Annotated in this window: 55 protein-coding genes and 3 pseudogenes (2 of these 58 cut by a window edge); 35 read left to right on the top strand and 23 right to left on the bottom strand. The window is 71.5% G+C overall.

Going from position 1 to position 54831, the window contains the following annotated elements:
* Positions 1–105, bottom strand: a pseudogene (locus OG332_RS04255) (sensor histidine kinase); its annotated part reaches 748 nt to the left of the window's first position; the annotation flags it as partial.
* Positions 106–302: 197 nt separating this feature from the next.
* On the opposite strand from OG332_RS04255, the gene OG332_RS04250 reads away from it, so the two are divergent.
* Positions 303–785 (top strand): hypothetical protein, encoded by a 483-nt coding sequence (locus tag OG332_RS04250; RefSeq protein WP_327412159.1) that lies wholly within the window; start codon positions 303–305, stop codon positions 783–785.
* 54 nt (positions 786–839) lie between these two features.
* Here the strand turns inward: OG332_RS04250 and ligA are convergent, their stop codons facing one another.
* Entirely contained in the window at positions 840–2918 is a 2079-nt protein-coding gene (gene ligA / locus OG332_RS04245; RefSeq protein WP_327412158.1) for an NAD-dependent DNA ligase LigA, read from the bottom strand.
* Between the two features lie 275 nt (positions 2919–3193).
* Here ligA and OG332_RS04240 point away from each other — a divergent pair, with 275 nt between their 5' ends.
* The 3 genes from OG332_RS04240 (at position 3194) to OG332_RS04230 (ending at position 9980) form a co-directional block, all read left to right on the top strand.
* Positions 3194–4354 carry a hypothetical protein gene (locus OG332_RS04240; protein WP_327412157.1) on the top strand — a complete coding sequence of 387 codons (1161 nt, stop codon included), beginning with the start codon at positions 3194–3196 and terminating at the stop codon, positions 4352–4354.
* A 357-nt stretch (positions 4355–4711) separates the two neighbouring features.
* Positions 4712–8479: a bifunctional glycosyltransferase/CDP-glycerol:glycerophosphate glycerophosphotransferase gene (locus OG332_RS04235; protein WP_327419104.1), complete on the top strand. Its 3768-nt coding sequence runs from the start codon at positions 4712–4714 to the stop codon at positions 8477–8479.
* Positions 8472–9980 (top strand): hypothetical protein, encoded by a 1509-nt coding sequence (locus OG332_RS04230; protein ID WP_327412156.1) that lies wholly within the window; start codon positions 8472–8474, stop codon positions 9978–9980. Before OG332_RS04235 ends, OG332_RS04230 begins: the two co-directional genes overlap by 8 nt.
* On the opposite strand, the gene OG332_RS04225 is transcribed toward OG332_RS04230, so the two are convergent.
* The 3 genes from OG332_RS04225 to OG332_RS04215 all read right to left on the bottom strand — a co-directional run bounded on the left by OG332_RS04225 (position 9964) and on the right by OG332_RS04215 (position 12892).
* A complete protein-coding gene (locus OG332_RS04225) occupies positions 9964–10935 on the bottom strand; it encodes an endonuclease/exonuclease/phosphatase family protein (protein ID WP_327412155.1) in 972 nt (323 codons plus the stop codon). The genes OG332_RS04230 and OG332_RS04225 overlap by 17 nt on opposite strands.
* 110 nt (positions 10936–11045) lie before the next feature.
* Positions 11046–12557 (bottom strand): UDP-N-acetylmuramoyl-L-alanyl-D-glutamate--2,6-diaminopimelate ligase, encoded by a 1512-nt coding sequence (locus tag OG332_RS04220; RefSeq protein ID WP_327412154.1) that lies wholly within the window; start codon positions 12555–12557, stop codon positions 11046–11048.
* 197 nt (positions 12558–12754) lie between these two features.
* The gene (locus tag OG332_RS04215; protein ID WP_327412153.1) at positions 12755–12892 is read right to left on the bottom strand and encodes a hypothetical protein; all 138 of its coding nucleotides are present in this window, start codon (positions 12890–12892) and stop codon (positions 12755–12757) included.
* A gap of 64 nt (positions 12893–12956) precedes the next feature.
* Here OG332_RS04215 and OG332_RS04210 point away from each other — a divergent pair, with 64 nt between their 5' ends.
* From OG332_RS04210 to OG332_RS04195, 4 genes are all read left to right on the top strand, one after another.
* Positions 12957–13919 carry an aldo/keto reductase gene (locus OG332_RS04210; protein ID WP_327412152.1) on the top strand — a complete coding sequence of 321 codons (963 nt, stop codon included), beginning with the start codon at positions 12957–12959 and terminating at the stop codon, positions 13917–13919.
* A gap of 97 nt (positions 13920–14016) precedes the next feature.
* Positions 14017–15537 carry an alpha/beta hydrolase gene (locus OG332_RS04205; protein WP_327412151.1) on the top strand — a complete coding sequence of 507 codons (1521 nt, stop codon included), beginning with the start codon at positions 14017–14019 and terminating at the stop codon, positions 15535–15537.
* Between the two features lie 137 nt (positions 15538–15674).
* Positions 15675–16481: an MBL fold metallo-hydrolase gene (locus tag OG332_RS04200; protein WP_327412150.1), complete on the top strand. Its 807-nt coding sequence runs from the start codon at positions 15675–15677 to the stop codon at positions 16479–16481.
* Positions 16482–16629: 148 nt separating this feature from the next.
* On the top strand, positions 16630–17352 hold the full coding sequence (locus OG332_RS04195; protein WP_327412149.1) for a transcriptional regulator: 723 nt from the start codon (positions 16630–16632) through the stop codon (positions 17350–17352).
* Between the two features lie 56 nt (positions 17353–17408).
* On the opposite strand, the gene OG332_RS04190 is transcribed toward OG332_RS04195, so the two are convergent.
* The gene (locus tag OG332_RS04190; RefSeq protein WP_327412148.1) at positions 17409–18839 is read right to left on the bottom strand and encodes a nucleobase:cation symporter-2 family protein; all 1431 of its coding nucleotides are present in this window, start codon (positions 18837–18839) and stop codon (positions 17409–17411) included.
* Between the two features lie 569 nt (positions 18840–19408).
* Between OG332_RS04190 and OG332_RS04185 the strand changes: the two genes are divergently transcribed.
* Positions 19409–19582: a hypothetical protein gene (locus OG332_RS04185; RefSeq protein ID WP_327412147.1), complete on the top strand. Its 174-nt coding sequence runs from the start codon at positions 19409–19411 to the stop codon at positions 19580–19582.
* A gap of 13 nt (positions 19583–19595) precedes the next feature.
* Here the strand turns inward: OG332_RS04185 and OG332_RS04180 are convergent, their stop codons facing one another.
* The gene (locus tag OG332_RS04180; protein ID WP_327412146.1) at positions 19596–20888 is read right to left on the bottom strand and encodes an MFS transporter; all 1293 of its coding nucleotides are present in this window, start codon (positions 20886–20888) and stop codon (positions 19596–19598) included.
* Between the two features lie 105 nt (positions 20889–20993).
* Here OG332_RS04180 and OG332_RS04175 point away from each other — a divergent pair.
* Positions 20994–21146: pseudogene (locus tag OG332_RS04175) on the top strand (AI-2E family transporter); the annotation flags it as partial.
* On the top strand, positions 21136–23157 hold the full coding sequence (locus OG332_RS04170) for a prolyl oligopeptidase family serine peptidase (protein WP_327412145.1): 2022 nt from the start codon (positions 21136–21138) through the stop codon (positions 23155–23157). The pseudogene OG332_RS04175 and the gene OG332_RS04170, both read left to right, overlap by 11 nt.
* A 120-nt stretch (positions 23158–23277) precedes the next feature.
* Here OG332_RS04170 and OG332_RS04165 read toward each other — a convergent pair whose 3' ends face one another.
* Together OG332_RS04165 and OG332_RS04160 are read right to left on the bottom strand one after the other, a co-directional pair.
* A complete protein-coding gene (locus tag OG332_RS04165) occupies positions 23278–24918 on the bottom strand; it encodes a PKD domain-containing protein (protein ID WP_327412144.1) in 1641 nt (546 codons plus the stop codon).
* A gap of 183 nt (positions 24919–25101) precedes the next feature.
* Positions 25102–25797: a TetR/AcrR family transcriptional regulator gene (locus tag OG332_RS04160; protein ID WP_327412143.1), complete on the bottom strand. Its 696-nt coding sequence runs from the start codon at positions 25795–25797 to the stop codon at positions 25102–25104.
* Between the two features lie 128 nt (positions 25798–25925).
* Here OG332_RS04160 and OG332_RS04155 point away from each other — a divergent pair, with 128 nt between their 5' ends.
* The 7 genes from OG332_RS04155 (at position 25926) to OG332_RS04125 (ending at position 34124) form a co-directional block, all read left to right on the top strand.
* The gene (locus OG332_RS04155) at positions 25926–27608 is read left to right on the top strand and encodes an amidohydrolase (RefSeq protein WP_327412142.1); all 1683 of its coding nucleotides are present in this window, start codon (positions 25926–25928) and stop codon (positions 27606–27608) included.
* 158 nt (positions 27609–27766) lie between these two features.
* Complete coding sequence (locus OG332_RS04150; protein WP_327412141.1) at positions 27767–29437, top strand: ABC transporter substrate-binding protein; 1671 nt, start codon at positions 27767–27769, stop codon at positions 29435–29437.
* Positions 29434–30402, top strand: coding sequence for an ABC transporter permease (locus tag OG332_RS04145; protein WP_327412140.1), 969 nt, complete (start codon positions 29434–29436; stop codon positions 30400–30402). Before OG332_RS04150 ends, OG332_RS04145 begins: the two co-directional genes overlap by 4 nt.
* A complete protein-coding gene (locus OG332_RS04140) occupies positions 30399–31304 on the top strand; it encodes an ABC transporter permease (protein ID WP_327412139.1) in 906 nt (301 codons plus the stop codon). Before OG332_RS04145 ends, OG332_RS04140 begins: the two co-directional genes overlap by 4 nt.
* Positions 31304–32305 (top strand): ABC transporter ATP-binding protein, encoded by a 1002-nt coding sequence (locus OG332_RS04135; RefSeq protein WP_327412138.1) that lies wholly within the window; start codon positions 31304–31306, stop codon positions 32303–32305. The genes OG332_RS04140 and OG332_RS04135 overlap by 1 nt, the downstream gene beginning before the upstream one ends.
* A complete protein-coding gene (locus OG332_RS04130) occupies positions 32302–33171 on the top strand; it encodes an ATP-binding cassette domain-containing protein (protein ID WP_327412137.1) in 870 nt (289 codons plus the stop codon). Before OG332_RS04135 ends, OG332_RS04130 begins: the two co-directional genes overlap by 4 nt.
* A gap of 104 nt (positions 33172–33275) precedes the next feature.
* The gene (locus tag OG332_RS04125; protein WP_327412136.1) at positions 33276–34124 is read left to right on the top strand and encodes a class I SAM-dependent methyltransferase; all 849 of its coding nucleotides are present in this window, start codon (positions 33276–33278) and stop codon (positions 34122–34124) included.
* 21 nt (positions 34125–34145) lie between these two features.
* Here the strand turns inward: OG332_RS04125 and OG332_RS04120 are convergent, their stop codons facing one another.
* The 3 genes from OG332_RS04120 to OG332_RS04110 form a co-directional block, all read right to left on the bottom strand.
* On the bottom strand, positions 34146–34505 hold the full coding sequence (locus tag OG332_RS04120) for a DUF805 domain-containing protein (RefSeq protein ID WP_327412135.1): 360 nt from the start codon (positions 34503–34505) through the stop codon (positions 34146–34148).
* Positions 34506–34667: 162 nt separating this feature from the next.
* Entirely contained in the window at positions 34668–35666 is a 999-nt protein-coding gene (locus tag OG332_RS04115) for an NAD-dependent epimerase/dehydratase family protein (protein WP_327412134.1), read from the bottom strand.
* Between the two features lie 170 nt (positions 35667–35836).
* Positions 35837–36478 (bottom strand): TetR/AcrR family transcriptional regulator, encoded by a 642-nt coding sequence (locus OG332_RS04110; protein ID WP_327412133.1) that lies wholly within the window; start codon positions 36476–36478, stop codon positions 35837–35839.
* Between the two features lie 150 nt (positions 36479–36628).
* Here OG332_RS04110 and OG332_RS04105 point away from each other — a divergent pair, with 150 nt between their 5' ends.
* Positions 36629–37030 (top strand): VOC family protein, encoded by a 402-nt coding sequence (locus OG332_RS04105; protein WP_327412132.1) that lies wholly within the window; start codon positions 36629–36631, stop codon positions 37028–37030.
* Between the two features lie 67 nt (positions 37031–37097).
* Here the strand turns inward: OG332_RS04105 and OG332_RS04100 are convergent, their stop codons facing one another.
* Entirely contained in the window at positions 37098–37604 is a 507-nt protein-coding gene (locus tag OG332_RS04100; RefSeq protein ID WP_327412131.1) for a GNAT family N-acetyltransferase, read from the bottom strand.
* 227 nt (positions 37605–37831) lie between these two features.
* On the opposite strand from OG332_RS04100, the gene OG332_RS04095 reads away from it, so the two are divergent.
* Both OG332_RS04095 and OG332_RS04090 read left to right on the top strand, forming a co-directional pair.
* Complete coding sequence (locus tag OG332_RS04095; protein ID WP_327412130.1) at positions 37832–39244, top strand: L,D-transpeptidase; 1413 nt, start codon at positions 37832–37834, stop codon at positions 39242–39244.
* A gap of 25 nt (positions 39245–39269) precedes the next feature.
* On the top strand, positions 39270–39968 hold the full coding sequence (locus tag OG332_RS04090; protein ID WP_327412129.1) for an HAD family hydrolase: 699 nt from the start codon (positions 39270–39272) through the stop codon (positions 39966–39968).
* Between the two features lie 75 nt (positions 39969–40043).
* Here the strand turns inward: OG332_RS04090 and OG332_RS04085 are convergent, their stop codons facing one another.
* On the bottom strand, positions 40044–40589 hold the full coding sequence (locus OG332_RS04085; protein WP_327412128.1) for a hypothetical protein: 546 nt from the start codon (positions 40587–40589) through the stop codon (positions 40044–40046).
* Positions 40590–40721: 132 nt separating this feature from the next.
* On the opposite strand from OG332_RS04085, the gene OG332_RS04080 reads away from it, so the two are divergent.
* On the top strand, positions 40722–41030 hold the full coding sequence (locus OG332_RS04080; protein WP_327412127.1) for a hypothetical protein: 309 nt from the start codon (positions 40722–40724) through the stop codon (positions 41028–41030).
* Positions 41031–41036: 6 nt separating this feature from the next.
* Entirely contained in the window at positions 41037–41642 is a 606-nt protein-coding gene (locus OG332_RS04075; protein WP_327419103.1) for a class I SAM-dependent methyltransferase, read from the top strand.
* Between the two features lie 13 nt (positions 41643–41655).
* Here OG332_RS04075 and OG332_RS04070 read toward each other — a convergent pair whose 3' ends face one another.
* Entirely contained in the window at positions 41656–42003 is a 348-nt protein-coding gene (locus tag OG332_RS04070) for a PRC-barrel domain-containing protein (RefSeq protein WP_327412126.1), read from the bottom strand.
* A 668-nt stretch (positions 42004–42671) separates the two neighbouring features.
* Here OG332_RS04070 and OG332_RS04065 point away from each other — a divergent pair.
* The 4 genes from OG332_RS04065 (at position 42672) to OG332_RS04050 (ending at position 45051) form a co-directional block, all read left to right on the top strand.
* A complete protein-coding gene (locus OG332_RS04065) occupies positions 42672–43088 on the top strand; it encodes a DUF5133 domain-containing protein (protein WP_327412125.1) in 417 nt (138 codons plus the stop codon).
* 64 nt (positions 43089–43152) lie between these two features.
* On the top strand, positions 43153–43407 hold the full coding sequence (locus OG332_RS04060) for a hypothetical protein (protein ID WP_327412124.1): 255 nt from the start codon (positions 43153–43155) through the stop codon (positions 43405–43407).
* A 265-nt stretch (positions 43408–43672) separates the two neighbouring features.
* A complete protein-coding gene (locus OG332_RS04055; protein WP_327412123.1) occupies positions 43673–44254 on the top strand; it encodes a hypothetical protein in 582 nt (193 codons plus the stop codon).
* Positions 44255–44490: 236 nt separating this feature from the next.
* Positions 44491–45051: a hemerythrin domain-containing protein gene (locus OG332_RS04050; protein WP_327412122.1), complete on the top strand. Its 561-nt coding sequence runs from the start codon at positions 44491–44493 to the stop codon at positions 45049–45051.
* A gap of 64 nt (positions 45052–45115) precedes the next feature.
* Here the strand turns inward: OG332_RS04050 and OG332_RS04045 are convergent, their stop codons facing one another.
* Entirely contained in the window at positions 45116–45739 is a 624-nt protein-coding gene (locus tag OG332_RS04045; protein ID WP_327412121.1) for a nucleotidyltransferase family protein, read from the bottom strand.
* A gap of 45 nt (positions 45740–45784) precedes the next feature.
* Here OG332_RS04045 and OG332_RS04040 point away from each other — a divergent pair, with 45 nt between their 5' ends.
* Positions 45785–45997, top strand: a complete 213-nt coding sequence (locus OG332_RS04040) for an ATP-binding protein (protein WP_327412120.1) — start codon at positions 45785–45787, stop codon at positions 45995–45997.
* A 27-nt stretch (positions 45998–46024) separates the two neighbouring features.
* Here the strand turns inward: OG332_RS04040 and OG332_RS04035 are convergent, their stop codons facing one another.
* Positions 46025–46531 carry an ATP-binding protein gene (locus OG332_RS04035; RefSeq protein ID WP_327412119.1) on the bottom strand — a complete coding sequence of 169 codons (507 nt, stop codon included), beginning with the start codon at positions 46529–46531 and terminating at the stop codon, positions 46025–46027.
* 188 nt (positions 46532–46719) lie between these two features.
* Between OG332_RS04035 and OG332_RS04030 the strand changes: the two genes are divergently transcribed.
* The 3 genes from OG332_RS04030 (at position 46720) to OG332_RS04020 (ending at position 48758) form a co-directional block, all read left to right on the top strand.
* Positions 46720–47688 carry an RNA polymerase sigma factor SigF gene (locus OG332_RS04030; protein ID WP_327412118.1) on the top strand — a complete coding sequence of 323 codons (969 nt, stop codon included), beginning with the start codon at positions 46720–46722 and terminating at the stop codon, positions 47686–47688.
* 105 nt (positions 47689–47793) lie between these two features.
* The gene (locus OG332_RS04025) at positions 47794–48042 is read left to right on the top strand and encodes a BON domain-containing protein (RefSeq protein WP_327412117.1); all 249 of its coding nucleotides are present in this window, start codon (positions 47794–47796) and stop codon (positions 48040–48042) included.
* Positions 48039–48758, top strand: coding sequence for a metallophosphoesterase family protein (locus tag OG332_RS04020; protein ID WP_327412116.1), 720 nt, complete (start codon positions 48039–48041; stop codon positions 48756–48758). The genes OG332_RS04025 and OG332_RS04020 overlap by 4 nt, the downstream gene beginning before the upstream one ends.
* A 43-nt stretch (positions 48759–48801) precedes the next feature.
* On the opposite strand, the gene OG332_RS04015 is transcribed toward OG332_RS04020, so the two are convergent.
* The 3 genes from OG332_RS04015 to OG332_RS04005 all read right to left on the bottom strand — a co-directional run bounded on the left by OG332_RS04015 (position 48802) and on the right by OG332_RS04005 (position 51531).
* Positions 48802–50016 (bottom strand): FUSC family protein, encoded by a 1215-nt coding sequence (locus tag OG332_RS04015; protein WP_327412115.1) that lies wholly within the window; start codon positions 50014–50016, stop codon positions 48802–48804.
* Positions 50017–50045: 29 nt separating this feature from the next.
* Positions 50046–50231 (bottom strand): hypothetical protein, encoded by a 186-nt coding sequence (locus tag OG332_RS04010; RefSeq protein ID WP_327412114.1) that lies wholly within the window; start codon positions 50229–50231, stop codon positions 50046–50048.
* Between the two features lie 205 nt (positions 50232–50436).
* The gene (locus tag OG332_RS04005; protein WP_327412113.1) at positions 50437–51531 is read right to left on the bottom strand and encodes a carboxylate-amine ligase; all 1095 of its coding nucleotides are present in this window, start codon (positions 51529–51531) and stop codon (positions 50437–50439) included.
* Between the two features lie 203 nt (positions 51532–51734).
* Here OG332_RS04005 and OG332_RS04000 point away from each other — a divergent pair, with 203 nt between their 5' ends.
* The 3 genes and pseudogenes from OG332_RS04000 to OG332_RS47765 all read left to right on the top strand — a co-directional run bounded on the left by OG332_RS04000 (position 51735) and on the right by OG332_RS47765 (position 52804).
* Positions 51735–52463 carry an SOS response-associated peptidase gene (locus OG332_RS04000; protein WP_327412112.1) on the top strand — a complete coding sequence of 243 codons (729 nt, stop codon included), beginning with the start codon at positions 51735–51737 and terminating at the stop codon, positions 52461–52463.
* Between the two features lie 55 nt (positions 52464–52518).
* Positions 52519–52698: pseudogene (locus tag OG332_RS47770) on the top strand (DUF6354 family protein); the annotation flags it as partial.
* Positions 52649–52804: a DUF6354 family protein gene (locus OG332_RS47765; protein WP_442816328.1), complete on the top strand. Its 156-nt coding sequence runs from the start codon at positions 52649–52651 to the stop codon at positions 52802–52804. The pseudogene OG332_RS47770 and the gene OG332_RS47765, both read left to right, overlap by 50 nt.
* Here OG332_RS47765 and OG332_RS03995 read toward each other — a convergent pair.
* Complete coding sequence (locus OG332_RS03995) at positions 52759–52989, bottom strand: hypothetical protein (protein ID WP_327412111.1); 231 nt, start codon at positions 52987–52989, stop codon at positions 52759–52761. The two genes, OG332_RS47765 and OG332_RS03995, sit on opposite strands and share 46 nt — an antisense overlap.
* 15 nt (positions 52990–53004) lie before the next feature.
* On the opposite strand from OG332_RS03995, the gene OG332_RS03990 reads away from it, so the two are divergent.
* Complete coding sequence (locus tag OG332_RS03990) at positions 53005–53166, top strand: hypothetical protein (protein ID WP_327412110.1); 162 nt, start codon at positions 53005–53007, stop codon at positions 53164–53166.
* Between the two features lie 434 nt (positions 53167–53600).
* Here the strand turns inward: OG332_RS03990 and OG332_RS03985 are convergent, their stop codons facing one another.
* Together OG332_RS03985 and OG332_RS03980 are read right to left on the bottom strand one after the other, a co-directional pair.
* Positions 53601–53885 (bottom strand): DUF6881 domain-containing protein, encoded by a 285-nt coding sequence (locus tag OG332_RS03985; RefSeq protein ID WP_327412109.1) that lies wholly within the window; start codon positions 53883–53885, stop codon positions 53601–53603.
* A gap of 5 nt (positions 53886–53890) precedes the next feature.
* Positions 53891–54831: the end of a putative T7SS-secreted protein gene (locus tag OG332_RS03980; protein ID WP_327412108.1), read on the bottom strand. It continues 3661 nt past the right edge of the window; 941 of the gene's 4602 nt are visible here — the last part of the coding sequence; its start codon lies off the right edge, out of view; it ends in the stop codon at positions 53891–53893.

Below are 54831 nucleotides of genomic sequence, written 5' to 3'. Positions count from 1 at the left end.
CGCGAAGACGGCGACGAGCAGCGCGGAGCGCCAGGCCGGGCCCCGCCCGGTCCGCTCCACCCACCTCCGCCACGGGGGACCCGGGCGCTCGCGCAGCTCGTCCATACGGCCGCGCTAGACCGCACCCGCCCTCACCCGCGTCACCCCGGCGTAGCGTTTCAGACGTACTCCCCGGGTAGTACGCGTACCCGGCCCGGGAACCCTCCCGCCCCCGGGCCCTGCGGATGCGAGGCTCGCCCGGATGGGGGAAGCTGGGCATGATCTCAGCGCCGACGCTGGGACCGACGGGCAAGGAGGACGTCGTGGACGCATCAGGAGACGGCCGACGCGTCCGTGGCCCCTGGACCAGGGTGCGGACCGCCACTCTGCTCTGTGCGGCCGCGGCCCTCGCAGCAGGCACCGTACCGGCCTCCGCGCAGCCCCGGGCCCTGCCGGCTCCGACGCCGGATCCGGTCGTGGTCGTCGACTGCTTCTCGAAGGCCCAGGTACGCCCCGAGGAGTACCTGCTGGCCTGCGGCGACGGCAACAACCGCCTCGTACGGCTCCGCTGGGAGACCTGGGGGCCGCAGACCGCGACGGCCACGGGCACCGACATGGTGAACGACTGCAAGCCCTACTGCGCGGCGGGCCGCTTCCAGTCCTACCCGGTGACGGTGACCCTGAGCGGCCCGGAGCCCTGGCCGGACCGTCCCGACCTCCGGCGCTTCACCAAGATCCGGCTGCTCTACACGGACACCGCCCCGGCCCCGGTCCCCAAGGACGTGAGCTACAAGCTGGTGTACTGACGGCCCCGGCGCGGCTGCTGCCGCGCCGGCCCTGTGGGAGCAGAGCCCTCCCGGTCACCCCAGGCAGTCGGAGACGAGCTCGGCGAACTCCTCCGGGGTGAGGACCGTGACCCCCAGCTCCGCCGCCTTGACGGCCTTGGAGCTCGGCTTCCCGCTCGCGGACGGCGCGCAGACGAGGTAGGCCGTCTTGGAGTTGACGCTGCTGCCCGCCTTGCCACCGGCCTTCTCGACCAGCGTGTTCATCTCCGAGCGCCCCATGTTCTCCAGCGGTCCGCTCATCTTGCCGGTGACGACGACGGTCTTGCCCGCCAACGGGCCCTCCACGGCCGCCCGGGGCTGCTGCGGCTCCGTCATGTTGACTCCGGCCGCGCCCAGTTTGTCGATGACCACGGCCAGCGAGGCGACCTGCTCGACGACGACCGGGGCCTTCTCAGGCCCGATGCCTTCGACTTCCTGCATCTCGCAGCCATCGGCCTGCCGGATGGCGTCCATCGTGCCGAAGTGCGCGGCGATGCGCCGGGACATGCTGCGCCCGGTGCCGAGCACGCCCAGGGCGCAGAAGACGCGGCTGAGCGGGCGGGACTTGGCCGCCGCGATCTGCTCGGCCAGCTTCGCTCCGCGCTTGGCACTCCCGGAGGCGGCGGTGAGCTGGTCCTCGGTCAGGGAGAACAGGTCGGCGACGTCGGTGACGTCACCGGACTCGATCAGGGCGTTGACGTACGTTCTGCCCAGACCGTCGATGTCGAGCATGTCGCGTCCGGCGGCGTACTCGATCAGCGCGGGCAGCGCGCACCCGGTGCCCTTCGCGCAGCGCCACCGCTCCTGTTCCTTGTTGATCTCCTCACCGCAGTTCGGACAGGCGGTGGGCAGCGGCACCTCCTGCGCCCCGGCCGGGCGGTGGCCGATGACGGCTGCCTGGACGCGCGGGATGATGTCGCCCGCCTTGTAGACCGTCACGGTGTCGCCGATGTGGAGGTCACGGCGGCGGATGTCCGCGGGGTTGTGCAGGGTGGCCCGGGTGACGGTGGATCCGTCGATGTCCACCGGTTCGAGGACGGCCGTCGGGGCCAGCACGCCGGTCCGGCCCACGTCCCAGACCACGTCCTTCAGCACCGTCTGCCGCTCGACCGCCGGGAGCTTGAAGGCGATCGCCCAGTAGGGGAACCTGCTGCCGAACCCGGCCGCGGCCTGCTCGGCCGCGTCGTTCGCCTTGATCACGACCCCGTCGATGCCGAACGGCAGGCCGGGGCGCAGCGCGGCGATCTCGTCGACCTTCTGCTGGGCCTCGGCGAGGGTCGCGACCACGTGCAGACCGGCCGGCGTGCCGGCCGTGGTCTGCACACCGGCCTCGGCGACGGCGGCGAGGACCTCGGCGTGCGTGGCCCCGGAGGGGACGAAGGCGACGCCGTCGAGCTCGACCGCCCCGTACGCCCAGAACGTCATCGCGAGCCGGTAGGGGCGGTCCTTCGCGCGCAGGGTGCCGGCCGTGCCGTTGCGCGGGTTCGCGAAGACCTGCGCGCCGTGTGCGGTGCGGACCTCGTTCGCGGTCTCGAACTGCGCCTGCGTGAACAGGACCTCGCCGCGCACCTCGAACGTGGCCGGCACGGGCAGTTGGCCGGGCAGGCCCTCGATGGTGCCGATGACGTGGCTGACGTCCTCGCCGTGCGTGCCGTTGCCGCGGGTGATGATCTGCTCCAGCCGCCCGGCGCGGTAGCGGGCGGCGACGGCCGCTCCGTCCATCTTCGGCTCGACCGTGAACCCGCCCGCGGATGCGTGTCCCAGGCGGCGCTGGAGCGAGGCCTCCCAGGCGACCAGGCCGGCCGGGTCGAAGACGTTGTCGAGGCTCAGCAGCCGCGTGGTGTGCGCTATGTCGCCGACCGGGGCTGCACCGTCACCGACCAGGCCGGTCGGGGAGTCCTGGGCGACCTCGTCCGGGTGCTCCGCCTCCCAGCCGAGCACGGAAAGGCGCAGCCGGTCGTAAGTGGCGTCGTCCAGCGAGGTGTTCTCACCGCCGTAGTAGGCGTGGGACGCCTCGCGCAACTGCCGGAGCGCGGCACGGTAGTCGGCGCGGCTGGACAGGCCGGACAGGGCGGACAGGCTGGACAACGCCTCATCGGCGGGAAGGATCGTCATGAGGTGATCCTCTCCCGGGGGTCTGACAATGCCCTGCGGTCGAGAAGGGGCCAGCTCACGGCGGGTGATCGCGTCCGGGGTCGGTGCGCTGACTGCGGAATCGGTGGGTCCGCCTCCGTGGCGACGGCCCGGGCAGGCTAGATTGCACCGGGCCGGGGGCCGTCCCGGACGTCCGCCCCCGGCGGCGATCGGTCGGCGCCCTGCCGTAAATTGTCCCACGGCCCGCCGGGTCAGGTCGGGCAAAACGGGCGACAACGGGCGGGAGTGGGCAGGACATGGTGCGACGCGAACGTGCGGAAACGGGCCGGGGCGTCACCTCCGCCACGCCCGCGGTTCCGGGCTCCGAGATAGCCGCGGCGGCCGACGGCGGGCTCGCGGCCCGGGGTTGGCTCCGTCTGGGGCGGGACGGCCGGCTGACCGCCTACGCGAGCTGTTCCGAGGGCCTGGTGCGCTGGACCGAGCCGGCGCCCGGCTCGGACGTCTGGCAGGGGCCCGACCTCTTCCCCGTGGAGGGCTGGGCGGGCCGGTTCACACTGGCCCAGGACTCCAGCGGGTTCGTCTGGTTCGCCGGCACCCGCTACCGGGACGGGGCGCCGGGCGGCCGCGAACTCGTCGTCGCCGCCCAGTACCAGACCGGCCGCCCGCTCAGCGACTGGCGTGCGGTGGGCAATCCCTTCCCCGAGCCGGAGTCGGAGGGGGAGTCCCAGTCCCCGCCGGGAGACCCGGTGGTGCTGCCCGACGGCGCCGGATCGCTCCACGTCCTCGCCACCCGGTTCGGGGTCGGCGTGCGGGGCCGGACCCGGCACGCCGACGGTAAATGGGATGATTGGACGGACTATCAGGGCAAGTGGGTGCGGGGCTCTGTCGCCCCCCTCGTCACGGCCCAGGGGTGGGCCGAGTTCCTCGCGCCCTTCCGCGGTGGCGCCGCGTACTGGGGCCAGGACGGCCCGGGAAGCGGCTTCAGATGGCTCGGGCGCATGGAGGCCGATGTCGTCGAAGGGACGTACAGCGCCTACGAGACGGGTCCCGGCAGGGGTACCTACTTCTGGCGCCACCCGGCGGACGGCGGCGTCGTCGCCTACCGCCCGATGGCTCCCGCCGGCACGCCCCGCGCGCTGATGCCGCTGGGCGGGGCGGGTGGCGCAGGCCCCGTGGGCGTCGTCCGTGCACGCATCAACGGCTACGACTGCACCGTCCTGCTCCAGCGGGGCGCCGAGGGATGTCCCGAGATCGCCGCTTATCCCACGGAGGGTGAGCAATACGGCGCTTGGTGGGCCCCCGTGGGGGACCGCTGCGCCGGGCTGCCGGCCATCGCCCTCGACGCCCGTGGCGCGGTCACGATCGCGATGATCGACGCCGGCGGAGGGCTGTGCGTCGCCCGGCAGGACCTCATGGACGCGGGCCTCGCCTTCGGTCCCTGGCGCAGCGTGGGGTGACCTAGCTCACCGGGCGTGCGGGTGTTCCGACAGGTGACGGTCCGTCCCTTCCTGCGTCACCCCGAACCGGAGGGGAGTTGGTGCGTCCGGAGTGCTGCGCCGAACATCGCTCATTCGCAGGAGCGAAGCCTGACGAGGCTTGCGTGCTTGTGAATAGTTGCTCGCCGTCGCGCAATTGCCCTACGCTGCGCACACCCTGTGAGGCTCGTATAAGTGTGCGGGTCGGGGGTGGGGGAGGGTCGAGTGTGCGGGGAGCGGTGGGTGACCAGATTCAGGGGCGGGTCTGGCGGCGCGTCGCGGCGATTCCCGGCGCGCTGTGAGAAGTGTGTCTACCAAGGAGTTTTCTGAGTGGCAGGTATGCCCCGCCTGAGCGTCGTCGTGCCCTTTCAGGACGTCGAGATCTATCTCGAGGAGTGTCTCGAGTCGATAGCCAGGCAGACGTTCCGCGACCTTGAAGTGATCATGGTCGACGACGGCTCGACCGACTCCTCGACCGCGATCGCCGCGGACTTCGCCCGCCGGGACCCGCGGTTCCGGCTGCTGCGGCAGGAGCCGATGGGACCGGGCCACGCCAGGAACGTCGGCATCCGCGCAGCCCACCCCCAGGCGCAATTCCTCGCGTTCGTCGACGGCGACGACGTGATCCCCGAGTACGCCTACGAGTTGCTCGTGCGGACCCTGGAAGCCTCCGGCTCCGACTTCGTCTCGGGCAACGTGCAGATGATGAACTCCTCCAAGAGGTGGCAGTCCCCGCTGCACAAGGCGCCCATGCGCAGCAGCAAGCGCGGCACGCACATCACCAGGCTGCCGGACCTCATCTACGACCGCACGGTGTGGAACAAGGTGTTCCGGCGGTCCTTCTGGGACTACCACTACATCGCCTTCCCCGAGGGCGTGATGTACGAGGACTCCTGGGTCAACATGTTCGCCCACTTCCGGGCCGCCAAGGTCGACATCCTCACGGACATCGTCTACTTCTGGCGCCGGCGCGAGGGCGGCGCCGCGCCCTCCATCACCCAGCGGCACACCGAGTTCAGCAACCTCCGGGACCGTGTCGCCGCGGTGCAGTCGGTCAGCCGCTTCCTCGCCGGACACCGTGCGCGCTCCTACTCCGACCACAAGCGCAAGTACGATCTCGCCTGTCTGAAGTCGGACTTGATGCTGCACCTGAAGGTGCTCCCGGACGCCGACAAGGAGTACCGGGAAGCCTTCATGCAGTGGGCGAACGAGTTCCTGGACGAGGCCGACGCGGACATCATCCACGAACTGCCCGCCGACGCCCGCGTCAAGTGGCTCCTGGTGCGCGAGGGCCGGCTCAAAGAGCTGCTCGACGTCGTCGAGTTCGAGCGCAAGGGCGGCCCCCTGCCCGTGCAGCGGCGCTTCCACCGCTACCTCAACTACCCCTACCTCGGCGACCGTTCGGTCGGGATAGACAAGAGCGCCTACCGGCTGGACAAGGAACTCTCACTGCACGGGTCGCTGACCGGCGCGCGCTGGGAGGACTCCGAGCACCTGACCCTCGAGGGGTCGGCGTACGTCCGCTTCATCAACGTGCACAAGCGGCACATGTCGATGAAGGCGATCGCCCTGCGGAACAAGAAGCAGGGCCGGGTGGTCGTCGCCAAGGCGAAGACGACCTACTACCCGCAGGCCACCGAGTACTCCCAGCAGAGCCGCTACTGCTACGACTGGTCCGGATTCCAGGTCCGCTTCGACGTCTCCCGCCTCAAGCGCAAGGGCGAGTGGACGGAAGGGACCTGGGACGTGGCGGCCGGCGTTCTCAGCCGCGGGCTGTTCCGCTACAAGGGCATAGCCCGGGGCGGCGCGGGCAGTGCGGCCAACCCGCCCTACCAGTACGTGGAGAAGAACACCCGCGTCGTACCGCTCTTCATCCAGGGCAAGCTGAAGCTCCGCGTGGAGAGGGTGCGTTGCCGCATCACCCGGCACCGGATCGTCGGCGACCACCTCGAGCTCCGAGGTGTCTACCTCGGCCCCAAGCTCCCCGAGTGGGGGAAGTTCCGGGTCACGAGCATGGGCGGCGCCGGCCGGCACGACGCGTGGGTCCACTTCCAGCCGGGTGGCGAGGGGTGGTTCACCTTCGTGACCCGCATCCCGACCAAGGCCCTCGTCCCCGGTCACCGCACCCACTCCTCCGACGGGGTCCCGGAGTCCTGGAACACCGGCGCGAACGGCTGGAAGACCACCCTGCACGTCGAGGGACGCAAGGCGGCCATCTACCCCGTCATGGCGGAGGACGCCACCGACGGCCACTACCGGATTCCGGCCGGACTGCAGACCGAGCGCGGCGACCGCGAGGTCTTCGTGCACCGCAACGGCTCCGGCTACGTGGTGCTGTTCGAGCGGGACACCCTGCCGCTGGCCAAGTCCGCCACGTGGCGCGAGGACGGCTCGCTGGAGGTCGTGGTCGGCTACGCCGCGCAGGACAGGCTCGACGCCTCCGAGTACGCCGCGGCGCACGTCGTCGTACGCTCCCGGGCCCACGGCGCGGAGCGCGTGGTCCCGATCACCTGGTACGGCGAGGAGTTCCGCTTCGTCGTCACGCCCGCGGCGATGCGCACCCTGGCCGGAGAGGTCCCGCTGGCCGCCGGCCGATGGGACTTCTTCCTGCGCCGCCAGGACCCGTCCGCCGTCAGCGCGGAGGACCGCTCCAACGACCTCATGGTCAAGATGACCCAGGAGCTGATCCCCGCCTTCCCCAGCGAGATGACCAGCAACGAGCGGCGCTACGAGGTCCAGGCGGAGGCCTACGACCGGCTCTCGCTCCTGGTCCACTCGGCCATGCCGGAAGAGGCCCGCGGCCCGTACCGGCAGAAGCTGATGCGCACCAAGACCTACCCGGAGGCCCGTCGCAAGCCGCTGACCCGGGCCGTGCTGTTCGACGCCTTCAAGGGGACCCAGTACTCGGACAGCCCCAGGGCGCTGCACGAGGAGATGGTCCGCCGCGGCGTGGACCTCGAGCACCTGTGGGTGGTGCGCGACGACCAGGTCGCCGTTCCGCCCACCGCACGCCCCGTCCGCATGTGGTCCCCCGACTGGTACGAGGCCATGGGCCGGGCGCAGTACGTCGTCGCCAACAACCACCTGCCCGACTGGTTCGAGAAGCGCGACGGCCAGGTCGTCGTGCAGACCTGGCACGGCACCCCGCTCAAGCGCATCGGGCACGACATCGAGGCCGTGCACTTCGCGGACAAGCGCTACCTGGAACGCGTGGAGAAGGAGGTGCAGAACTGGGACATGCTGGTGTCCCCGAACAGCTTCAGCACCCCGATCCTCAAGCGGGCCTTCCATTTCCCGGGCGAGATGGTCGAGAGCGGCTATCCGCGCAACGACGTCCTGCGCCGGGCGGACTCCGGCCGGCGGGCGGCGGAAGTACGCCGCCGCATCGGCCTCCCGCCGGGCAAGAAGGTCATCATGTACGCGCCGACCTGGCGCGACGACCAGTTCTACGCACCCGGCAAGTACAAGCTCGACTTCCGCATCGACCTCGACGAGGCCAAGGCGCAGCTGAGCCACGACCACGTCCTGCTCGTGCGGCGCCACCCCAACGTGGTGGACCCGGTGCCCGGCGCCGGCGACGGCTTCGTCCACGACGTGTCCGACTACCCGGACATGGCGGACCTCTCCCTCATCGCCGACGTGATGATCACGGATTACTCCTCCCTGATGTTCGACTTCGTCAACACCGGGCGGCCGATCCTCTTCTTCACCTACGACCTGGACCACTACCGGGACACCCTGCGCGGCTTCTACTTCGACTTCGAGCAGTCCGCGCCCGGTCCGCTGCTGTTCAGCTCCCCCGAACTGATCAGCGCCATCCGCAACATCGACAGCATCCAGCACGGCTACGCCGCCCGCTACCGCTGGTTCCAGCAGGAGTTCTGCGATCTGGACGACGGCTACGCCTCGGCCAGGCTGACCGACCGCATCCTGATCGCCGGAGGGGACCTCGACCCCGCCCGGGCCCAGGCGCCGGCCGTCGGCGCGGCGGGCGGCCGTGTACCGGGCCCGGCAGGCCAGTCGGGCCAGCCAGGTCCCTGGAACGGAGGCACCCTCGGCCAGGTGCCGCGCCAGCCGGTGAGAAGAATGGATTCCGAGCATGTCTAAGGCAGCCCAGAACGCGCGTCACGTCTTCACCGGCGTGGACACCTCCGGGGCGGTGCCCATCGAGTACCGGTTCTCCCACGCGAGGAACGGAAACCGCCACCTGGTCGTGGTCTTCGCGAACTTCACCGCGCCCGGTGAGTACGGCTGGTCCAACGGAGTGCTCGACAAGGTCCGATCGAACATCCTGTGGGTCCGCGACCTCTTCGACGGTGCGAACAGCTACTACCTGTGCAAGGGGATGGACTTCTCCCTGGAGCAGTCCGTCGCCGGGCTCATCTCGCGCGTCATGCACGCGCTGTCCCTCTCGCCGGACGAAGTGACCATGTTCGGCAGCTCCAAGGGCGGCAGCGCGGCCCTGTTCTTCGGCCTGAAGTACGGCTTCAGGAACATCGTGGCCAGCGTGCCCCAGTTCCTGATCGGGACGTACGTCAAGGAGGGAATCCCCGGCGCGGCCCGGATGATGATGGGCGAGGTGACGGAGCAGAACGTGCGCACCCTCGACTCGGTCCTCCCGGACCTGGTGCGCAGCGGTGCCAACCACGCAGCCAACATCTACGTGATCACGTCACCCCAGGACGAGCAGTACAAGCGGCAGGTGGAACCGTTCATAGGGCTGTTCCAGGGGCGCGAGAACTTCAACTTCGTCTACAACGACTCTTCCCTCATCACCGACCACGGGAAGGTCACGCTGCGCAACCTGCCGACCATCATGGGGCTGCTGAACCTCCTCGTCGACGGAATCACCCCACGGTTCGGCATGGTCCGCAACGGCTTCGAGCAGCCGGAGCGCGACACCTCGGCGATCGACGCGTACCTGACGCAGACCTCGCAGGTGAAGGGCGACTCCTTCCCCAAGCCGGTGGTGCTGTCGCCGGCTCAGGAGGAGCGGGTGCCCGCCAACACCGTCCGCTTCACGGGCACCGCCCAGGGCGCCGTGCGGGTCAGCTTCTGGCAGGACGGCAAGTACCAGGGCGCCGCGCCCGTCGGCGCCGACGGTACGTGGGTCTGGGAGCGCACCAGCCCGTGGTCCAAGGGCAGGCACGTCGTCAGGCTCTTCGGCGCGGACGCGAACAACTACCAGACCGAGCGCACCGAAGTGGTCTTCACCGCCGTGGAGCACGCCTCCGATCCCCTGCCCGAGTACGTACCGGCGCCTCCGCCGCCGCCGAGGCCGGCCCGGCCCCTCGCTCTCTCGGTGACGGCCCCGGTCGCCCACCAGCAGGTCCAGGGTCCCGCCGTCGGCTTCGCGGGCTACGCCCCCGGCGCCGTGCGCGTGGACTTCCAGGAGGGCGGCGTGAGCCTGGGCACGTGCGACGTGCGGTCCGACGGCAGCTGGGTCTGGGAGTCGGGCTGGGCCTGGAACGAGGGCGACCACTTCGTCGAGGCCATCGCGGTCGACGCCGTCGGCAACGCCTCCCCGTGGACGGCCGTCCCCTTCACCACGGTGAACGCCTACACCGTGCCCACCCAGCAGGGCAACTACTTCAACTCGCGCTACTGACGCCGGGATCCGCGGAGGGACCGGAGGGAGTGGCAGACGGAGCACCGGCGGGGCGGCTCACCCGCATCACCAGCGGTCGGTGGTCGGAGGCCTTGGTGTCCACCACCTTGCAGGCGGTGCGGGGCAGCTGTGTGAAGAGGTAGTCGATCTTCGTGCCGTCCTTGTGGGTGGCCTGGCCCTTGCGGGAGTCGCCCTTCTGATCGCACTCGCGGTAGGTGTCGTAGGTCTCCGACGGCCAGATCCAGGCGGAGGTGTTCCGGTTGCCCACCGGCGGCGGAGCGTTGAAGTCGCCGCCGAAGACCGTACGGGCGTCGGTCCCCGCCGTGGCGACCAGCGAGCTCAGCTGGTCGTCGCGGAAGTCCCAGTCGGGGTGCTCGTCGTCGCTCTCCCGCAGCGACAGGTGCGCGTTGCACGCCCGCAGCCCCTGGGCGGGGACCCGCGCGCACAGGATCCCCCGGTGCAGTCCCACCGTCGGCTGCTCGGTCGGGACCACCTCCACATCGGTGAGCCGGGAGGCGGCCAGCAGACCGTAGCCGGCCTGGCCGCGCCCCTGCCCGGTGCATTCGACGGCGGTGCGCCGGCCCGCCGCGTCCACGTCGGCGTACGGTTCGAAGACGGAGTGCCACTCCGGGCCCAGGCGCACCGCCGAGGACAGCAGGTCCTCCGAGCACACCTCCTGCAGGAGCAGGACGCGTACGCCGGAGTCGCCGACCAGGTCGCGCAGCTGCTGGAACTTGTCCTTCGGGCTGCCGGTCTCCTCGCAGCTCCACTGCCGCACCCCGCACATGTTCCAGGTCGCGACGGAGACCTCGTCCCCGCTGCCGGCGCCCGCGACCGAGGCCGGAGCCTGCGCGGACGTGCACGCCACCACCGAGGTCAGCAGGCTCAGGGTCGCCGCCGCGCGGCCGAACCGGCGGCCGGACGGCCACCGCCCGGTCTCCTTGTGTCTCTCCATGCGGACATCATTGGGTATCCGCCGGTCAGACCGTGCATCGGCCCGGGTGTGAACGGCTGCGGAACGCGCTCCGGGGCTGCCGCGGAGGTGGGCCGCCGCTCCTCGACGGCCTACGCGCGGAGCCCGGGCCGGGAGGGGACCTGGGCCGCGGAGAGTTCGCGCACCGTGGACATGTCGCTGAAGGGGAGCAGCGCCTCTCCCACGATCTGGTAGGGCTCGCTGCCCTTTCCGGCGATCAGGACGATGTCCTCGGGACCCGCGGCCGACAGGGCGAATTCGATCGCCCGGCGGCGGTCGGCGAAGCGCTCGAACGGGGTGCCGGTCTCCACGAGGCCCGGGGCGACCTGGTCCAGGATGGCCTCGGGGTCTTCGTTGCGGGGGTTGTCCGAGGTGAGGACACACAGGTCGGAGTGGGTTCCGGCGATCCTCCCCATGTCGGCCCGCTTGGTGGTGTCGCGGTCCCCGCCGCAGCCGAAGACGGTGACGACCCGGCCGCGGGCGAAGCCGCGGATGGTGGTCAGGACCTTGTCCAGGGAATCCGGCGAGTGGGCGTAGTCCACGATCACCGAGGTGCCGAGCGGGGTCCGGAAGCGTTCGAACCGGCCCGGTACGGGAGGCATCCGGTCGAGTGCGTCGACCAGGGCGCCCAGGTCGTGGCCGAGGACGTGACAGGCGGCCACGGTGGCCAGCGCGTTGGCCACCGAGAACTTCCCCGGAACGGGGATCGACGCCGGATACGCGCGCCCGCCGTGGCGGAGGGTGAACCGCGTGCCGGACGCACTCACGGCGAGGCCGGTGGCCCGGTAGTCCGCCGGGGCGTCGATCGCGTACGTGGTCACCGCCCCGTGCATCATCGACCGGATCCCGGCGCCCACGGGGTCGTCGGCATTGACCACGGCGTGCCGGCACAGGCCCTGGAACAGCCGGAGTTTGGCGTCCCGGTAGTTCGCCATCGTGCCGTGGTCGTCCAGATGGTCCTGCGTCAGATTGGTGAAGACGCCGACATCGATGAAGGTGCGGTCGACCCGGTGCGTCAGCAGGGCCATCGAGGTGGCCTCCAGCACCACGCTGCCGGCGCCGCGGTCGCGCATGCACCCCAGCAGGTACTGCAGGTCCGGTGACTCCGGAGTGGTCAGGACCGAACGCGGCATCGGGATCAGCTCGTCGCCGATGCGGCTGCCGGCGGTCCCGATGACCCCCACCCTCGCGCCCTCGGAGATCCGCAGGGCGGACTCGACCATGTACGACACGGACGTCTTGCCGTTGGTTCCGGTGATCGCCACCATGTCCATCTGCCGCCCGGGCTCGCCGAAGTACCGCGAGGTCACGACCGCGGCCGCCGTCCGGGTGTCGGGCACCCGCACGGCGCAGGCGCCCGGCGGCCACACCGACGCCGGAAGAGCCGGTTCCCTGCCGTCGACGAGCACCGCGGCCGCTCCGCGGGCGAGTGCGGGCGACACGGAGTCCGGTCCGCCCTCCCGGTGCCCGGGCACGGCGATGAACAGCGAGCCGGGCGTCACCCGATCCGCGTCGAACGTCGTTCCCGCGGTGATCGACGTCGTCTCCGGGTCACCCCGGAGTACGTGGTGCTCCTGCCCGGCCAGCAACTCGCTCAGCTTCACAATGATCCCTTCGAGGGGGCTCGGCCCGGGCGTGCGGCCGTAGCCAGGCGGCAGCGCCGGCGGCGTGCCGGGAAGCTGCGGTGGTGCCGTGGAGCGGGGCGGGCAGTCGTCCGGCGAGAGCAGGACGACGAGGTGGCTCGGCCCGGCAGGAGAGCCCCGACCACTGCGCGGAGCAGCGGCGCCGGGAGGAGGAAGCGCTAGCCGTGGCCGTGCAAGGCGACCCGACGGGTCTCGGGCGCCTCGACGTCAGCCGCGGGAGCGGGGTCGACGGCGGCCGGGCGCAGTCCGGAGGCGGCCTGCTGCAGGCACTGCCTCGTCGAACCCATGCGACCCATGGCCCGAGTGTACGGCCGGTCGGGCGACGTGAAGCCCACGTCGGGCACCCCCTAGGGTGGCGTGGTGACGAACGAGGCTGTGGGCATGAGCGGTGAAGAGCGGGTGCTGTACGGGTGCATGGGACTCGGCGGGAGCTGGGAGCCCGGTGCGTACGGGCCCGGCGACATCGATGCCGCCGAGGCGGCCGTCCGCGCAGCCCTGGAGAGCGGGATCACCACCTTCGATCACGCCGACATCTACCGGCACGGGAAGGCCGAGGCCGTCTTCGGCGAGGTGCTCGCCCGCACGTCGGGGCTGCGTGACCGCATCACGCTCCAGACCAAGTGCGGGATCCGGCTCGGCGGGGCGGACCGCCCGGGGATCTACGACCTCCGCGGGGAGAGCATCACGCGGCGGGTGGAGGAGAGCCTGACCCGGCTGCGCACCGACGTGATCGACGTCCTCCTGCTGCACCGGCCCGATCCTCTGGCGGACGTGGACTCCACCGCGTCGGCGCTGACGTCCCTGCACCGGCAGGGTCTCGTACGGCGCTTCGGCGTGTCCAACATGGGCGCCGCGCAGATCGCCCACCTCCAGGCGCGTCTCGACGTCCCGCTGGTGGCCAACCAGCTGGAGATGAGCCTGCACAGCCGGGACTGGGTCGAGGCCGGAGTGCTGCTCAACACGCCCGAGTCCGCGGCCAACGGCTTCCCGTTCGGCACGCTGGAACACTGCCGCGACCACGGCATCCGCCTCCAGGCGTGGGGTGCGCTGGCGCAGGGCCGCTTCACCGGCCGCCAGCAGACGACGGCCGAGCGGGCCACCGCGGACCTGCTGGCCGAGCTTGCCCGGCGCAAGGGCACGACGCCCGAGGCGGTCCTGCTGTGGTGGCTGATCCGGCACCCCGCCGGGATCGCACCCGTCATCGGCACCGCCCGTCCCGACCGGATCCGCGCCTGCCGCGACGCGGCCGTACGGGAGCCCGACCTCACGCACGAGGAGTGGTACGAGCTCTGGATCACCGCCCGCGGAGTCCCGCTGCCCTGATCCGGCAACCCGACCGGGCGGCACGGGGGTTAGCCCCACCGGGAGCCGACCGGCCTGCTGGATGGGGCGCCGGGGCGAGATCAACAAGGCTTGCGCCATGACGACTTACCCGAAGAAGGCCCTGTACCTCACCCTCGCCGCGGCCTCCGTGGCCGCCGGTCTCAGCACCGTGACCGCCGCGACCGCCGCACCGGCGGACGTCCGGCCCACGGCGCCCGCCCCGCAGCTCAGTTGGCACACCTGCGCCGATCCGGACGTGCCCACCGGCCAGGAGTGCGCCGAGCTGCCCGTCCCGCTCGACTACGACGACCCCGACGGCCGGCAGCTCACCGTCGCCGTCTCCCGCATCCGCAGCGACCGCCCCGAGGCCCGGCGCGGCACGCTCGTCGTGCTCCCCGGCGGTCCGGGCGGCTCCGGCGTACAGCGCCTGAAGCTGAAGGGCGACGCCCTCCGGCGGGAACTCGGCGGCGCGTACGACCTCGTCGCCTTCGATCCGCGCGGTGTGGGCGCCAGCACCACCGCGACCTGCGGTCTCGCCCCCGAGGACCGGTACCTCACCAGCCTGCGGTCCTGGCCGGGCCCGAACGGGGAGATCACCGAGAACATCGCGCGCTCCCGGCGCATCGCCGAGGCCTGCGCCCTGGGCGGCGGTCCCGAGCTGCGCAGCTTCACCACCGCCAACCAGGTCCGCGACATGGACCGTTTCCGCGAGGCTCTCGGCGAGCGCAAGCTCTCCGCCTGGGGCACCTCGTACGGGACCTACGTGGGGGCCGTGTACGCGCAGAAGTACCCGCAGCGCACCGACCGCTGGGTCCTCGACAGCAGCGGCGACCCCGACCCGGAGCGGGTCGCCCGCGGCTGGCTGGCGAACATGTCGCAGGGCGCCGCGGACCGCTTCCCCGACTTCGCGGCCTGGGCGGTCCACCCCGACCGGGACGAGGACGGTCTGCGACTGGCAGGGCGGCCCGAGGAGGTCGAGCCGCTCGTCCTGTCGCTCGCGGCCGCGCTGGACCGCGCGCCGAGGGAATCGACCACCCCGGGCGTGCCCCTGACCGGCAACGGCCTGCGCCAGGCCCTCCAGAACGCCCTCTACAGCGACTCCGCCTTCGCCCCCTTCGCCCGGCTCGTCAAGGAGGCCGGGGACCCGGCGAAGAAGCCCGCCCTCCCGCGCGAGCTCGCCCAGCCCATCCCGGACCCGGACGCGGCGCTCATGGTCGCCGTCATCTGCAACGACGTGGAGTGGCCGGACGTGCCGATGGCCTCGTACCAGCGCGCGGTCGACGCGGACCGCGCGCGCCACCCGCTCACGGCCGGCATGCCGGTGAACGTGCTGCCCTGCTCCTTCTGGAAGGACGCCCCGGCGCAGAAGCCGACGCGGATCACCGACGACGGGCCGTCGAACATCCTCCTGCTCCAGAGCCGCCGGGATCCGGCGACCCCGCTCTTCGGAGGGCTGAAGATGCGTGAGGCGCTGGGCGACCGGGCCCGCATGGTCACCGTCGAGCAGGGCGGCCACGGGCTCTACCTCGGCAACGGCAACGCGTGCGGCAACCGGGCCGTCACGGAGTTCCTGACCACCGGCAGGCGTCCGGCCCGGGACACGGACTGCGCGAACTGAGGACGGAGCCCCGGGGGCGGAGACCACCTCCCGCGCGGACACCACCTTCTGTGCGGACCGGCTCCCGCGCGCGGTCGCAACCCGGCGGCGCCACGATGGAGGGAGAGCCCGAACCGCGCAGGGGGGTGGAGACGACCATGAGCACGCACAAGCCGGGACCCGACATCACCGTTCTCGCGGATTGCCTGGAGGTTCCGGGCATCGGCTTCCTCCCCGTCAACGCCTTCGTCCTGCACTCCGAGCAGCCGGTGGTCGTCGACACCGGCCTCGGACTGCCCGACCGGGACTTCGTCGACACCCTCGGTTCGGTGCTCGACCCCGAAGACGTGCTGTGGATCTGGCTGACCCACCCCGACCGGGACCACACGGGCGGCCTCTTCGCACTGCTCGAAGCCGCTCCCCGGGCGCGGGTGGTCACCACGTTCCTGGCCGCCGGGATTATGTCCACCGAGCGGCCGCTGCCCCTGGACCGGCTGTACTTCCTCAATCCGGGCCAGACCCTGGACGTGGGCGACCGGACGCTGCACGCGTTCCGGCCGCCGCTGTTCGACAACCCGGCCACCGTCGGCTTCTACGAGGACCGTTCGCGGACCTGCTTCAGTTCCGACTGCTTCGGCGGTCCGATGCCCTCTGCGGACGTCGCGTTGAGCACCGACGTCGGGGCGCTGCCTGCCGAGGACCTGAGGGCGTCCCAGCGGCTCTGGGCGAGCGTGGACAGCCCCTGGGTCCAAGTGGTGGATCCGGACCGGTTCCTGTCCACCGTGGAGCCGCTGCGGGCGATGGACCCGCAGACCATCCTGTGCACGCACCTGCCGCCGGCGGTGGGCCAGACCACACAGTTCATCGACACCCTCGCCGCGCTGCCCGGCCTCGATCCGTTCTCGGGGCCGGACCAGGCCGCGCTGGAGCAGATGCTCGCGAACTTCGAGCCTGGAGGGGCTTGATAGCCTTTGAATCACAGGGAGATGGACGGTTACACCCCGCTGAACATCAGCTGAACATCTGTTACTGTGCCCGCGCTTGGTGTTCATCCATCGTTCCGTCCTCCCCTCGCACGCCTCGCGTCCGAGGATGCTGCGAGGTGTCGCGTCCGTGCACAGCACTCCGTTCTCCCCGACCGAGGCCAGGTCCGCACGAGCCCGCATGGGCCTGTCCCCGACCCAGGTGGCCCACTTCATGGCGACCTGCGGCACGCCCGTCCACCCCCGGCTGGTCCTGGCCTGGGAGCAGGGCTCCGAGGTCCCCACCGACCGGCAGCTCTTCGCCCTGGCCGACGTCCTGTGGTGCGAAGCGACGGCGCTGATGGGCATCGAACCGCGCACCCTCGCCGAGCACCGGCTGGCCCGCCGGCTCACCGTGGAGCGGCTGGCGTACCGCATAGGCATGGACCCGACCGAATACCGCGAGGCCGAGGCCGCACAGCACTGGCGCGGCGACGCCTGGCAGACCAGGGCGCTCGTGGAGGCCCTGGGCCTGTCCTTGCGCAAGCTCATCGGGATCATGGGACGGGTGGACGAGCTGGCGGAGCTCCTGAGGTCGGCCGTCGCCGGGCGGTGGAAGACGTACGTGGAACCGGTGGCGGAGATCGTTGTGGTGGACGCGACCAGCGTGGGGGACGCACTGCGCACGATGCACCAGGAGTTCTCGCGGTTCTCGGAGCGGTACATGGGACACCTGGTCGCGCGCAACGACGACGCCCGGCTCAAGGAGATCGCGGCGGAGCGCGCCGCATACCTGCGCCGACTCGTCGACCACTTCTGGGAGTTGATCGGGGAGGAGGGCGAGGCGTCGCCGTTCCCGCTGGGCGGGCGCTGACGGGGCGGCGGGCCGGGAAGGTAGCCCCGCCCCCTCCCGGCCCCGCGGTGCCCGCGTCAGAGGGCCGGGCGGGCCCCGAACTGCGGCTCCGTCGAGCCCTCTTCCCCGATGCCGTCCCAGTCGATCTCCGTCGTGGAGCGGCGCGTGAAGACGTTGAAGAGCAGGTTCAGCGTGATGGCGGTGAGGGCGCCCAGCGTGATCCCGCTGTCGAGGACCGCCCGGAGGTCGTCCGGCATCCGGGCGAAGAACGGGGCGACCGTGGTCGGCAGCAGGGCGGCGCCGAGACTGACCGCCAGGATCAGCGTGTTGCGCTCCTCGCGCAGATCGGCCTTCCCCAGGATCTGCACGCCGACCGCGGCGACGATGCCGAACATGGAGATCGCCGCCCCGCCCAGCACCGGGTGCGGGATCGCGGCGACGAGGCCGCCCGCCTTGGGCATCAGCCCCAGTGCGACCATGAACACGCTGGCCGCGACGACCACGTACCGGCTCATGACCTTGGGCACACGTACGAGCCCGATGTTCTCGGCGAACGCCACGTACGGGAACGAATTGAGGACGCCGCCGAGCACCGTCGCCGCGCCGTCGGCGCGCAGCGCCCGCGCGACCGTGTCGGCGTCGACCTTCTTGCGGGTGATCTCGCCGATCGCGTAGACGTCCCCGGTGGTCTCCACCATGGTGATCAGCATGACGACGAGCATGGCGGCGATCGGGAGCAGCTCGAACCGCGGCATGCCGTAGTGGAAGGGCGTGGTGACCCCGAACCAGCCGGTCTGCCCCACCACCGCGAAATCGGCGTCGCCGAGGAGCCAGGCGACCGCCGTGCCGGCGATGAGCCCGAGCAGGACGGCCAGGCTGCTCAGGAACGGCTTGCCGATCCTGACCATGGCCAGGATGAAGAGCAGGGTTCCCAGCGCGTAGGCGAGGTTCTTCGGATCCCCGTACGCGGGGGTGCCGATGAGGTGCGCACCTCCGGCGGCGTCCTGCAGGGCCACCGGGATCAGTGTGATGCCGATGATCGTGAGGATGGTGCCGATGACGACCGGCGGGAAGTACTTCACGAGCTTGCTGAAGAGCGGCGCGAAGACGAAGGTCGCCGTGCCCGCCGTGATCACCGCCCCGTAGACGACGAGGAGACCGGCGGTACCGCCGCCCGCCCCCGTGCCTATGGCGATCATCGGCGAGACCGCGGTGAAGGTGACGCCCTGGACCAGGGGCAGCCGGGCACCGACCTTCCAGACGCCGAGGGCCTGGATGATCGAGGCCACGCCGCAGGTCAGGAGGTCCGCGTTGATGAGGTGGACGAGCTCCTCGCGGGAGAGGCTCAGCGCGTTCCCGAGCAGGACCGGAACGATGACCGCCGCCGCGTAGAACGCGAGGACGTGCTGGAAGCCGTACAGGGCGAGTCGGGGGATCGGGAGCAGTTCGTCGACCGGGTGCGTGTGCGGGTGCGGTCGACGGGAGGACCGGCGGGGCATTCGTGCCATCTCTGCCTTGCCTTGGGGAGGTAGGTGAATGAGAAGACCGCCGCCCTCCAGTCCTGGGTGACAGGACGAGGGCAGGGCGGTTTGTACCGAGCCGACGCCGGGCGGTGTTGCCGACAACCAACGTCGCTCTGCACTGCGTATTCATGTCCCGGGTGGCGGAACGTCCTTCGATCGATGCATCGGATCCGTGTTTGATCTTGAGATCCGAAGGAGGGATCGACCGAGGGCGCTCACCCTAGCCAAAGGCGGTGTTTCCTCGCGAGCAACCTCCCGCGGCCCGGCGTCATCGCCGAGGCCCTGCGCAACCCTTACGGCATGGTCCGTCTTCCCGACGTGACGGCGAGCCCGGCCACTTGCTCGTGGACCGGCCCCGAACTCCGGGCCGCAGCCCGGGTTCTCGCCGGTGCGGCCGCCTCCCCAGGACGCCTCCCGGTGGCCGTTCCACCGCTCTTCCCGCTCGGCCACGGCAACCAATACCCATCCGTACTTGTGGGTACTGGGGCCGAATGGCGCCGGATTTGATAGTTCTGGACTGGTCCGGTGTGAGAAAGCTGCGGGAAGGACACGGCATGTTCGATCTACTGCGCCCGGAGACCGTCGTGTGTCCCTTCTGTAAGGCCACCGCCGCCGACGGCGCGGTGCGGACCCTGCGGACCGGACCCTGTTCGCTCTCGGTGACCTGGCACGCCACCAACTGCCCGCACTACGCGGCCGACCGGATCCTCGCCGAGAAGGAGAGCTGAGCACGGGCGGGCGTCAGGCCACCGCCCCGCTCGGCTCCGCCTCCCGGACCGCCCTGCGGCGCAGCGCGTCCTCGTCGGTGTCGGCGTCGTAGGAGATCAGCTTCGGCAGCAGGGCGGCCAGCACCGCCACCGATGCCACGCAGGCCAGACCGCCGCTCCAGAAGGCCGAGCGGGTACCGGTCCATCCGGCCATCGTGCCCGCCCGGACCTGGCCCAGCTGCGGGCCCACGCTGTACGAGAGCACCTCGATGCCCGCGAGCCGGCCGCGCAGCTCCTCGGGGATCGTCTGGTTCCAGATCGTGGCGCGCCCCAGCCCGCTCAGCATGTCGCCGGCGCCCGCCACCGCGAGGCACAGCAGCACGAGCCAGATCCCGCCGGACGCGCCCGCCGCCGCGATCGCCAGCCCCCAGAGCGCCGCCCCGGACACCACCAGGAGCCCGTGCCGGCGTATCCGGGACACCCAGCCGCTGGTCAGCCCCAGCAGCAGGGAGCCCACCGCCCCCGCCGCGTACATCAGACCCAGCGCCCACACCGCGTCCAGCTCGTCCGCGAGGAAGGGGAAGATTGCGTTCGGGAAGGCGAAGAGCATCGCCGCCAGGTCGACGGCGTACGTCCCCAGCAGCACGGGCCGGCTCCACGCGTACCGCGCGCCCTCGGCGATCCCGCGCAGCGAGGGACGCTCGGCGCCCCGCACGGGCGGCGCCGGACTGAGCCGCAGACACAGCAGCACGGAGGCGAGGAAGCCCACGACGGTGACCGAGTAGGCCGAGGCGTACCCGGCGTAGGCGACGACCAGACCCGCCACGGCGGGACCTGCGATCGCGCCGAACTGGTAGCGCAGCCCGTTGAGGGCGGCGGCCGCGGTCAGCTGGTCGTGCGGCACGATCCGCGCCATCAGCGAGTCCAGGGCCGGCCGCTGGAGCCCGGCCAGGGCCGACACGCCGGCCGCGACCACGTACAGCGGCCACAGCAGCGGATCCGGCAGCAGCGCGTTCACCAGGAGCACCAGGGCCAGCACCCCGAGTCCCGCCTCGGTCAGCAGGATCATCCGCCGCCGGTCGACCGCGTCGGCGAGGGCGCCCCCGTACAGCCCGAAGACCACCAGCGGAGCCAGCTCCACCGCGCCCATCGCGCCGACCGCCAGAGGCGAGTCCGTCAGGTGCTTGATCTGGAGCGGCAGCGAGATCATGGCCATGAACGAGCCGAAGTACGTCACCGTCCCCTGGTAGAACAGCAGCCGGAAGTCGCGGCTGGACCGCCACGGTGCGAGATCGGGCAGTACGGCGGTCAGTCGGGAGGTGCTCACGAGATGCCATCGTCGGCGTGCGGCCCCGCCGGGGCAACGCATTTTCCCGGCGCCGGCCTCCCCCCGGGCCCGTCCGCCCGCAGGCCTCCGTCCCCGTCCCTCCGGATCGGCCAGATCGAGGGCCATCTGCTGCACCCGCTGGTGATGAGCCGGGCGGTGCGGCTGCACCCGCTGGTGGTGGCGATCTCGGTGGTCTGGTCGGTGCACTCGGCCCTGCGCGCGGCCCGTCTTCCTGCACAATCGCCTGATGAGCGATGAAGACCCCTACCTCTGGTTGGAAGACGTATCCGGCGAGGCCGCCCTCGACTGGGTACGGGAGCGCAACGCCGAGACCGTGGAGGCGCTGACCGGCGGCCCCGGGTTCAAGGTGCTCGAGCAGGAGATGCGCGAGGTGCTGGACGACGACGGCCGGATCCCCCACGTCGTCCGCCGGGGCCGCCACCTGTACAACTTCTGGCAGGACGCCGACCACGTACGCGGGCTGTGGCGGCGGACCACGCTCGAGGAGTACCGCACGGACCGGCCGGCCTGGGAGGTGGTCCTGGACCTGGACGCACTGGCCGAGGCGGAGGAGGAGAAGTGGGCCTGGGCGGGCAGCAGCGTCCTGGCCCCCGGACACCGGCACGCCCTGGTCATGCTGTCGCGGGACGGCGCCGACGCCTGCGTCGTGCGCGAGTTCGACCTGGAGACCCTGGAGTTCGTCGAGGACGGGTTCACGGTCGAGGAGGCCAAGACCCGGATCGGATGGATCGACCACGACCGGATCTGGATCGGGACCGACTTCGGCCCCGGCTCGATGTCCGCCTCCGGATACCCGCTCCAGGTGCGCCGCTGGCGGCGCGGCACCCCCCTGGAAGAGGCGGAGCTGGTCTACGAGGGCCGGCCCTCGGACCTGTCCGCCAGCGGATGGCACGACGACACCCCCGGCTTCGAACGGGACTTCGTCCACCGGCAGATCGACTTCTGGAACAAGGAACTCTTCCTCCTCCCGGAGGACCCCGCCGGTGCGCCGGTGAAGATCGAGGTACCGGACGATGCGGGCGCCTCCGTCCACCGGCAGTGGCTGACCGTCACCACCAAGGCGCCGTGGCTCGGCCACCCCGCGGGCAGCCTGCTCGCCTTCGACTTCGACGCCTTCCGGGCGGGGGAGCGGAAGGCCGAGGTGCTGTTCACCCCGGACGAGCGGACCGCGCTCGCCGGATACAGCTGGACCCGCAACCACCTCATCCTCAGCACCCGCGCCGACGTCTCCTCCCGGATGGAGCTCCTCACCCCGGAACCCGGCGGCTGGCGGCGCGCACCGCTGCCGGGCGTACCCCCGCTGTCCACGGCCTCGGTCACCTGCACCGACCCGGACGTGAGCGACGAGTACTTCCACCACGTCACGGGCTTCCTCCAGCCGTCCACCCTCTACCGGGGCACGGCCGGCGGCGACGGCGAGAGCGTCAAGCAGGGCCCGGCGCTCTTCGACACCGCGGGCCTCGCCGTGAGCCAGTACTTCGCGACCTCCGCGGACGGCACGCGGGTCCCGTACTTCGTCGTCGGGCCCGAGGACCGCCCCGGCCCGGGCCCCACCCTGCTCTACGGGTACGGCGGCTTCGAGATCTCCATGGTCCCGCAGTACAGCGCGCTCACCGGACGGGCCTGGCTCGCGCGGGGCGGCACCTACGTCGTCGCGGGCATCCGGGGCGGGCACGAGTACGGGCCGGACTGGCACCGGGCGGCCCTCGGCGCGAACCGGGTCCGGGCCTACGAGGACTTCGCCGCCGTCGCCCGGGACCTCACCGCCCGGGGTGTCACCACCCCCGCCCAGCTGGGAATCGAGGGCGGCAGCAACGGCGGGCTGCTGATGGGCGCGATGCTCACCCGGGACCCGGAGCTGTTCGGCGCGGTCGTCGCCCACGTGCCGCTGCTGGACATGCTCCGCTTCCACAAGCTGCTCGCCGGCGCCAGCTGGATCGCCGAGTACGGGGATCCCGACAGCCCGGCCGACCGGCCCCACCTGGAGCGGATCTCCCCGTACCACCAGGTCCGGGCGGAGGGGCCCGCGTACCCGCCGCTGCTCCTGCTCACCTCCACCCGCGACGACCGCGTCCACCCGGGCCACGCCCGAAAGATGGCCGCCCGGCTGCGCGAGTCCGGGCATCCGGTCTTCTTCCACGAGCACCTCGGCGGCGGCCACGCGGGCGCCACCGACCACCGGCAGACCGCATTCAACGAGGCCCTCGTCCACACCTTCCTGTGGGAGCGGCTGACCCCGTCGAAGTGATGCGGGGCCGGAACCGGGCCGGAAACGACGCACGGCGCCCCGGGAGCGGGACCACTGGGGTCCGCTCCCGGGGCGCCGTGCCGGCGGTTCAGCCGGCAGGTCCTGCCGGTGGGCCGGGCGTCAGTTCTTGGCGTAGAAGCCGAAGGTGTCGACGAGCAGGTCCGTGGACTGGTAGCCCATGTTCCAGAAGTCGATCACGTTGTTGACGCCGGAGCTCGCCTGGACCAGGTTCGGGACGGTCTTGCGGTAGGTCCAGTTGAGGTTGGAGGAGTTCGGCGGGGTCGGCCAGGTCTCCCAGCCGCCCTCGTAGGCGGCCCACGAGTTGGGGTCCGGGGAGACCGTCAGGAAGCCGGTGCCCTCGGGGTTGGTGACGGTGGCGTTGGTGACGAGCGCGGTGACGTTCGTGTCTCCGCCCGCGACCCGGCCGTAGATGTAGGAGCGGCCGTCGAGCGGGTTGCCCCACTCGCGGGTGTCGAACCAGCGGCTGGGGGCGGTGCGGATCAGCGCGCTCTCGCTCTCGGGGCTGTAGTAGCCCACGACGTCGACGATCACGTGGGTCCCGGCTCCGGCACCGTTGCGGATGTTGATCTTGCCATCGGGGCCGATCGGGACGATGACCGAGTTGGCGATGGTCTGGCCCTGGCTGAAGTTCAGGTTCGACGAGGTCGGGGCCGGGCCGCCGGGGTAGACGGTCAGGTGACCTTCCATGTTCGGCTCGTGCACGGTCACGTTGAGCGCGACGGCCTTGGCGCTCGTCGGGACGCCCCCACGGCCGTGGACCTGGGTGCTGAAGCTGCCGTAGCCCGGGACCTTGCCCTGGCTCGTGCCGAGGCCCTCGCGGGTGTCGACGATACGGCTCGGGTTGAGCGAGGTGTAGCCGCTGGCGGCGGACTTGGAGAAGTAGCCGGTGACATCGGCGATGAGGTCGAGCTCGCCCGCGCCGTGGTTGTAGATGTCCACGTAGCCGTTCTGGCCGACCGACGCGATCACCATGTTCGGGACGGTCTGCCCCGGGGTGTAGTTGACGTTCGACGTGGTCGGCACCTCGCCGCCCTCGGCGTACACGCGGACGTGTCCGTCCTTCGAGGGGTTGGTGACGGTGACGTTCAGGGCCACGGCGGTCACACCGGCCGGGATCTGAGCGGCGCCGCCGACCTTGATGCGGGCGGTCCCGAAGGCGGGCACCTTCTTCGCGGCCGCGCCGATGCCCGCACGGGTGTCCAGCAGACGGGTCGGAGCGTGCGGGGTGAACTCGTTGCCCGCGGTCTGCACGACGATCTGGTTGGTGCCGCGGACGCCGCCGCCGCTGCCGTCGATCAGGGTGACCTTGACGGTGTAGACGCCGGACTTGGCGTACACGTGGTTCTCGGTCAGGTCGGTGGGGCCGTTGGCGCCCACCTGTACCTGGCCGCCGTCGCCCCACTCGACGAGCACGCCGAGCGCGGTGCCCGGGTCGCTGGTGACGGCGAGCTTCAGCTGCACGCCGTGGGCGCTGGTGGCCTCGGCCTCCAGGGCGACCGTCGGCTCTGCGGCGGCGTCCGAGGCCTGCTTGCTGCCCTTGGCGGCCGGGTGGACCGTCTTGGAAGCAGGGCTGGAGGCGGTCCCCTCCTTGTACACCTTGGCCGCGATCTTGTTCAGATCGAGGTCGGGAACGGACACCCCCCGGTGGTCCGTCCCCTTGGCCCCGTCCTGGCCCGTCGCGTTGGCGACACCCGGGACGAGTCCGACACCGGCCGCGACGATTGCGGCGGTGGAAAGCATGAGTCGGCGATTACGCACCGGCCCCCCCATTTTAGTTTTTGAACGTGATCAGGTTTGACGCCCGCTCAGAGTACATACGTGCGATGTTTCTGGCGAGGGCTTTCCCCGGTGAGGTGATCAAGGTGGCCGGCCACGCCGTCCGGCGGCCTTGGTCGTTCGCGCGCCCACACCGCCCGGCAGGTCCTACGTCGCGCGGAGTTCCTCCACGCGCTTCTCGATCGCGGTGATCAGCGCCTCCACCCTGGCGAGGAAGATCTGCTCGTCCGTCACCTCGGCGAGCTGCGTGCTCAGTCGGGTGATGTTCGGGAACCCCTCCGCGTCGACCAGGCGGTACTCGCGGCTCCACGAGGACTCGTCGGCCGCCCGGATGTCCGGGTCGAACAGCAGGTAGGCGGCGCGCTGGCCGACGTACGCGAGGAGCGAGTCGCCGACCATGCGGTAGTGGACGGCGGCCTCGGCGCCGTCGAGCCCGGCCTCCATGACGGCGCCGAGGATGAGCTCGACCACCCGGAACTCGTTGGGCCGCCGGGTGGTCCGGCTGGCCATGGTCGATCCGACCACCGGGTACTTCAGCGCCACCTCCAGTGAGCCGTCGGCGAGCGCCCGCAGCCGGCCCTTCCAGTCGAGCCCCTCGGGGATGCTGTCGAGCACCTCGCCGAGCGTGCGGTCGGCGACGGACAGCAGCAGCTCGTCCTTGTCGCGGAAGTGCCGGTAGATCGCGGTCGGGTCGGCGCCGAGCTCCTCGCCGAGGCGCCGGACGGTGAACGCGTCCTCACTCCCGCGGGCCGCGATGCGCAGGCTCGCTTCGATGATCGCGTCGGGTGTGAGCTGGCTGCCCGCGCGCTTGGACCGGGCGGGTGCGTCGGATGGCTTCGGCATGGTGGGGCCAGTGTAACGATGTGGATCAGAGGCGGCGCAACACCGTTGACAACAATGTTGCGCTCCCGTTCACTCCTCCTCAACAAACAAGACGTGCGGGTCTGCCCGCCGAGCCGGAGGATGCGTCGATGTCCAACAACAGGCAGCGGGCCGACACCGTATTCGTGGGCGGGAAGGTCTTCACCGCGACCGGGCCGGCCCCGGTCGACGCCGCCGTCGCCATCGGGGGCGGACGGATCCTCGCCGTCGCCGACGACGCCACCGTGCGCTCCCTCGCAGACGCGGACACCGAGGTGGTCGACCTCGCGGGCGGACTGCTCGTTCCGGGGTTCCAGGACGCCCACGTCCACCCGGCGGTGGCCGGCGTGCAGATGCTCAGCTGCGACCTCGGCGAGGAGCGGTCCATCGACGGCTACCTGGCGGTGGTGGCCGCGTATGCAGAGGAGCACCCCGAAGCGGCCTGGATCCGCGGCGGCGGCTGGTCCATGGACGTCTTCCCCGGGGGCACGCCGACGCGCGCCATGCTCGACGCGGTGGTGCCGGACCGGCCCGTCATGCTCACCAACCGGGACGGCCACGGCGCCTGGGTCAACACCCGCGCACTCGAACTCTCGGGCGTCGACCGCACCACCCCCGACCCGGTGGACGGCCGGATCGAGCGGGACGCCGACGGAACCCCGGCCGGCACCCTCCAGGAGGGCGCCATGGACCTGGTGGCCCGCCACGTGCCGATCGCGACGCCCGACGAGGCGCACGCCGGCCTCCTCGCCGCGCAGGAGCACCTCTTCTCCCTCGGCGTGACCAGCTGGCAGGACGCCATGATCGGCGCCTTCCCCGGCAACCCCGACAACTACGGGGTCTACCTGCGGGCGGCGCGCGAGGGCTCCCTGCGCGCACGCGTCGTCGGCGCCCTGTGGTGGGACCGCGAACGCGGCCTGGAGCAGATACCCGAACTGGAGGAGCGCCGCCGCACCGGACAGGTCGGCCGGTTCAACGCCACCAGCATCAAGATCATGCAGGACGGCATCGCCGAGAACTTCACGGCCGGCCTGCTGGAGCCCTACCTCGACGGCTGCGGCTGCGCCACCGCGAACTCCGGACTGAGCTTCATCGCACCGGAACTGCTCACCGAGGCGGTGTCCCGGCTCGACCGCTCCGGCTTCCAGGTCCACTTCCACGCACTCGGGGACCGCGCCGTGCGCGAGGTGCTCGACGCACTCGCCGCGGCCCGGGCGGCCAACGGCGCCAACGACAACCGCCACCACCTCGCCCACCTGCAGATCGTCCACCCCGACGACATCGGGCGCTTCGCGAGCCTGGGAGCGGCCGCGAACATCCAGGCGCTGTGGGCCGCGCACGAGCCGCAGATGGACGAGCTGACGATCCCCTTCCTGGGACCCGAACGGGCCGCCCTCCAGTACCCCTTCGGGGACCTGCAGCGGGCCGGCGCCCGCCTCGTCGCCGGCAGCGACTGGTCGGTGAGCAGCCCCAACCCGCTGTGGGGCATCCACGTCGCCGTCAACCGCGCCGTCCCCGACGAGGACCCCGACGCGTCCGGGACCTTCGAACCCCTGGCTCCCTTCTTCCCGGAGCAGGCGCTGACCCTCTCCCAGGCACTGACCGCCTACACCGCGGGCAGCGCCTGGGTGAACCACCTCGACGAGGCCACCGGCACCGTCGAGGTGGGCAAGTACGCGGACCTCGTCGTCCTCGACCGGGATCCCTTCGCCCACCCCAGCGAGGAGATCGCCGAGACCCGGGTCCTGCGGACCTACCTCGACGGCGAACTCGTCTTCGCCGCGACGGACTGAGCACCGGAGCCCTGCGCACCCGCGCTCACCTGCGCACTGAGCACCCGCGCACCGGCACACCGATCACGGACTGCCGGCGGACAGGGCAGTCACCGGCCGGGCCGCCACCGGCCGAGCAGCACGAACCCCACCACGCTCACCCCTCAGGGAGCCAGACGATGTCATCAGCCACATCGGGATCGCCGTACCACCGACGCAGCCGGATCCGCCACGCCCTGGCAGCCGCCCTCGCGGCGGCCGCGGTGCTCGTCAGCACCGCGTGCAGCGGCACCGCGGACCAGGGGAAGGGCGCGACCACCGCCTTCCAGCTCACCGACAAGACGCCCGACCCCGCCGGCGACGTGGACTCGTTCACCTGGTCGACCTACGCGGAGCCGACCACGATCGACTACGCCCACTCGTTCGACTTCCCGCCGAACCAGATCCTCGCCAACGTCTGCGAGAGCCTGCTCCGCTGGAACCCCGACCTGACGACCTCGCCGAACCTCGCGTCCTCGTACACCAACCCCACCCCCACCACCTGGGTCTACCAGATCCGCCCCGGAGTGCGCTTCCACGACGGGACGACGCTCACCGCCGACGACGTCGTGGCCTCGCTGCGCCGCAACCTCGACCCGCAGACGGCCAGCGTCTGGGCCAACCCCTTCCGCAACGTGAAGTCGGTCGACCGGACCGGGCCGTTGGAGGTCACCGTCACCCTCGCGCGGCCCGATTCCACCTTCAACAAGTACCTCGCCGCGGGCCCCGGCACCGTGGAATCCGCCGCCACCCTCGCGAAGTCAGGCAACGACTACGGCAGCCCCCAGACCGGTGTGAACTGCACCGGCCCGTTCTCCTTCGGCTCCTGGGCCTCCGGCCAGTCGCTCACGCTCAAGCGCTTCGACGGTTACTGGAACCCCGCGCTCAAGGCCAAGTCCGGCCAGGTGAAGTTCGTCTTCCTCGGCGACGCGACGACCCGGGTCAACGCCTTCCAGAGCGGTGAGGTCGACGGCGGCTGGATGGTCCCGCCGAACGCGTACGCCCAACTGCGCGACACCCAGGCCGGATCGCTCTACTTCGGCCGCAACACCACCGTCGCCGACGAGGTGGTCAGCAACCTCAAGGGCCCGCTGGGCGACGTCCGGGTGCGCCAGGCCCTCCTCATGGCCATCGACCGCGAGGGCATCCTCAAGGCCGGCGCCGGCGGGGTCGGCGAGGTGGCGCACTCCCTGGTCACCGACAACCTCTGGAACGACGCGCCCGACGCGACCCGCGACGCGATCCGCAAGGACGTCCCCACGTACCCGTACGACCCGGCCAAGGCCAAGGCGCTCGCCGCCGAAGCCGGAGTGAACGGTCAGAAGATCGTGATCGCGACCAGTCCGCTGGACTCCCAGACGACGATCATCACCCAGGCCGTCGCCCAGGCCGCCACGGCCATCGGCCTGAAGCCGCAGATCGACTCCGTCTCCGCGGAGAAGTACACGACGCTCTTCACCGATCCGGCCGCCCGCGAGGGCATCGACCTCTTCCTCACCTTCTGGAACACCTCCATCACCGACCCGCTGGACATGTACGGCGCCCTCCAGACCGGCGCGTTCAGCAACTACGGCGGATGGTCCGACCCCGCCTTCGACGCGGCCGTCGACAAGGCGGTCGCGAGCTACGACCCCGTCGAGCACACCGCCGCGAACGCCGAGACCCAGCGGATCGCCCTGCGGGAACTGCCCTGGCTGCCCCTCTACACCCAGCCCGTGAGCGTGTTCCTCGGCAAGCGGATCACCGGTGTCCAGCCGTCCATCGCCTACCTCTACTACCCGTGGGCGGCCGAGATCGGGGCGAAGGGATGACGGTCGCGGTGGCACGGGCCGGACGGGTGCTGCGCAAGCTGGCCGGCATGGCGGCGACCCTGCTCGTCACCTCCTTCCTCGTCTTCTCCTCGCTGTTCCTGGCGCCGGGGGACCCCGCCTCCTTCCTCGTGAAGGGGCGCAGCCCCAGCCCGCAGGAACTCGCCGAGATCCGCCGCCAGTACGGCTTCGACGAGCCGTTCCTGGTCCGGTACTGGAACTGGCTGGAGGGCGTCCTGCACGGGGACTTCGGCCGCTCCCACCTCTTCCACCAGGACGTCTCCTCGGTCATCTGGTCGCGGCTGCCCGCGTCCATGCTGCTGATCGGCGTATCGGCCCTGATGATCGCGGTGGTGGGCATCGGATCCGGCGCCGTGGGCGCACTGCGCCGGGGCACGCGGACCGACCGCACCCTGATGCTCCTGGTGACCGTGGGCGCCGCCGCGCCCGCCTTCGTCGCCGCGCTCCTCCTCCGATCGGTACTGGGCGTGCAGCTGGGCTGGTTCCCGACGATCGGGAACGGCACCGGCGTCCTGGACCGCCTGCACCACGTGGCGCTCCCGGCCGCGGCCCTGTCCGTGACCTTCGTGGCGCTCGTGACCCGCGTGACCCGCTCGGCGATGCTCGACGAACTGCGCCGCGAGCACGTCGAGGTGGCCCTCAGCCGGGGGACACCCCGACGGACCGTCATCCGGCGGCACGTCCTGCGCAACGCGCTGGGACCGATCGTGACCGTCTCCGCGCTCCTGGTCTCGGGGATGCTGGTCAGCACGGCGATCGTGGAGACCGCCTTCGGGATGTCCGGAGTGGGTTCCCTGCTGGTGCAGTCGGTGGACCAGCTGGACTTCCAGGTCGTCCAGGCGATCGTCCTGCTGGTGGTGGCCGCGTTCGTCGTGGTCAACGCCCTCGTCGACCTGGTGCACCCGCTGATCGATCCGCGCATGGCCGCGGCGGGGAGCGCCCGATGACCGCACACACCGCACAGACCGCACAGACCGAGCCGACCGCACGGGCCGCGGCCGCGGCCAAGGACCGCCGCCGGCTGACCCGGCTCCGGGCCCTCGGCGGCAGCCGGCTCCAGCAGGGCTGCCTGCTGCTCCTCGTCGGATTCGTCCTGGTGGCGCTGCTGGCGCCGTGGCTCGCCCCCCAGGACCCGACCTTCGGCCGGCTCGGCGACACCCTCCTGGGCCCGAGCGCCGACCACTGGCTGGGCACCGACCAGGGCGGCCACGACACCTTCTCGGCGTTGATCGCGGGTACCCGGACCAGCCTCGCCGGACCCCTCGCGGTGGTGCTGTTCTCCACCCTCCTGGGTACGGCGGTCGGCCTGTTCACCGCCTGGCGCGGCGGATGGATCGACACCGTGACCGGCCGGGTGCTCGACGTCGTGTTCGCCTTCCCCGCGCTGCTGCTGGCGATCCTCGCGGTGGCCCTCTTCGGCAAGGGGATGACGGCACCGGTCCTCGCCATGGCGATCGCCTACATGCCGTACACCGCCCGGCTCGTGCGCGGCCTCGCCGTCCAGGAGAAGGCCCGCCCCTACATCGCCGCCTACCAGGTCCAGGGCCACTCGGCCCTGTTCGTGACGGTCCGCAGGATGCTGCCCAACATCGCCCCGACCCTGCTCGCCCAGTCGACGGTGAACTTCGGGTACGCCCTGCTCGACCTCGCCGCCCTCTCCTTCCTGGGCCTCGGCGTACAGCCGCCGACGCCCGACTGGGGCGCCATGATCAACCAGGGTCAGGCGGCCGTGCTGCAGGGGCAGCCGCTGTCCGCGATCGCGCCGGCCGTGGCGGTGGTCCTGGTGGTCGTCGCCTTCAACGTCGTCGGGGAGAACCTCGGCGACCGGCTCGCGGGGAGGGACTCCTGATGACACTGCTCGCCTACGAAGACCTCAGCGTCTCGTTGCCCGCCATGGCCCGCCCGATCCTGGACGGCGTCGCCCTGCGGGTCTCCGCCGGGGAGGTCGTCGCGCTGGTCGGCGAATCCGGCTCGGGGAAATCCGTCACCGCCCGCGCCGCCCTCGGCCTGTTCCCGGCGGGAGCCGAAGTCGGCGGCCGGGTGCGCGTCGACGGGACCGACCTGGTCGGCGCCGACACCGCGAGCCTGCGCGACGTACGGACCAACAAGGCGGCGATGATCTACCAGGATCCGCGGGCCGCCATCAACCCGGTCCGCCGCGTCGGAGACTTCCTCACCGAGCCGCTGCGCCTGGTCCACGGCTGGTCCAAGGCCCAGGCCGACGCCCGGGCGGCCGAACTCCTCGGCGCGGTGGGCCTGCCCGACCCCGCCCGGCACCTGAACCAGTACCCGCACGAGCTCTCCGGCGGAATGCTCCAGCGCGTCGTGATCGCCGCCGCCCTCACCGCGGAACCCCGGCTGCTGCTGTGCGACGAGCCGACCACCGCACTCGACGTCAGCACCCAGGCCGAGATCCTCGCCATCCTGGGAGGGCTCCAGCGCGAACGCGGCCTCGGCCTCCTCCTGATCACCCACGACATCGAACTCGCCGCCGCGGTCAGCGACCGGATCTACGTGATGTACGCGGGCCGGATCGTCGAGACCGCGCCCGTGGGGGAACTCTTCGCCTCGCCCCGCCACCCCTACACCGCCGGCCTGCTCGGTTCCTCACCGCCGCTCGACGGCCCGCTCGGCCGCCTCACCCCCATCCCCGGCGCCCCGATGGGCCTGCTGGAGTCCGCTCCCGGCTGCGCCTTCGCGCCCCGGTGCCGCTTCGCCGAACCCGGCCGCTGCGACCAGTCCCCGCCCCTGCTGCAACGGCACGGCCCGGCCGAGGTCGCGTGCCACCGCACGGCCGAACTGGCCGCGGCGCCGGCGCCTTCCCTCGCATCCTGCACGGAGGACAGTTGACCACCGACCCCGCCGCAGCCCTCCTCCAGGTGAGCGGCCTGCGCAAGACCTACCGGACCGGCGGCGCCGTGGTCGTCGCTGTCGACGACCTGTCGTTCACCCTCAGGGCGGGCGGTGCCCTCGGCATCGTCGGCGAGTCCGGTTCCGGGAAGACCACCACGGCCCGGATGCTGATCGGCCTCGAACGCCCCGACGCGGGCCGGATCCTCGTCCAGGGCGAACCGCTGGCCGCGGCCGTACGGGGGAGAGCGGCGCGGCTGGCCCGGGCCAAGGCCGTCCAGATCGTCTTCCAGGACCCGTACCTCTCCCTGGACGCCCGGATCAGCATCGGCGCGACGATCGACGGCGTGCTCCGGCTGCACGGGACCCGCGACCGCGCGGCACGGGCCGACCGGGTCGGGGAGCTGCTGGCCCAGGTCGGCCTCGGCGACCGCGAGGCGGCCGCCCTGCCCCGCCGCCTCTCGGGCGGGCAGCGCCAACGCGCCGCGATCGCCCGGGCGCTGGCGGTCGAACCCGCCGTCCTGGTGCTCGACGAGGCGGTGTCGGCCCTGGACGTCTCCGTACAGGCACAGGTGCTCAACCTGCTGGCGGACATCCGGCGCGACACCGGTATCGGCCTTGTCTTCGTCAGCCACGACCTGGCCGTCGTCCGCTACGTCTGCGACGAGGCCCTCGTCATGTACCGGGGCCGGACCATGGAGCACCGCCCGGTCTCCGAGCTGCTCACCTCGCCCCGGGACCCCTACACCCGGCTGTTGCTGGCGTCGGTACCCCGGCCGGGCTGGGACCCCGACTCGATCAGCCGGCGCCGGCGCCGCCTTGACCCGTTCACGGGGGGAGTCCACCGGCCGGCGGCGGCGACGTAAGAGGCGGCCGGGGAATCCGTACGGGGGATTTCCGGTGCCGGTCGTCGCCGGGCGCCGGATTGTGCCCCACCATCGGCGGATCGACCCCGGCCCGGGAGGACCCCATGAGCACCCCGTACGCGTCCGCCGCTCCGTACTACGTCCGCTACCGGCCCGCGTACCCGGCGGAGTTCTACGAGCTGCTCGCGGACCGGTTCGCGCTCGACGGCTCGCAGACCGTACTGGACCTCGGCGCCGGGCCGGGCCCGATCACCCTGGCCCTGGCTCCGCTGGCCGACCAGGTCTACGCCGTCGACCCGGAGCCGGCCATGCTCGCCGAGGGGGCCCGGCTCGCCGAGGAGCGGGGCCTGACCAACACCTCCTGGCTGGCGGCCGACGCCGCCGGCATCGGCCGGCTCTGTCTGCCCCGGATCGACCTGTGCGTCATCGGCCGGGCCTTCCACCTGATGGACCGGACGCGGGTGGCGGCCGAGCTGGACGGGGTACTCGCGCCCCGGGGCGGGATCGTCCTCGTCGACTGCGTACCCCGGCCGGACGTCCCGGGTCCGGCCTGGGCGGCGGTCGCCGAGGAGGTGTGCGCACGATTCCTCGGACCCGGCCGCGGCAGGGCGGCCGACTGGGACGACGTGGACCGGTCGGGCGAGGCGGAGGACTCGGCGCAGTCGCAGGGCGCGGAGGGTCCGGAGGGCGCGGAGGTCTCCGAGGACCATCTCGCCAAGTCGCCGTTCTCCCGCGTCGAGACCATCACCTGGGACCAGCGCCTGCGCCACACCGTGGACCAGGTGGCCGGCCTCCTGTTCTCCTGCCCCTCCTCCGCCCCGGCCCTCTTCGGCGACCGCAGGGCCGCGTTCGAGTCCGAGCTGCGGCACGCCCTGCTGGACCACGACCCCAGCGGCACCTACGCCCGGACGGTCCGCGTCCGGGCCCTCATCGCGACCAGGCCCCGGCCGTGACCGCAGCTGCTGCCACGACTTTCAGAGGGCCGGCAGGGGGTCGGCGGTGCCGGGGCAGGGCCCGTAGGACTCGTCGGTCGAGCTTGCGCTCGCCAGTATGACCAGGAGCCAGATGTAGCCGATGAGCGGGAGGACGGCTATGAGGACCATCCAGCCCGAGCGGCCGGTGTCGTGCAGGCGGCGCACGGTGACGGCGAGCGAGGGCAGGAAGGTGGCCAGCGCGTAGACCGTTTCCGGTACGGACGTGCCGAGGGCGTCGTCCAGGACGATGAGGGCGATCACGAGCCCGGTGTCGATCAGCCAGAACATCCAGAACTCGCGGCGCGTGGCCCTGCCGCTGAAGACGGCGTACTTCTTGAGGACATCGGTGTAGTAGTGCATGAGTTCCCCCGGGAGCAGAACGAAAGGGCGGGCCTCGTCCGGAGCGGAGCCGGCCAAGGACTCGGACGCCAGGTCGAGGAACGCCCCCCGTCAAGCAGGGTTCGCGCGGCATCGCTCCAGGTCAGCCCCGCCCTCGGGCATCGCCGGGCACCGCCGGCCGCCTCAGCCGTCGAGCCCGGGGAGCGCGGTGAGCAGTTCGCGCTCGCGGGCCGTGCTCAGGCCGGCCCGGCGGGCGCGGTCCAGTCCCTCGGTGCGTTCCCACTGCAGGAGGGCCTCCAGCATCTCCACGCGCGGGCGGTGGCGCAGCCCGGCCGCACCCGCCGCGGCCCCGCTGCGCGCCGAGAAGCCCGCCCACTGCGGATCCGTCATCCACATGGCCATCGACTCGGGACCCATGAACGGCCCGACCCCCTGGTCGAGGAGCCACTGCGGGTCCGCCGTAGCCACCGGTCCGGTGTGGCCGGCCACGCGCCGCGACAGGTCGACCCACTCGTCGAAGGGGACGACGGGTCCGACGGCGTCGAAGGTCCCGGTGGCGCCCTGCTGCGCGAGGTCCAGCAGCCAGCCCGCGAGGTCGCGCACGTCGACCGCCTGGGTCGGCGGGCCGGGGGAGCGGGGTACGAGCATGGGCTGGTCGACCTCGCGGGCGGAGCGGGCCACCCAATAGCCCGAACGCCCGCTGTGGTCGCCGGGTCCGCCGATCAGACCGGCCCGGGCGACGACGAGCCGGTCTCCGACCGCCGCGCGCGAAGCCGCCTCGCACGCGACCTTGGCCTCGCCGTATTCGTTCCGTTCCGCGTACGGGCTCTCGGTCGGCGCCAGCAGCGCGGCCGACTCGTCGGCGCCGACCGTGCCCTGGTCGGCGTAGGCACTGACGGAGGAGACGTACGTCCAGTGCCGGGCCCGCCCCGCCAGGGCGCGGAGCGCGCCGCGGACGAAGGCCGGCTGCCACGACACCTCGATCACGGCGTCCCAGTCGCGGCCGAGGAGTCCGGCGTAGGCGGAGTCCTGCTTCCGGTCCGCCGCCACCAACCGTGCGCCGGGGACGACGGCCCCGCTCTCGCCGCGTGCCAGGCACGTGACCTTGTGCCCGCGCCCCAGCGCCTGCCGCGTGACCTCACGACCCAGCCACGCCGTCCCGCCCAGCATCAGAAGATCCATTCACCCAGTCCAGCACATCGGGAGCGGTGAGCGGCCCGGGGTTCGCGCTCGGCGAAGGAGGGAGCGCGCGGTACGGATCCGGCCGGGCCGGGCCGGCGCCGTTGACCATGTGGCAGGGGCATGGAAATCTCATTCCTGACAACGGAGATGGCCTCAGCGGGGATCTGAGGTCACGCCGCCACGGGCGCGGGGCCGTCTCCGAGGGCGGCGGCGAGGAGATCGAAGAGGTGCGCCGCCTCCGGGGCCAGGGCGGCGGTGATCCGGTCGTTCGAGTGTCCCGTCAGGGTGAGCTCCTGGATGCGCCGGAACAGCAGGCGATGCGCCGCGGCGAGGAGGGCGGCCGCCGCCCGGGGGTCGACGTCCGGGGCCGTGCCGGGGGTGAGGTCGGCCAGGGCCGCCGCGAGGGCCTCTTCGCGCTGCTCGTGGAGTTCGCGCAGCCGGGAGGTGAGCGTGGGGCTCTCCGCGATCATGCGGGCGAACTCGGGACCGGCGAACCCTGCGACGGGGTCGTGGCCTTCGAGAGCCGTGTGGAACTCCCGCCGCAGCGCCGCCACGACGGGCTCCCCCTCGGCCCGCGCCGTGACGGCGCGGGCCAGGCTCCGGGTGAACTCCTCGTGGTGGTCGAGGGCCATGTCCTCCTTGCGCGCGAAGTAGTTGGTGACCGTCTTCTTGGCGACGCGCGCCGCGGTGGCGATCTCGGCGATGGTCGTCGGCTCGAAGCCCTGCTCGATGAAGAGCCGGGTGGCGTGGTCGGAGATCAGCTGTCGTGTCTCCTGCTTCTTGGACTCGCGGAGCCCCATCTCGGTACCCATGCGAAAATCTTACACCCGTTGTAAAAATATCCTTGACCGGGCGAACGGGTCCTGCTTAAAGTTACGTCCATCGCAAAAATCGCCCGGACGGAAGATGATTCCGAACGGAAGATGCCGCGCACCCGCCGCACTTCGTCCCGAGGAGCCGCCGTGAACGTCACCACCTCCACCCTCTCCCTGACCGTCGCCGACGTGGACGCCTCCCGCGACTTCCTCTGCACCCACCTCGGCTACCAAGTGGCCGTCGCCGCCGACGGCTTCGCCTTCCTGACCCGCGGCGACGCCGCCGTGGACATCGTCCTGCTCCGTCTGGGCACCGAGGTCCTCCCGGCCGACCAGCGCGACCGGCGGGCGGGCGGCCTGATCCTCGCGCTCACGGTCGCCGACATCGAGGCCGAGGAGGCACGGCTGCGGGGTGCGGGCGCGCCCATCACCATGCCGCTGCGCGAAGAGCCCTGGGGCGAGTGTCTCTTCCAGATGACCGACCCGAACGGAGTCGTCGTCCAGCTCGTCGAATGGAACACCGAAATCCCCGCCGACCCCGCGCAGTGAGCGCATCACGGCAGTACGGCGTGGCGGCGTCGCGGCGCGGCGGCGTCACGCCGTGCGTCCGTGGCCGTCAGGCGTCGCGTTGCATGCAGACGCGGGGCCACCGGTCCAGGCCGTGTTCCGACTCGCGGGCGCGGATCTCCCGCAGGCCCGGCGTGAGCCCGCCGTCGTCCAGCAGCCGGAAGCCACAGCGTGCGTAGTACGGGGCGTTCCACGGCACTTCGGTGAAGGTGGTGAGCGTCAGGGCGGGCACCCCTTCGCGCGCGGCGAGCCGGGCCAGGTGCTCCAGCAGGGACCGGCCGATACCGCGGCGCGCGCGGTCCGGGTGTACGGACACCTGCTCGACGTGGAGGTTGCCGTCGATGCGGTCGGCGATCAGGTACGCGACCGGGGCATCGGCCGCGTCGACCGAGACCCAGGCCATCCCGGACCGCTGGTACCGGCCGAGCTCGCCGAGCGTCAACGGCTCGTCGTCGGCGATCTCCGGCATGCCGATGTCCCGGAAGCAGATCCCGGCGGCCCTCTCGATGTCCTGGAGGACGGTCAGTTCGTTCACGTGTGCTGTGCGAATGGGCATGGGCGCATTGTCGGTGGACGGGGCGTCCGAGGGCACCTGGGTATCGACGCCTCGATGCGACGCCGGTAACCGGTCGGCCCGGGCCGGCGGTTGTGCTCCGTCCGAGTTCTCTTGGGGTGCAGTTCGGCCCCAGAGCCGAGTCCATGATCATCATTTTGGCTCTCCATCGGTTTGATACGGCTATGCGACGAATGCGACGGACACAACCGACCAAGGCGTGGGGCGCCGTGGCTGCGGTGACGGGGGCCATGCTGGTCGTCGCCGCAGCGCCGGGCCGGGCGCCCGATGCGGACACGACGGAGCGGACCCTCGGCGGTCCGCCGCGGGAAGCGGCGGTCACCCTGCTGGTCGGGAGGGTGCTGGAGGAGGGTCACGAGGCGGGCGGGGAACGGTGCGCGGTACGCATGTTCCGGCCCGGACTGTGCAGCGGCTGGCAGCAGCAGCGGGTGCTCGCCACCGCGCGCGGAGTGGGGTCCGTACTGAAGGAGCCCGCCCTGCGCGAGGGCGACGCGGCGCGCGCCGCCCGGCAGGGGGTGCTTCCCACGGACGCCGGCGGGCCGCTCGAAATCACCCTCGCCGACACCGGCCGCCTCACCGACGTCACCGTGCAGGACCGGCGCGGCCGCCATCTGGCCGGTGAGCTCGGCCCGCACAGTGAGCGCTGGGCGAACACCGAGCCGCTGCGCGCGGGGGAGACCTACACCGTGCACGTCGGAGCCCAGGACGCGGGCGGCACCCCGGTCGGCGTGACCATGGCCTTCCGGACCGCGCCGCCCGCGGACGGGGGCAGGCTCACGGCCGAGTTCGGGCCCGGCCCCGGCACGTACGGGGCCGGCGAGATCGTGACCGCCTCCCTCAGCAGGCCGGTGCCCGCCGACGACCTCCCGGCCCGCGCCCGCCTGGAACAGGCGCTGCAGGTGACCTCGGAGCCCCACGTCGAGGGCGCCTGGCACTGGGTCGACGACTCGACCCTGCACTACCGGCCGCGCACGTACTGGCCCGCGCACACCGTGGTCCGCGTGCGCAGCGGACTCGACGGGGTCGAGGTCGGGGACCACGGCTACGGAGGCCCCTCCGAGGACGTGCAGTTCACCATCGCGGACCGGATCGAGGCCGTCACCGACTCCGCCACCCACCGGATGACCGTACGCCGCAACGGGCGGGTCATCAGGACGATCCCGGTGACCACCGGCAAGGCGGGCTTCAGGACCCGCAGCGGCATCAAGGTCGTCCTGCGCAAGGAGCCCAAGGTCCGGATGCGCGGGGACACGGTCGGCATCCGGCGCGGCACCAAGGAGTTCTACGACCTGCCCGTCCTCTACGCGACGCGCGTGACCTGGAGCGGCGAGTACATCCACGCCGCGCCCTGGTCGGTCGAGGCGCAGGGCGAGGAGAACGTCAGCCACGGCTGCACGGGCATGAGCACCGAGGACGCCGCCTGGTTCTTCGACACGGTCCGCGAAGGCGACATCGTGGAGGTGGTCAACAGCGGCGGAGCGAAGATGGCCCCCTTCGACAACGGCTTCGGCGACTGGAACGTGGACTGGCGGACCTGGCTGGCGGGCAGTGCCCTCGCGGACGTGGAGGGAGACCGGCAGGGTTCACCGCCCTCCCCGTCCCGGCTGCACCCGACCACCTGACCGCGGCCTGCCCTACGATCACCACATGATCAAAGGAGTGATGTTCGACTTCTCCGGCACACTGCTGCGCATCGAGTCGACCGAGGAGTGGCTGGCCGCCGCCCTCGCGGCGACCGGCATACCGCTGGCCGACGAGGAGTTCGGCGAGACGGCGCGGCGGCTGACGGAGTACGGCGCACTGCCGGGCGGGCCGGCGCCCCGGCAGGTGCCCGCACACCTCGAAACCCTCTGGCACGAGCGGGACATGAGCGCCGATCAGCACCGCGCCGCCTACGGCGGACTGGCCCGGGCGGCCGGTCTGCCGGCGCCGGAGCTGCTGCAGGCGCTGTACGACCGCCACATGAGCCCCGCCGCCTGGCGGCCCTACCCGGACACCGGACGGACCCTGCGCGAACTGCGGCGGCGGGGGCTGCCGGTGGCCGTGGTCAGCAACATCGGCTGGGACCTCCGCCCGGTCTTCCGCACGCACGGACTGGACGAGCTGGTCGACGCCTACGTGCTCTCCTTCGAGCTCGGCACGCAGAAGCCCGACCCGGAGATCTTCCGGGTCGCCTGCGCCCGGCTCGGACCGGCACCCGCCGACGTACTCATGGTCGGCGACGACCGCCACGCGGACGGCGGCGCTCGGGCACTGGGCTGCGCGGTGCACTTCGTGGACCACCTGCCGGTCGACCAGCGCCCCGCGGGACTGGAGCCGGTCCTCGACCTGCTCGGGACCCCGTAGCCGGCGGGAACGCCGCTCCGGCGGCCGGGGAAGCGTACGCGAAGACGATCGGCGGCATCGGCGGCATCGGCCGCATCAGCCGCTTTCCCGGCCCGGCCCTGCCCCGCCGTCGTCCACGTTCCACTCCCGCGGCAGTTCCCCGTCGCAGAAGACGCAGACGAAGTCCTCCTCCCGCACGATGTTCAGCTCCCGGCAGGAGGGGCACCGGCGGAACACCACCTCGTGGGTGAACCCGGGCGGGTACCCGATGCCGGCCGCGTCCAGCGCGTCCGCGACGGCCGTCCACGAATCGGCGTCCGGGCAGTAGCCCGTGGACTGGTTGCTTACCTCCCGCACCACCCACCGACCGGACTCCCGGCGGAAGCCGATCTCACCGGCGCCCCGGACCGGTCCACCGCCGGCGCACACCACGTGCTCACTGCGGCGCGGCGCAAGGCGCAGGACACCGGCGGTGTCGACGACGAAGGTGAAGGGCTTGGCGAGTTCCTCCGGCGCCAGCGCCGACGCCCAGTCGTCGAAGTCCGCCGCCGAGCGGACCCTCCGGCCCTCGCTCCCCGGCCGGACCAGCGCCCGCAGGTCAACCGGCCCCACGTACCGGTAGTTGCGCCCCCGCCCCTCCATGACCGTCAGCCTAAGAGGTCATCTCGTTTGGTTGCCTCGGTAGGCTGTGGGTCGTGGTGGGGATCGTTGAGCGGCTGGTGCCGGACGAGTTTGCCTGCCAGCGGCTGTCTACGCCATCAGCCACCAATTGAGATGTCGTCCAAACCCGCCCGCGGAACGCCCGCCGCGTGTGTCATCCTCGGGGCCAGGCCCGAAACCAGGCCCGAAACCAGGCCCGAGAGCAGGCCCGACGCCGACGACGGACTGGCCCTGAACCGTGCGCTGTGGGACGTGTGTGCCCGGATCCACGGCTCGACGCCCACCGACAGGTTCTACGACGTGGAGTCCTTCGTCGCGGGGCGTCAGCCCCTCTACGCCCTCGAACGGGAGCTGGCGGGCGACGTCACCGGCAAGGACCTGCTGCACCTGCAGTGCCGCTTCGGAATGGACACGCTGAGCTGAGCCCGGCTGGGAGCCCGGGTCACCGGGGTCGACTTCGCGCCGGCGGCGGCCGAGCGGGCCCGGCTGCTGGCCGGCCGTACCGGTCTCGACGCCACCTTCGTCGAAGCCGACACCCGGCGGCTGTCCGAGACCTTGGCCGCCGGCTCCGACCTGGTCGTCGCCACCTACGGGGTGCCCTGCTGGATCGCCGACCCGGACGCCTGGATGCGCGGTGCGGCGATGGCGCTGCGCCCCGGAGGCAGTCTGGTCCTCGTCGATCTGCATCCGGCGTTCCGGACGGTCGCCGCCATCGATCCGCTGGTCGTCGACTGGCCCTACGGCGGTGGCGAGCCGCACCGCGAGACGGTCACCAGAACCTGCGCCGAACCCGGGCAGAGCCTGCCGGCGCAGGACACCGTCCAGTACCCGTACTCGCTCGGTGAGATCGTCACCTCGGCCGCGTCCGCGGGCCTCACGGTGAAGCACCTGGGCGAACACGTCGCCGCCGAGTTCGACCCGCGCGCCATCCTGCCCGGGGGCCGGGACGGCCGGTACCGGTTCCCTTTCGGGGATTCCCACCCTCCCGTCCTGTACTCCCTGCGCGCCGTGTCACCGGACCCGCACCCTTCCTAGGGGCCGGGTCGTCTCACATGTGGCCGTAGTACCGGGAGTACTGGTCCAAATAGGTCGGCTCGCCGGTGTACTTGATCTCGTCGAACTCGGGCGCGTGCTTGATCTGGTCCTTGGTGCGGTTGACGTAGACCTTCTTCTCGGCCGTGTCGATGCGCTGGATGATGCCGGCCGGGAGCAGTACGTGTCTGCCGAAGATCCAGACACCCGTGTCCACGACGAGATGGGCGGCGTCGACGGCATCGGAGTGCTTGTCGACCTTTCCGATGCTGCCGTCGGTGGCCTCGACCTTGTAACCGACGAGGTCGAGGCCCGTCTGGTGGCCAGCGGTCGGGTGGTAGGCCCAGAACGCTTCCTCGGTCATGGCTCATACCTCTCCGTGCGGGGTGACCGCCCCGGGCGGGCGCGCGTCACCGTCTCCCGGGCGCCTCCCCGGATACGGCCGGCTCATGCACGGGACGCCGGCCCGGCCTCCAGCCGTGAGTTTCCGGCAACGCCGTCCGGGCAGGCGCCGGGACGGAACACGAAGGAAGGGGTCTGTCATGGACGACCAAGGCGGCGCGGGAGGCGTACCCCTGCACGGCCACGACGGCGAAGCCCGGCACCACGCGCCCGGCCGCGGACTGGCACACGGACCCGGGGCGAGGGCCCGGCCGGAAAGGAATCCGGGACCACGCGAGCCGCGGACACGGACGAGGTGAGCCGCCTCGACCGGCCGGTCGGCCCGACCGGAGCGGATGAACGGCCGACCCGCTGGAAGGGCCCCGCCGACTGACGCGCCCTTCACGAAGGGACGGCACGACGGAGAGCTGAAGTTTTGCCTGCGGCAGGTGCACGCCGAGTACGCGAGGGTAAACCCTTCATGACTTCGTTATGGCCCCCGTCTGCCTTCGGTTGAAGGGATGATCCCGCATGGTTCCTCGTTTTCGTCATTCCTCGACCGAAAATCCCTCCGATGTTACTGAAGGGGCGATGTCAGGCGGCCGGCGTGCGGTCGGCGATCCGGCGGTGGCGCGGGCCGTGGGGATGATCATGGCAATGACGCCGTGCTCGGCACGGGACGCCCGCGTCGTCCTCGCCTCGGCGGCCACGGCCGCCCATGTCACGGACGTCGAGCTGGCCGTGGCCATCGTCGCCGCCCCACAGGGGGTGGCGCTCCCCGCCCATGTCGAGCGGGCCCTGCGGCACGCGGTGGAATCCGCCCGCAGCCCGGTGTGCCCCGCGCCCGCAGCTGCCGCACCGGTGGCCATGCTCGCGAACCGGGCCCTGACCGAGAAGGTCCTCGCCCGTTTCCGGGCCTGCCGGGCGAGGCTGGGCGCGGAGCCCGGGAGCGAGGACGCGCGCCGGGAGATGGACGACGTGACGTACACCCTGTGCGTGCTGATGGGCCGGCTCCGCGCGCACGACGCCGTCACGGCCGCCCAGGACCGCCTCGACCTGTCCGCATAGCGCCGACGTAGCCCTGGGTACGGGCCCGGACACAGGCACCGGCAAGGCCGCGTAGCGGTGCGGCATGAGCCGCTTCCCTGCCACCGCGGACAGCAGGTGCGCCGCTGCGGTGACCACCGGTGCGCGGGCCGCGGGCGCCCTTGCCGGCCAGGGCCAGGGCCAGGGCCAGGGCCAGGGCCAGGGCCAGGGCCAGGGCCAGTGCCAGGGCCAGTGCCAGGGTCTCGGCTCCGGCCGGGCTGGACCCGAGCAGGTCGGCCAGGCCATCAGGGCACGGCGGACGGTGCGGGCCGCGATCAGCAGCACCGAGGCCAGAACATGACGGCGTCCACGCCGGCCGCGTGGGTCGGGAAGCGTTTCCAGACGGTCCCCGCCACCTGCGGAATCTCGCCGTGTTGACGCGAGGGCGACATGACCAGGCCGGCGGCGCCACATGAGGTCCCGTACCGCTGTGGTCGCACACCAAGCGCGCTCGCCGTCCCCTGTTCGGGGGAGCTGCAGTAACTCCGGTTGCCGATGTGGCAGAACGCGTCGGCGGGCAGCATGAGCAGCTGTCCGTGACGCGTGGAACAACCGGGGGAAGTCACATGACGACGCAGGATGTCGAACCGATCGAGGGCGGCGGCTTCGTGCCCCGCTGGGCACGGATCTCCGCCCACGCGGTCCCGCTGGTCGTGCTGCCGTCCGGGCTGTGGCGGGTCGCTCTGGTGCTCGGGCTCGTCGACCGCAACAGCGGTCACCACTGGCTTTCGTGGGAGCGGCCGTACGTCCTCTCCCTCACCGTGTTCTCGGAGTGCCTCGCGCTGCTCACCCTGGGGCTGGTGCGCCCGTGGGGCGAGGTGGTGCCCAGATGGGTTCCGGTGCTGGGCGGTCGGCGTATCCCGACAGCCGCCGCCGTCATCCCGGCCATGGCGGGCGCCACCGTGGTCACCGGGCTGTGTGCGTATGCCGGGCTCAACTACGTCTTCCACTTCGTCCAGCCGCTGAACGACACCGGCGAGACGTTCCCCACGAGTGGCCCGGAGATGTGGGCGCTGATGATCTGCTACGTGCCGCTCGTCGCCTGGGGGCCGTTGCTGGCCGCCGTCACGATCGCCTACCACCGGCGCAGGCGCAGCACCCGCTCCAGGGAAGTTCCGGTCTGTACGGGCCACGCCATGTCCCGCTGACGGAGGGTCCGCTGCGCGAGGTCGGCCGGCTGCCGCACGTGAAGCGCCTGGTCTGACCGGCGGCGCCAATGGATCACGCGAACCATGAAGCAGTCCTGCTGCGGGAGGGGAGGGCCGGGGCAGAACGCCCGCACCGTCGTCAGATCCGATCGCATGACTCGTCCCCTTCGGGGCAGGCGCGGACCAGCGGGTCCGGGCGAGGGCCGTCCGGACGACCTGGAATCCGGAGGCACACCATGGGACACGGCGGAGACGTGGTGCGGGAACTGACCGCCGACCACGACGAGGTGAAGGACTACTTCGTGCAACTGCGCACCGCCACCGACGGGGAGCGCAGGCGCGAGCTGGCAGACCTGCTGACCATCGAGCTCGTCCGCCACTCGGTGGCGGAGGAGGAGTACCTCTATCCGGCCGTCCGCGAGCATCTCGACGGCGGTGACCGCATCGCGGACAAGGAGATCGCGGACCATTCCCGGGCGGAGAAGCTGCTCAAGGAGCTGGAGCAACTGGATCCGACGGGTGCCGAGTTCAGCAGCCGCGTGGACGAACTGCGCATCGAGGTGCTCGCCCACATCAAGGACGAGGAGGAGAACCTCTTCCCGGCCCTGCGGCACAACTGCCCGCAGAGCGACCTGGACGACCTGGGCGACAGCGTCCGCCGCGCGAAGAAGCTGGCGCCGACCCGCCCGCACCCGGGCAGCCCGTCGACACCGCCGGCGAACAAGCTGCTCGCCCCGGGCCTCGGCCTGGTGGACCGCGCCCGGGACCTCGTCACCGGACGAGGCAGGACGACCTGAGCCGCCACGGACGACGGTGCCGGAATCGGCACCCGTCGCCGTCCGCGCTCCGACCGTCGGCGCCTCACGCCCCGTCGCGGGGTCCGATGACGCGGAGTCGCTCCAGGAGGTACAGGAACGCGTCGGCCAGGGGCGCGGCCCGGTGGTCGTCGTCCAGCCGCCGCCAGTCGATCTGCTCCCGCAGCATCCGCGCCATCGGCAGCAGGTCCCCGAAGTCGCAGTAGTGCTCGCACAGGGCCGCGAGCTTGCTGTCCATGAGGTCCGTGGGCGAGAGCACCGGCATCCACACCGAGTCCACCGGCAGCAGCACCGCCCGGTCCAGCAGCTCGCTGCTCACCGGACGTCTGGCGAGTTCGAAGATCAGGTCGATCTCCTCCCCTCCGGACCGGCCTTTCACCAGCCAGTCCTCGGGGGCGCGGCGCATCGGGATGCCGCCGTCCTCCAGGGCCTTGATCGCGGCCTCGGAGTCCTCGGGACGCACACAGAAGTCCGTGTCGTGCTGGAAATGGGCCGGCACGCCGTGCGCGAACGCGGCGACGCTGCCGGCGAGTGCGAACGGCTGCTCCGAGGCCTTGAGGAGCGCGGCCACCCGCTTGGTGGTTTCCAGAATGGCCTGCGTGTGGTCCTGCGGCAGCCGGGTCGTGTCCTCGGCCCGCAGATCCAGCTCTTCGGAGGGAGGCGCCTTCATGCGGCGCGCCTTACCGGTCGGGCGCCCGTCAAACCCGCCCGGGGCGTGTCGGGCGCCGGCGAGACCGACGGCCGCACCTTGACGGTCAGCGTCAGTGACGCCGGCAGCGAGGCCCCCCGCACGGTTGCGGATCACGGTGCCCTGCCGGAAGGCGGCCTCGGACGGGCGCTGATCCACAGCCTGGCACGGCGGGTCTCCGTGGGCAGCCTCGTCTACGGTGGCGGCAAGACCGTCGAGGTCACGCTCGTCCCGGCGTGACCGAGGGCCCGGCCGTTCGGGAAACGGTCACCGCAGGGTCGGATCCGGGGCCGGACCCGGCTGCCAGGGCGGGGGCACCTCCAGCCACACCGTCTTCCCGGCGGCTGCGGGCCGCCAGCCCCAGCTGCGGGACAGGCGGTCCAGCACCATCAGGCCGTGGCCTCCCGGGAGGGCCGGATCGCGCGGAGGGCGGAGCACCGGGCGGTCGGGGCTGTCGTCGGTGACCTCGATCAGCAGCCCGTCCGCGCCGTGACGCAGAACCAGCTCGACGGGGCCGCCCGCGTGCAGGCAGGCATTGGCGACCACCTCGGAGACCATCAGCAGCACGTCCTCCACCCGCTCCCGGCGGCGCGCCCGCTCGTCGTCCTCCCGCTGCTCATGGACGGGTGACGGACCGCCGCCGGGCGGCCCGTCACCGGCCGCGATCCACTGCCAGTCCGCGAGCGCCTCCCGAGTGAAGTCCCGGCAGCGTGTCACCGCCCCGGCCCGGCCGCGCAGCAGCAACCGACGCGTCTGCTGCTGCGCTCTGCTCATGCACGGCTGCTGCCCACGGCCCCGGTCGTCATGCCTGCGCAGCGGGGGAACGGCGATGGGGTACGGCAGTGGGGTATCGCCGGTAAAAGAGGGGCCGGCGGCGAGTCGGCGGCAGGTCAAAGGGTATAAATCGGTGTGAAGCCGACTGTACGGTCCGACATTCCCGTCGGAGGCGGAGGCCCCTTCTCATGACTCCGAACACGTCGAAGACATCGAACACGTCGAACACTCCTCGTACCTCGTCCACCGACGGCCGCACCCCGGTCGATCCGCTGACCGAGCCCCTGAAGGCCAGCACGGCCGACGCCCGGTCCCTCTCCGTGGTCCTCTTCCGGCGGCTGAGCACCCTGACCGAGGGAACCGCCGAGTACTCGTACGTGCGCAACACCCTCATCGAGCTCAACCTCAGCCTGGTCAAGTTCGCGGCCCGCCGCTTCCGCGGACGCAGCGAGCCGATGGAGGACATCGTCCAGGTCGGCACCGTGGGCCTGATCAAGGCCATCAACCGGTACGACGTGACGCGCGGGGTGGAGTTCACCTCCTTCGCCCTCCCCACGATCACCGGCGAGATCAAGCGCTTCTTCCGCGACACCAGCTGGGCCGTGAAGGTGCCCCGGCGGCTTCAGGAGCTGCGCCAGAGCCTGGCCAGGGCCTCGGACGAGCTGGAGCAGGACATGGGCCGGCTCCCCACCGAAGCCGAACTGGCCGCCCACCTCGGGATCACCGACGCCGAGCTGGCGGAGGGCCGGCAGGCCGCGCAGGCCTATTCCTCCCGCTCCCTCGACGTGTGCGTGCAAGAGGACGCCGACCCGGGCACGGCCCAGCGCGCCCTGGGGCGCGAGGAACCCGCCTACGAGCGGATCGAGGACCTGGAGGCCCTCAAACCGCTGTTGGAGCGGTTGCCCGAGCGGGACCGGGAGATCCTCTCGCTGCGCTTCGGGCAGGAGATGACGCAGTCCGAGATCGGAGAGCTCCTCGGCATCTCGCAGATGCACGTGTCGCGCCTGCTCAACCGCACTCTGCAGAACCTGCGCAGCGGGCTGCTGACCGATGCCCCGCCGGCCGACCAGCCGGCGTCGGAGCCGTCGCCGGAGTCGCCGGACCCCTGCGGGAGCGGAGCCAGGGGCGTACGCCGGGCCACCACGGCGCCGGGCTGACGGCGCGAGCCGGAGCGAGCCGGCGCGGAGACGGCCGCAGACGGAGTGAGACGGCCGCAGACGGCGGGGGACGGCGCGAAGCCGCCCGGTCAGGGAGGGAGACCCGTGAAAGAACCGGTGGAGTACCGGATCGAGCACCTGAGGCAGCGGCTCGCCGCGGCGGACATCGCCGAACTCGGCGTCCGCGTGGACCTGCGCGGGGACACCGTCGTCGTCTCCGGGACCGTCGCGACGCCCGAATGCCGGGCCACGGTACGGCAGATCGCGGAGGCCGAACTGGAAGGCGTACCCCTGCTCACCGACGTAGTGGTGGGACACACGGACCCCCCGGAGCACGCGGAGGTGCTGTGGTGATCCGCGTGGCCGCGGTCGGGGACATCCACCTCGGGCCGGACAGCCAGGGACTCCTGCGACCGGCCTTCGAGACGCTGCCCCGCCATGCGGACGTCCTGCTCCTCGCCGGGGACCTCACCCGCCACGGCACCGCCGCCGAGGCCCGCGTGGTCGCGGCCGAGGTCGCCGAACTGCCCGTGCCGGTCGTGGCCGTGCTCGGCAACCACGACTACCAGAGCGACGAACAGGACACGGTGACCCGGGTCCTGGTGGAGGCCGGGGTGAGCGTGCTGGAAGGCGAGGGCGTGGTCCTCGACCTGGACGGGGTCAAGGTGGGGGTGGCGGGGACGAAGGGGTTCTGCGGAGGCTTCGCGGGGCGCAGCGGCAGCGAGTTCGGCGAGCCCGAGATGAAGTCCTTCATCGGATACACCCGCAGGTGCGCCCAGGGGCTGTTGCGTGCGCTGCGCGAGGTGACGGACGCGGGATGCGGCGTACGGATCGCGCTCACGCACTTCTCGCCGGTGCCGGACACCCTGGCCGGGGAGCCGCTGGAGATCTACCCGTTCCTCGGGAGCTACCTGCTCGCCGAGGCGATGGACGAGGCCGGCGCAGACCTCGCCGTGCACGGCCACGCCCACCGGGGGACGGAACACGGCCTGACGGCGGGCGGTGTGCGGGTCCGCAACGTCGCCATGCCGGTGATCGACCGCGCCTTCGCCGTCTACCACCTGCGGTGACGGCGGGCGGGTCGGCAGGGAGACCATGTGGCCCGGCCCGGGTTCAGGCCGGACGGGAGAAGAACCGCCGGGCCAGGCGGGTCAGGCGGTGCAGCCGCGGATAGCGCTCGCGCCGCATGCGGGAGTGCCGGTCGAGTTCCTCGATGAGCCGTTCCGAGCGCTTGTCCACGCCCAGTTCGTCGAGCACCCGGTCCGCCTCGGCGAGCAGCGCCCCGTACAGCTGCCACGCCCCCGGATGGACACCCGCCTCCTCCTGGAGGAGCACGGCGAGGCGGTCCCGGCTGACGCGGGCCGTCGTCAGCTCCCGGGCCAGCTTCTCCTCGGCCTGTTCGGCGTTGGCGCTGACCTGCGCGGTGATCAGCTCGGCGAAGCTCTCCACGGCGACGGCCAGGTGCCCGTACAGCTCGCGCAGGGCCCCGGCGATGGGCAGCGGGAAGAGGGGTCCCGTCTGGTGCGACTTCGCGAGGTCCGTCAGGGTCCGGCAGGAGACCCGCAGCACCACCGCGCAGATCTCCAGCGTGTCCAGTCCGGTGCGCAGCACCAGACGGAACAGGAGCCCCTCACGCACCCGCGGGTTCAGCCGCAGACTGTCCTCCGCCTGCCGCAAGGACGCGTCGACCAGCGCGATGTCGTTGTCGAGCCGACGGGCTTCGTGGAGGTGGGCGGCGGCCTTCTCGACCGGGGTGTGCTCGGCGACCTGGTCGCCGATGTGGCCGAGGAGGGCCCGCATGCGCCGGGCGAGGTCCGAGATGGCCTCGCTCGCCGGCCCGATCCACACGGGGGGCACGAACAAGAAGTTGAACAGCAGACCGACCGCCGCGCCGATCAGCGTTTCCAGCACCCGGTCCCAGGCGGTGTCCGTCACGCTGGTCACGCCCAGCACCAGCATCGCGCTGATCGCGACCTCGGGTACGAACTCCCCGGCCTTCACCAGCGGCCCGATGACGAGCGAGACCAGGATGATCAGCCCGAGGCTCCACCAGGTCAGGCCCACGAGCGCGCTGAAGCCGATCGCGAGCAGCACCCCTGCCACGACCGAGTTGACCCGCCGGATTCCGGTGGTGAGCGTGGAGTAGAGGGTGACCTGGACGACGAGCAGCGCGGTGAGCGGAGCCGTCAAGGGTGCGGGCTCGTCGCTGACCCGGAGCGCGACGACGTACGAGATGACGGCGGCCGCGGTCGAGCGGACGGTCTGCACGACCGCGGGTTCCCGGTGACGGCGGACGAGGGCGCGCAGTGGGGCGATGGCTTGTGGCATTTTCCGCCCCTTCCCCGCCGGCGGAGAGATCAACGGGGCGTCGACGCGCCTCTTGCGCCGCCGGAGCCGTGGCCGTCCCCGCCCTCGCCGCCGAACCAGTAGTCGCCCGCGGCCAGTGGCCACGAGGACGCCGTCCGGATCCGGGGCTCGACAGCCGGGTCTCCGGTGCGTCGGCGGACCTCGGCCTCGTCGTCAGGACGCTCGCGTTCCAGCACGGGAAGGCTCCCTTCAGCGGGGTGGGGGACTGGTTCCATCCTCGGGTCCCGCACCCGATGGCGCACGACGAGAGCACGGCGGGGCACGTGAACCCGTCCGCCCGCGCTGCACGGGCCGCGGCGTACGGGCACGCCAGGTCCGGTCCCCGGCAGGGCTGACCCCCGCCGCCGGCACGCCCGATCCCGACCCGGCGGGACCTGCCGTTCAGGGAGCGGTGCTCTGGTTGGTGATCAGGTCGATCAGTGCCGGCATGCCGCCCTCCCACAGCGCCCTGCGCTGCCGGTCGGCCGCGGTGCCGTCCCGTAGCAGGCGGTGGACGAGCGACGTCACCTCGCGGAGGTCCCCGGCCTCGTCCAGCGCGGGCCGGATGTGACGCACGAGCAGGGCCACGGCCGCGCGGGCCTCGAGGCGGGCGCCGTCCGGCCCGACCAGAGGTCCCCCCACGCCGTGCCGGGCGGCCTGCCAGGTCGAGGCCTGCAGCATCTCCTGCGTACAGAGGGGCGCGGGCACCCCGCGGGCGGCCTCACCGAGGGCGGTGGCCACCAGTGCCCGCACGATGCCCGCGAACATCACCGCGTCGTCGGCCCGCAGCTGCACGTCCGCGCACCTGATCTCGACGGTCGGATACTTCTCCGACAGCCTGGCGTGCCAGTACAGCTGGCCGGTGTCCGCGATGACGCCCGATTCCACCAGTTCGGCCGCACGCAGGTCGTAGTCGGCGTCGTCGCGGAAGACAGGGGTGGGTCCGCTCACCGGCCACCGTCCGAAGACGACGGTGCGCCAGCTCGCGAAGCCGGTGTCGTGACCCTCCCACAGCGGGGAGTTCGCCGACATCGCCAGCACCGTCGGGAGCCAAACGCGGATGCGGTTGAGCACGTCGACGCCCTGGGCCCGGTCCGGGATTCCCACGTGCACGTGCATGCCGGTGATCAGCTGTTCGTCGACCAGGCGGGCGGCGTGGTTGCGCATCGCCAGGTAGCGGGTCACGGGTGTGACGGGCACCGGTGTGGCCCCCTTGACCGGCGCGGTCCCGGTCAGCGCCGCCTTGCAGCCGGTCGCCTCGGCGGCGGAGCCGACGGCGTGCCGCAGGCGCAGCAGGTGGCCGCCGATCTCCCCGAGGTCGGTGCAGACGGGTGTGGCGACCTCGACCTGGGCCTGGAGGAGCTCGGCCTGGACGTCGTCCTCCGCGGAGACCGGATCGAGGCCGGCCGCGGCCCGCACCGCGGCGCCGTGGGGGACCGGCAGTCCGGTGTCCGGATCCACCAGCAGATACTCTTCCTCGACCCCGACAGTGATCATCTGTGTGCGTACCCTGCCGTCGTCCGATGCGTGCGAGAGATGTGTGCCTCCGTCTGCCCGCCAGGGCCGTTCCGCAAACCGGCCGCCACCTGAGGCGAGCCGGTGCCGATCTCGCGCGGATGTGTGCATTCCGGTTCTACCAGGGCGTGCGTGCCGCGGCGTGTACCCGCCGGGAAATCGGCTCAGGTGGCAGGGTGGACGGCATGTGCGGCCGTTACGCTTCCACCCGCAGCCCCCAGGATCTGTCCGGCCTCTTCCAGACGGCGCCCCCGGATCCCGGGCACGTGCTGGGGCCGAGCTGGAACGTCGCCCCCACCGACGCGGTGTGGGCGGTGCTGGAGCGCGCCGACCGCGAGACGGGCCTGCTGGAGCGACGGCTGCGGCCCCTGCGGTGGGGACTGGTGCCGTCGTGGTCGAAGAGCCCCACCGGCGGCGCGAAGATGATCAACGCGCGGGTGGAGACGGTGCACGAGAAGCCGGCCTACCGGCGGGCCTTCGCCAAACGCCGGTGCCTGCTGCCGGCGGACGGGTTCTACGAGTGGCAGCCCGTCCCCGCCTCCGGCACCGCGAAGGCGTACAAACAGCCGTACTTCATCCGCCCCGAGGACGGCGAGGTGATGGCGATGGCCGGGCTGTACGAGTTCTGGCGCGACCCCGCCGTCGCCGACGACGACGATGCGGCGGCATGGTGGGCGACCTGCACCATCATCACCACCGAGGCCACCGACGCGGCCGGCCGCGTGCACCCCCGCATGCCGCTCGCCCTCGCCCCGGCCGACTACGAGGCCTGGCTCGACCCGGCCCACCAGGACCCGGACGAGCTGCGCGCCCTCCTCGCCGCCCCGGCGGGCGGCCTGCTGGACGTCCGCGCGGTGTCGACCGCGGTCAACAACGTCCGCAACAACGGCCCCGAGCTCCTCGAGGCGCCCTAGAGTGTTGTCCGGCGGGTGCACGGGCACGTGCGGAACCCGAGAGGGAGAACCATCTATGGCCGCCGCTGTCGTCACCGAAGGACAGCTGTACCGCGACCTCGCTCCCGACATGAAGGCACGCGACCGGCGCATGCGCGTGACCAAGGTCGGAGAGACACGCGCCGAACTCGTCGGCGAGCACGACTTTGCCGGCCTCACCGGCAAGACCACCCACGCCAGTCTGGTTCGTCTGCGGCCCTCCTCCTTCGCTTGCGGCCATCTCCGAAGTCCACCGCCGCGACGCCACCCCCACCGACTACGCCCACGCCGCGCTGCGCGCCGTCCGCGAAATCTCGCAGTAGGGCCCCACCGTCCGCATGACCCGCCCGCCCGCGCCGCCACGCAGCGGTTCGACCGCCTGACCGAATGTCTGCTCCTGGTCGAGGTCGTCCTCACATTGGCCGTGGGGGAGGATCGGCGGCAGCGTTTCGGCCGCGTCGCATCCGGCGCGCGTGGCCGCCCGCGAGCGGGCACCCCTGGCAGGCATCCGTATGCTCCGGGCATGAAATTCTTCAGGCCGTGGGGCCGCAACGGCGCCGGAAAGATGGCGAGATCCCCCTTGGCCCAAGCCATGGCCCTGTACCGGGCCGGGCGCTATGCCGAGGCGGAGGCCGAGGCCCGCGCGGTGGCGGCGGCCCGGTCCCGGCCGCGCGACGACGTGTGAGCCCCGGTTCTTCGGCAGTCCGACCGGCGCAGGCGCTTTCTGGCATGGGCAGCAACATCTGGACGTCCCCCCCCACACAACTACACGTGCCCCAATACCGCCATGCACCTGGCGAACTGGCTCGCGGACAAGCGCCGCGGCCCGCACCTGTTTATACGGCAGCAGTGTGAAGCACTCGAAGCGCTCGACATGTGTCGGCTCCGCCGATGACGCAGCAGAGGAAGAGCACGCTAACGCCGCGCGACGCCTGACGACTACTGAGGCGCTGGATCGCTGCCGGTCATCACCCCTTTGACCGGTTCGGGGGCTCGACTCTGTGAATGGCTGGCCCCCGACGGCGCGGGATCACGTCCCGTGCCGGGCCGCCGTCCACGATTGTGGTCGCCAACGACGGCCTTGGCCGTTCGGCCGTGAAGGACCTTACCCCTTCGTGCTCATGGGGATGACCAGGAGGCCTTTTCCCACACGTCTTCGAAAACTGCCTGTGTCACGACCTTCGCCTGGAATTCTGGCTGGGCGGCGACGTCGTCAATATCTCCCACTGGAATCTCGCCGAGACCGATCTCTCTTGATTCGTGATGCTCGTCGGCACGGAGAATGCTGCCGTCGAGATAGATATGCACCTTGCGCGTTTCGTATCCGTCCTCGCCGATCTCACTGTAGATCGTTACAGGATCCTCGGGCGTATCGTGCAGCCAGTTGACCTGCCAGTATTTCATGAGGATTAGCTCTTCCCGTGGCGTACTATCCGGTTGCTGAGATCCAACGCTTGATCGTTCAGAATGACGTAGACGTCAGGCCGTTCAACCGAGCGCCAGACCTCGAGGTCACTAACGTCGATCTCGAAATAATGGGTGAACTTGTGGCCGGCCCATAGGACTTGCACGAAGGCGTGCGAAAGCTGCCCGTGTGTCTTCGTTCCTGGCTCGATCGGTGATAGGCACTGGCCGTCTCCGAAACGTGCGTCCTTCGGATTGTGCTCCTTTATGGACGGCCACATTTCTTCACTGTCCAGGATTCCCTGGTAGCCCTTTTCGTTGGTGTAGTGGTAAAGAGTGCCAAGTTCATCCTGCGGGACGCGCTCGACTCGGTACTTGCACTCGTCTGCTGGCGTCAGGCCGAGGGGGTCCACCCAGGTGTGAGGGTTGTGGACGTAGGCAACGGGATTGGGGGATGGAGCGAGCCCCAGCGGGTCCGGTGAAATATAGCGAGCGGTTTCCGGATCGTAGGTGCGGCTGACGTTGTAGTGAAGACCGGATTCCGGGTCGAAGTACTGGCCGGGGAACCGAAGCGGAGTATAAGCGGTAGCATCCCGATTCCAGGTAGTTGTTCCCCATAGCGTGCTACGTGTCTCCCAGGCAAGCATCCCCTGCTCGTCGACGAGTTCGGTCGGAGTGCCGATCAGGTCCGTAACGATGGCGAAGAAGCGGGAGTCGATCTCCAGCTGGTCATCGCCCCGGGCGACTCGTTCTGTCTGGGTGAGCGGATGCAGTCCTTCGTGAGACCAGGTGGTGGTAACAGGGCTGGGGAAGCGGGGGGAGGTCTCAGTCTGCTCGCAGAGCACGGGACCGTCCCAGGTGAAGAGGACCTCCTCTTCCACCTCGCCGGAAGTGGACAGGCGTTGCTTGGCCGTACGGCGGCCCAACGGATCGTAGCGGTAGCGCC

The sequence above is a fragment of the Streptomyces sp. NBC_01233 genome, assembly GCF_035989305.1.
In the GTDB taxonomy this organism is placed as follows: domain Bacteria; phylum Actinomycetota; class Actinomycetes; order Streptomycetales; family Streptomycetaceae; genus Streptomyces.
This window is presented reverse-complemented; position numbering and strand designations above follow the sequence as displayed.

What these genes read in the sequence shown, in the direction of transcription:
- ligA (WP_327412158.1), bottom strand. Translation starts at nt 2,918, where the DNA reads ATGACGATCCTTCCCGCCGATGAGGCGTTGTCCAGCCTGTCCGCCCTG.
- OG332_RS04240 (WP_327412157.1), top strand. Translation starts at nt 3,194, where the DNA reads ATGGTGCGACGCGAACGTGCGGAAACGGGCCGGGGCGTCACCTCCGCC.
- OG332_RS04235 (WP_327419104.1), top strand. Translation starts at nt 4,712, where the DNA reads ATGCCCCGCCTGAGCGTCGTCGTGCCCTTTCAGGACGTCGAGATCTAT.
- OG332_RS04230 (WP_327412156.1), top strand. Translation starts at nt 8,472, where the DNA reads ATGTCTAAGGCAGCCCAGAACGCGCGTCACGTCTTCACCGGCGTGGAC.
- OG332_RS04225 (WP_327412155.1), bottom strand. Translation starts at nt 10,935, where the DNA reads ATGGAGAGACACAAGGAGACCGGGCGGTGGCCGTCCGGCCGCCGGTTC.
- OG332_RS04215 (WP_327412153.1), bottom strand. Translation starts at nt 12,892, where the DNA reads ATGGGTCGCATGGGTTCGACGAGGCAGTGCCTGCAGCAGGCCGCCTCC.
- OG332_RS04205 (WP_327412151.1), top strand. Translation starts at nt 14,017, where the DNA reads ATGACGACTTACCCGAAGAAGGCCCTGTACCTCACCCTCGCCGCGGCC.
- OG332_RS04200 (WP_327412150.1), top strand. Translation starts at nt 15,675, where the DNA reads ATGAGCACGCACAAGCCGGGACCCGACATCACCGTTCTCGCGGATTGC.
- OG332_RS04190 (WP_327412148.1), bottom strand. Translation starts at nt 18,839, where the DNA reads ATGGCACGAATGCCCCGCCGGTCCTCCCGTCGACCGCACCCGCACACG.
- OG332_RS04185 (WP_327412147.1), top strand. Translation starts at nt 19,409, where the DNA reads ATGTTCGATCTACTGCGCCCGGAGACCGTCGTGTGTCCCTTCTGTAAG.
- OG332_RS04170 (WP_327412145.1), top strand. Translation starts at nt 21,136, where the DNA reads ATGAGCGATGAAGACCCCTACCTCTGGTTGGAAGACGTATCCGGCGAG.
- OG332_RS04165 (WP_327412144.1), bottom strand. Translation starts at nt 24,918, where the DNA reads ATGCTTTCCACCGCCGCAATCGTCGCGGCCGGTGTCGGACTCGTCCCG.
- OG332_RS04160 (WP_327412143.1), bottom strand. Translation starts at nt 25,797, where the DNA reads ATGCCGAAGCCATCCGACGCACCCGCCCGGTCCAAGCGCGCGGGCAGC.
- OG332_RS04155 (WP_327412142.1), top strand. Translation starts at nt 25,926, where the DNA reads ATGTCCAACAACAGGCAGCGGGCCGACACCGTATTCGTGGGCGGGAAG.
- OG332_RS04150 (WP_327412141.1), top strand. Translation starts at nt 27,767, where the DNA reads ATGTCATCAGCCACATCGGGATCGCCGTACCACCGACGCAGCCGGATC.
- OG332_RS04145 (WP_327412140.1), top strand. Translation starts at nt 29,434, where the DNA reads ATGACGGTCGCGGTGGCACGGGCCGGACGGGTGCTGCGCAAGCTGGCC.
- OG332_RS04140 (WP_327412139.1), top strand. Translation starts at nt 30,399, where the DNA reads ATGACCGCACACACCGCACAGACCGCACAGACCGAGCCGACCGCACGG.
- OG332_RS04135 (WP_327412138.1), top strand. Translation starts at nt 31,304, where the DNA reads ATGACACTGCTCGCCTACGAAGACCTCAGCGTCTCGTTGCCCGCCATG.
- OG332_RS04125 (WP_327412136.1), top strand. Translation starts at nt 33,276, where the DNA reads ATGAGCACCCCGTACGCGTCCGCCGCTCCGTACTACGTCCGCTACCGG.
- OG332_RS04120 (WP_327412135.1), bottom strand. Translation starts at nt 34,505, where the DNA reads ATGCACTACTACACCGATGTCCTCAAGAAGTACGCCGTCTTCAGCGGC.
- OG332_RS04115 (WP_327412134.1), bottom strand. Translation starts at nt 35,666, where the DNA reads ATGGATCTTCTGATGCTGGGCGGGACGGCGTGGCTGGGTCGTGAGGTC.
- OG332_RS04110 (WP_327412133.1), bottom strand. Translation starts at nt 36,478, where the DNA reads ATGGGTACCGAGATGGGGCTCCGCGAGTCCAAGAAGCAGGAGACACGA.
- OG332_RS04100 (WP_327412131.1), bottom strand. Translation starts at nt 37,604, where the DNA reads ATGCCCATTCGCACAGCACACGTGAACGAACTGACCGTCCTCCAGGAC.
- OG332_RS04090 (WP_327412129.1), top strand. Translation starts at nt 39,270, where the DNA reads ATGATCAAAGGAGTGATGTTCGACTTCTCCGGCACACTGCTGCGCATC.
- OG332_RS04085 (WP_327412128.1), bottom strand. Translation starts at nt 40,589, where the DNA reads ATGGAGGGGCGGGGGCGCAACTACCGGTACGTGGGGCCGGTTGACCTG.
- OG332_RS04080 (WP_327412127.1), top strand. Translation starts at nt 40,722, where the DNA reads ATGTCGTCCAAACCCGCCCGCGGAACGCCCGCCGCGTGTGTCATCCTC.
- OG332_RS04070 (WP_327412126.1), bottom strand. Translation starts at nt 42,003, where the DNA reads ATGACCGAGGAAGCGTTCTGGGCCTACCACCCGACCGCTGGCCACCAG.
- OG332_RS04065 (WP_327412125.1), top strand. Translation starts at nt 42,672, where the DNA reads ATGGCAATGACGCCGTGCTCGGCACGGGACGCCCGCGTCGTCCTCGCC.
- OG332_RS04060 (WP_327412124.1), top strand. Translation starts at nt 43,153, where the DNA reads ATGAGCCGCTTCCCTGCCACCGCGGACAGCAGGTGCGCCGCTGCGGTG.
- OG332_RS04055 (WP_327412123.1), top strand. Translation starts at nt 43,673, where the DNA reads ATGACGACGCAGGATGTCGAACCGATCGAGGGCGGCGGCTTCGTGCCC.
- OG332_RS04050 (WP_327412122.1), top strand. Translation starts at nt 44,491, where the DNA reads ATGGGACACGGCGGAGACGTGGTGCGGGAACTGACCGCCGACCACGAC.
- OG332_RS04045 (WP_327412121.1), bottom strand. Translation starts at nt 45,739, where the DNA reads ATGAAGGCGCCTCCCTCCGAAGAGCTGGATCTGCGGGCCGAGGACACG.
- OG332_RS04035 (WP_327412119.1), bottom strand. Translation starts at nt 46,531, where the DNA reads ATGAGCAGAGCGCAGCAGCAGACGCGTCGGTTGCTGCTGCGCGGCCGG.
- OG332_RS04030 (WP_327412118.1), top strand. Translation starts at nt 46,720, where the DNA reads ATGACTCCGAACACGTCGAAGACATCGAACACGTCGAACACTCCTCGT.
- OG332_RS04015 (WP_327412115.1), bottom strand. Translation starts at nt 50,016, where the DNA reads ATGCCACAAGCCATCGCCCCACTGCGCGCCCTCGTCCGCCGTCACCGG.
- OG332_RS04005 (WP_327412113.1), bottom strand. Translation starts at nt 51,531, where the DNA reads ATGATCACTGTCGGGGTCGAGGAAGAGTATCTGCTGGTGGATCCGGAC.
- OG332_RS04000 (WP_327412112.1), top strand. Translation starts at nt 51,735, where the DNA reads ATGTGCGGCCGTTACGCTTCCACCCGCAGCCCCCAGGATCTGTCCGGC.
- OG332_RS03995 (WP_327412111.1), bottom strand. Translation starts at nt 52,989, where the DNA reads ATGCCTGCCAGGGGTGCCCGCTCGCGGGCGGCCACGCGCGCCGGATGC.
- OG332_RS03990 (WP_327412110.1), top strand. Translation starts at nt 53,005, where the DNA reads ATGAAATTCTTCAGGCCGTGGGGCCGCAACGGCGCCGGAAAGATGGCG.
- OG332_RS03985 (WP_327412109.1), bottom strand. Translation starts at nt 53,885, where the DNA reads ATGAAATACTGGCAGGTCAACTGGCTGCACGATACGCCCGAGGATCCT.